This window comes from Phytoactinopolyspora mesophila, assembly GCF_010122465.1.
In the GTDB taxonomy this organism is placed as follows: Bacteria; Actinomycetota; Actinomycetes; order Jiangellales; family Jiangellaceae; genus Phytoactinopolyspora; species Phytoactinopolyspora mesophila.
The window spans coordinates 1-57,671 of sequence record NZ_WLZY01000015.1 but is presented as its reverse complement, the minus strand read 5'-3'; the positions used below and the strand labels follow the sequence as shown (position 1 = coordinate 57,671).

Sequence of the window (57,671 nt, the reverse complement as noted above, 5' to 3'; positions counted from 1 at the left end):
CGGTCTACCACCCCGGCCCCGACGGCGACGTGCGGCTCCGCCCGGGCTCTGCGCCTGCCCAGGCGCAGAGCACCTCACGTGACCGAGCTCGGCCCTTCGATGTCACATCGATCGCAGACAGGTGGTGACCTGCGGAAAGTCACAGAGGTCAGCCGGACCCCCAGATAACTCTCCTGCTGTGGCTCGTGAATCTCACCTGCGGTTCGCCAACGGACGACCGCAAGAATCCGCCAACGATCTGTGAGTGTTGGGGGGTGGTGGTCACCGGCAAGCCGGGTGATGGAACACCAGCTGGGGATGGAACAGGTGTTCGATTTCCGTGTATGGTTGAGACATGTCGGTCACATTGCAGGCGTCGCTGTTCGACGGTCCGGCGGGTCAGTCCTGCGTATCCGAGCTGGGCGGCTCGGTGCGCCGTACGGTCCTCAGCGCGGGGGCCTGGGTCGACCTCCGGCCAGGGTGGGTGCGGGGCGCTGATGAACTCTTCGGTCGTCTCTGCGAGGACGTCCCGTGGCGGGCGGAGCGCCGGCAGATGTATGAACGCGTCGTCGACGTGCCCCGGCTGGTCTGTTGGTACGGCGAAGACGCGACGCTCCCGCATCCGGTACTGACGCAAGCGCGGGATGCGCTGAGCGGGCACTACCGGGATGAGCTCGGCGAACCCTTCCGAACCGCTGGACTGTGTTTCTACCGCGACGGCAAAGACAGCGTGGCCTGGCACGGCGACACTATCGGGCGCAGCAAACACGAAGACACCATGGTGGCCATCCTCTCGCTGGGCGAGCCGAGGAACCTGTTGCTGCGTCCTCGTGGCGGCGGCGACACATTGCGGTACTCGATCGGGCATGGTGATCTGCTGGTGATGGGCGGCTCGTGCCAGCGCACATGGGAGCATGCGGTGCCCAAGACCGCCCGGCCCGTCGGTCCACGGATCAGCGTTCAATTCCGTCCACGCGGGGTTGCGTGAGGCCGGCATGTTGATGCGCGCGAAGGAGATCACCGACTATTTCCGCCAGTAGATCCACGCCCTCGGTGGAGAGGATCGACTCCAGGTGAAACTGCACGGACGCGAATCCCGCCCCTCGCATCGCGTGGAGTTCTCCGGTCTTGACGTCGGCCGCGACCTCGAGGGCGATAGCCGTGCCGAGGTAGTTTCCAGCCACTGCCGGCGTGGTTACCGGCGTGGGCAGGAAGCCGGCGAAGGTGTTGTAGAAGCCGACCAGCGTGGAGCGGCCGAAGAGCTCGATCTTTCGCTGGGTGCCCTGGTGGGGCTGCGCAAGAGCGGTGATTGGTAGCCCGAGAAGTCCGGCGAGGATCTGGTGGCTGAGGCACACCGCGAGCATCGGGCGCCTTGATGTCATCCGGTCGCTCATCAGCCGGCGCAGGCGCATCACACGTGGATCCGTCGTGTCACGCGGATCGCCTGGGCCTGGTCCGGCGATCAGCAAGTCATAGTCGTCGGCGTCGAAGGTGCCGTCCCAGCGCCGTACGTCCGTGCGCATGCCGATCCTGCCGAGCAGATGCGCGAGCATGGCCGTCCAGCGGTCCTCAGCGTCGACGATCAGTGCGGAGCATCCAGCCGCGTCGGCCGACAGGGGGCGTTCTTCCGGAGCCTGCCGACGCAGCCAGAAGGGTGCCAACGCGGAATTGCGGCGGTCAAGGGCCTGGGCTATTCCAGGATGCTCGGCGAAGCGGCCGGTACTCGTCGAAGCCTTCGGCGAAGCGCGCAGTCCGAGTGCGGCGAGCACGCCAGCAGCCTTGGCGTGTGTCTCGGCGACCTCGTGTTCGGGCACCGAATGCCGGACCAGCGTGGCTCCGACGGGCACGTGAATCCGCCCGTCCGGCTCTAGGTAGGCAGTGCGGATCAAGATGGGTGCGTCGAGGGCCGGGCGGCCTCGGGGATCGCGCCCGATCAGCGCGGCCATTCCGGCGTAATAGCCGCGACCTGTCGGTTCGTATCGGGTGATCACCCTGGCCGCGTTCTCGATCGGCGACCCGGTGACGGTCGGAGCGAACATGGTTTCGCGCAGCACGTCCCGGATGTCGAGGGCGGTCCGGCCCTCCAGTAGGTATTCGGTGTGCACCAAGTGCCCCATCTCCTTGAGATACGGCCCGAGGACCTGCCCGCCCTGGTCGCAGATGTGGCTCATCATCTTGAGTTCTTCGTCGACCACCATGAACAGCTCCTCGGTCTCCTTGGGGTCGGCGAGGAAGCGCTGCAGCCCATCGGTTGTGGCTCCGCTGTCCGGAGCGCGGTACGTGCCGCTGATGGGATTCATGACGACCGTGCCACCGGTGACGCTCACGTGTCGTTCAGGGGTGGCACCGACCATCGTCACGTCTCCCGCGTGGATGGCGAAGGTCCAATAGGCGTTCGGCTCGCTGGTCAGTAGCCGGCGAAAGAGCCGCAGCGCCGTGTGCGGTACCGAACCGGTGAGCCGCGCGCGATAGTCGCGGCGGATCACGAAGTTTGCCCCGGCTCCGTGTCCGATCTCGTCGCGGACCACGTTTCCGACGATCGCGGCGTAAGTGTCGTCGTCGATGTCGAACCCGTTGCCGACGATGTCCACCGGATCCGCGGGCAGCGCGGCGATGACCTCGTCGCGGTCGAGGACGACGCGCTCGGTGGCTATCAGGCACCGCAGCGGCGTGGCGTCGTCGTGAGCGGCGAACCCGCGTTCGGCGATCTGCCGGTACGGAACCAGCGCCAGTACGGCTGGATCGCCGCCTTCCTGGCCAGGTGGAGGCGGTATCTCGGCAAGGCTGGCGACGTCGCGGACTTCACCGAAGAGGAGTTCGACGCCGGGGCCCTCGCTCCGGTTCAATACGGCGAATGGCGGTGGAACAGGCTGGTTGAAGAGCTCGGTGAGCCGGCTGATCATGGTGATCCCTTCAGGTCGGGACGCCTCGACCGAGGGGAAGCCGGATAACACGACGACCGCCTGCGGCGAGGCGGTCGCTACGTGGATGTACGCGTCTGTGGGCGCCGCCTAGTCGGCGCGCCACCAGGAACCGTGCGTGGATGCGTACATGGGCGGTCACACTAGCAGGTCCGTGCCCGGCGACGGTGCGGACCGTTGTGGCTGGGATGTCTCAGCCGCCCGGCGATCACCGATGAGTTGTGAGTGAGTTCTCACTCATTTATGATTGGAGGCGTGACAGACACGTCAGGCAAGCCCGACGAGCGACAGGACGAGCGCCCCGGTAGCTGCGGCACACGTCGCAAGAGGGCCAAGGCGATGTCTCCCGAAGAACGCCGGGAGGCGATCATTGCCGCCACCATTCCGCTGGTGCGTGAGTACGGATTCGACATCAGCACTCGCCAGATCGCCGAGGCCGCGGACATCGCCGAGGGCACCATCTTCCGAGCCTTCGCCACCAAGGAGGACCTGCTCACGCAGGCGGTTCAGGCCGCATTGCAGCCTGGGGACATGGAGCAGAAGCTGCTGGTCATCGATCTGACCTCGCCGTTGCCCGAGCGGCTGCGGTGGGCCGCCGAGCTACTGCAGCAGCGGATGACCAGCCTTGTCCAGCTCGCATCGGTCATCGGCCGGGCCAATTTCCCGATGGGCCAGTCCCAGGAGCATCTTGAGCAGCACCGGCGTTTACATGAGCTTCTCGTCAAGCTTTTCGAGCCGGACCGGGACACGCTGCGCGTCGATCCGGATCACGCCGCCCGGCTCCTGCGCATCATCGCCTTCGGCGGTTCGAATCCGCGGCTGGCGGATGGTCCGCTGCTGACGCCGGCCGAGATCGTCGCCCTCCTCCTCGACGGGATTCGAATTCACGACGACGACGCGTCCGCCGCCGGCGCGGCCACCGGTGCGGACCCCTCTCCCTGACCCAGGACCACTCCTCGAACCCCAACAGCAACGACGACGGCCGCTGCCCGCGCCACCGCACAGTTCCATCAGCACCACTCACAGGAGTCACGTTCATGCTGATCCGTCTTCTACGGACCTACTTACGCCCATACCGGTCCTGGCTGGCGGCCGTCGTCGTTCTGCAGGTGTTCGGCACGCTCGCCGCGCTGTATCTGCCGAGCCTCAACGCCGACATCATCGACCACGGAATCGCCCAGGGCGACACGGACTACGTCGTCACGACCGGCGGCTGGATGCTGCTGGTCACGCTCGTCCAGGTGGTCACCATCGTCGCCGCGGTGTACTTCGGTGCTCGTACGGCCATGGCGTTCGGCCGAGACGTTCGCGGCGCGGTGTTTCACCGCGTGGGTATGTTCTCCGCCCGTGAGGTAGGGCAGTTCGGGGCGCCGTCGCTGATTACCCGCAGCACCAACGACGTCCAGCAGGTCCAGATGCTGGTGATGATGACCGCCACCATGATGGTGATGGCGCCGATCATGGCCATGGGCGGGGTGATCATGGCGCTGCGCCAAGATGTCGAGTTGTCCTCGTTGATGTTGGTCAGCGTGCCGGTGCTGCTGGCCGGCACGTTGCTCATCGCGCGGCGGATGGTTCCGCAGTTCCGCGCCATGCAGGAACGCATCGACCGGGTGAACCGGGTGCTGCGGGAGCAGATCACCGGCGTTCGGGTGGTGCGGGCGTTCGTCCGTGAGCCGTACGAGACAGACCGGTTCGCCGAAGCCAATGCCGCGTTGACCGGTACCGCGCTGCGGGCGGGACGGCTGATGGCCTTGCTGTTCCCGTTCGTGATGTTGGTGCTGAACGTGTCGAGTGCGGCCGTGTTGTGGTTCGGCGGTCAGCGTGTCGACGCCGGCGCGATGGAAGTGGGGGCGCTCACAGCGTTCCTCGCGTATCTGATGCAGATCTTGATGTCGGTGATGATGGCCACGTTCATGGTGGTCATGGTGCCGCGGGCCGCCGTGTCGGCCGAGCGCATCACCGAGGTTCTGTCAACCGACTCCTCCGTGGTCACCGCGGCGGAACCGGTGAATGAACTTCCGGACGAAGCCGGGCTGGAGCTGGCTGGCGCGGGCTTCACCTTTCCCGGCGCGGAGGCACCGGTGCTGCGGGGCGTGGAACTGCGCGCCGGGCCGGGAGAGACCATCGCTGTGGTCGGTAGTACCGGGTCCGGCAAGACGACGCTGATCAGCCTGATACCGCGGCTGATCGACGCGACCTCGGGCGCGGTACGCGTCGGCGGGATCGACGTCCGGGACATCGATCCGGACGCGCTGCGGCAACGGATCGGCCTGGTGCCGCAGAAGGCGTACCTGTTCTCCGGCACCGTGGCGAGCAACCTGCGCTACGGCAAGCCGGATGCGACTGACGACGAGCTCTGGCGGGCGCTGGAGATCGCCCAGGCTCGCGAGTTCGTCGAGGCGATGCCCGAAGGACTGAACGCACCGATCAGCCAGGGCGGCACCAACGTGTCCGGCGGTCAGCGGCAGCGGCTCGCCATCGCGCGGGCATTGGTGCGCCGGCCGGACATCTACCTGTTCGACGACTCGTTCTCGGCGCTGGACCTGGCCACGGATGCCCGGCTCCGTGCGGCGCTGCGGCCATACACGGCGGAGGCGATCGTGGTGATCGTCGCGCAGCGCGTGTCCACCGTTGCCAGCGCCGACCAGATCCTCGTGCTCGAGGACGGCGCCGTCGTCGGCCTTGGCGGGCACGACGAGCTGCTCGCCACCTGTCCGACCTATGCGGAGATCGTCGAATCACAGCTCACCGTGGAGGAGCCGGCATGAGCACGTCGAAGACCACGGAGGGCCAGGCGTCGCCGCGTCCGGTCGCTAATGTCACGCCGGTTCGCGGGCCGGGTGGCATGGGCGGTATGGCTGCGCCGCCGCAGAAGCCGATGAACTTCGGGCCGTCGGCCAAGCGGCTACTCGGCCGGCTGCGAGCAGAGCGTCGTGGCGTGTTCCTCGTGATTGGTCTGGCTATCGTCAGCATTGGCCTCAATGTGCTCGGGCCGCGTGTCCTCGGGTACGGGACGGACCTGATTTTCTCCGGCGCGATCGGGCGGCGGCTGCCTGAGGGCCTCACGCGCGAGGAAGCCATCGACGATCTGCGCGCCGACGGTCAGGACACCTTCGCCGACATGCTCACCGGGATGGACGTGGTTCCGGGCCAAGGGGTGGACTTCGAGGCGCTGCGGTGGGTACTGGCCGGTGTGCTGATGCTCTACGTGGGTGCGTCGCTGTTCGGCTGGCTGCAGGCCTACCTGATCAACGAGATCGTCCAGCGCACCATGTACCGGCTGCGTTCCGACGTCGAGACGAAGCTCAACCGGCTGCCGCTGCGGTACTTCGATGCCAGCCCGCGGGGAGATGTGCTCAGCCGGGTCACCAACGACATCGACAACGTGTCGCAGACCATGACCCAGACCTTGAGCCAGATGCTGACCTCACTGCTCACCGTCCTCGGGGTGATCACCATGATGGTCATCATCTCGCCATTGCTGGCGCTGATCGCGCTGGTGACGGTTCCGGTGTCGATCGTCGTCACGGCCCTCATCGCGAAGCGCTCGCAGAAGCAATTCATCGCCCAGTGGAAGCACACCGGCGAGCTCAACGCGCAGGTCGAAGAGGCCTACACCGGACATGCGCTGGTGAAGGTCTTCGGCCGGCAGGCGGAAGTCGAGGAGTCCTTCCGGGAGAAGAACGACGAGCTGTTCGAGGCGAGCTTCAAAGCGCAGTTCATCTCCGGCATCATCCGGCCGGTGATGATGTTCGTCGGCAGCCTGAACTACGTAGCGATCGCGGTGGTCGGCGGGCTCCGGGTCGCGTCCGGTTCGATGAGCCTGGGGGAGGTGCAGGCGTTCATCCAGTACACGCAGCAATTCACCCAGCCGCTGACCCAGCTGGCGGCGATGGCGAATCTGCTGCAGTCCGGCGTCGCCTCGGCCGAGCGCGTTTTCGAGTTGCTGGACGAGCAGGAACAGGACGCCGAAGCGGCCGAGCCCGCTCGGATCGCAGAGCCGCGAGGCCGGATCGCGTTCGAGAACGTGTCTTTCAGTTACGACCCGGACGAGCCGTTGATCGAGGACCTGTCCCTGGTGGCCGAGCCGGGAACGACGGTGGCGATCGTCGGCCCCACTGGTGCCGGCAAGACAACCCTCGTCAACCTGATCATGCGGTTCTACGAGCTACGGAGCGGGCGGATCACCCTGGACGGAGCCGACATCAGTGAGCTGACCCGCGACGACTTGCGGTCCCGGATCGGGATGGTATTGCAGGACAGCTGGTTGTTCGGTGGCACCATCCGGCAGAACATCGCCTACGGCGACCCGGAGGCGAGTGAGGAGCGGATCCTGGCCGCCGCCCGCGCGTCGTACGTCGACCGGTTCGTCCATTCGCTTCCCGACGGCTACGACACCGTGATCGACGAGGAAGGCGACAACGTCAGTGCAGGCGAGAAGCAGCTGATCACTATTGCCCGGGCGTTCCTCGCCGACCGGGAGATCCTGATTCTCGACGAGGCGACCAGCTCAGTGGACACTCGCACCGAGGTGCTGGTGCAGGAGGCCATGGCGGCGCTGCGGTCGAACCGGACGAGCTTCGTCATCGCTCACCGGCTGTCCACCATCCGCGACGCCGACGTGATCCTCGTGATGGAGCACGGGCAGATCGTCGAGCAGGGGTCGCACACTGAGCTGCTGCGCCGGCGCGGTGCCTACTATGAGCTGCACAACAGCCAGTTCACCGCTCCCGCGATCCACGACGTGTCGCCCATGTAGTGGGCGGGTCGAAACGGAGCCCAGGTGACGGGGGTCCGTTTCGGCATCGTCATTGACGATCAGCGGCGAATGGGCGGGAAAATCCGTTGCTGATGGTCACAGCGAAGCGATAGCGTCCGGTTGATTCGAGCGCATGTGAGCGGAGTGGCATGGCCAGGCTGGATGAGATCGTCGTCGACTGCCGCAAGGCGTCGGCTCTGGCTCGGTTCTGGGCCGCGGCGCTAGACGACTATGACGTTCTCCCGTATGACGACGCCGAGATCGAACGGCTGGCCAAGCTCGGCTTCACACCGGAGACTGACCCCACCGTCGCCGTCGGGGGGCCGGGACCCACATTGTTCTTCCAGGAAGTTCCGGAGCCGAAGCCCACTACCAAGAACCGCCTGCATCTCGATCTCGCCACGCCGGACCGGCAGGCGGAGGTGGACCGCCTGGTGGGGATCGGCGCATCTGTGCAGGCGGAGCTGGAGGGGTGGACGGTCATGCTCGATCCGGAGGGCAACGAGTTCTGTATTGTCGACCAGCGCTGAACTCTGACGCACGGAGGGCCGCCCCTTTTCGCCGAGCACCTCGGCTAGACCCACGACGGTCCAGGACTGCCCACCATCGGGTAAGTGTCCGGCCTAGCTGATTTGACCTCAACTTAACTTGATGTTTGAGGATGATGTGCGTCAGCCGCTGCCGGTCGGTGCCATCCACCGAGGCAGCGGAAGCCTCTTCGAAGGGCAAACACAACGTGAAGATCGGGATCGGGCTGCCGGGACATGCATCGTGGTCGGACGGCCGGACGCTGGTGGAGTGGGCGCGCCGCGCTGAGTCGCGGGGATTCTCCACACTCAGCGTCAGCGACCGCCTGGCTTGGCCCACCCCGGAGCCGATGGTCACCTTGGCCGCGATGGCCGGTGCGACCACGCGGATCCGGCTGCTCACGAGTGTGCTGCTGGCGCCGTTGCGAGCCAATCACGCGTTGTTCGCGAAGGCCGTGGCGACCCTCGACCAGCTTGCCGGACCGGATCGTCTCGAGTTGGGCCTCGCGCCGGGCTTGCGAGACGACGACTTCGCGCTCAGCGGTGTGGACTACACCACCCGCGGCCGGCAGTTCGACGCCCTTCTGGACCGGCTGGCCGCCATCTTCGCCTCCGGCGACGACCCGGTCGGCCCGCGACCGGCGACGGCTGGTGGTCCGCCACTGCTCTTCGGCGGCGGTTCGCGTGCGGCCCTTCGGCGCATCGTCACACACGGGACCGGATGGATCGCCGGAGACGCGACCGTGCACGATGTCGAAGACTTCATGCCCCAACTCGACAAGGCGTGGTCGGAGGCGGGCCGCGGCGGATCGCCCCGGATCGTGGCGTCGGTGATGTACGCGCTGGGCCCCAACGCGACCGATGCGGTGTCGGCCGCCATCGAGCCGTACTACGCCTTCGCGGGCGAGGAGTATGCCCGGTATGGCGTCTCGATCGCCTACACGTCGCCGGAGCAGATCGCCACCGCCGTTGACGAGTTCAGCCGCATCGGCTGCGACGAACTGATCTTCATGGGGAACGATCCGGACCCGGAACAGGTGGATCTGCTGGCCGATGTCGTCGGTCTCTGAGGCAGGCAACGTTTGATGCCCGGCGCCGCTAGACCTTGGCCCGGAGCAGGTCCGCAGCGCTGCCCAGCCTGCCCAGCTCGCCTGGAGTGAGGGTGGGGTTGCCCGCCCGGATGTGTACCGCGTCGTCGAGCATCACCGTGGGACTGTCAGGTGCCCGGGCGAGAAAGTGGTCCAGGAGCTCGGCGGCGCGCGGTGCCATGTCGATGGGTTCGACGGCGACCTGCGCCAAGATCAGTGCGCTCAGCGCGACGTCGAGCTCCGGTGCGCCGGCGGCAGCGTTGCGCCAGTCGATGAGGACAGGCCCGCCGCTGGTCAGTAGGACGTTGTCCGGGTGCAGATCCAGATGCAGTACATGCTGGCCGACGCTCGTCATTCCCATCGGCGGAATCGCGTGCAGGCGCCGGTGCAGGTCGGCGAGGATGCTCGCGGCGTCGTCGGAGCGTATGTCATCGTTCACGAGGGCTTGGAGCATCGTGGTGCCATCCAGGTGTTCCATCTCGAGGTCCGGCCCCTCCGACCGAAAGACGGTCGGCACTGGGAATCCGTGTCTTCCGACGTGTGCCATCACGGCGACCTCGGGCGCGACGTCCGAACCGTCCCGGTAGCGGCGCAGAACCCGGCCCGGGCCGACGACGAACACGTCCGCGTCACGGCCGGACGCGAGGAACGTGTGCATGGCGCAAGCGTAGTGGCCCCCTGGTGACTGGCGGAGGCGTGGAGAACCCCGGCGGGCCCGCGACGCGGGGTTGCTCGCTGCCGTTAGTGTCAGGTGATAACGGGCGCGGCCCGAACGCGATGCCGGGACGGCGGCTGGGACCGGTTCGCTGTTGGTGAGGAGGACTTCGGTGGCGAAGAAGAGTGGAAAAGCGCAGGCGGGCAAGGACGGAGCTGTGGGCAAGGCCTCCAGCGAGACGTCTGGCAAGGCCGCGCCGCGAACGGGAAAACCGGCACCGCGGCCCCGGCGATTGAAGAAGAAGCTCTACGAGAACGAGCTGTTCCGCCTGCAGGCAGAGCTGGTGAAGCTGCAGGAATGGGTCCGGGCCGAAGGCGTTCGCCTCGTCGTCATCTTCGAGGGCAGAGACGCGGCAGGTAAAGGCGGCGTCATCAAACGGGTGACGCAGTACCTCAATCCGCGCATCGCTCCGGTGGTGGCGCTGCCGGCCCCGTCGGACCGGGAGCGCACCCAGTGGTACTTCCAGCGCTATGTCGAGCACCTTCCGGCGTCCGGGGAGATGGTGCTGTTCGACCGCAGCTGGTACAACCGCGCCGGCGTCGAGCGGGTGATGAACTTCTGCACCCGGGAGGAGTACATCCGGTTCTACCGGGAGTGCCCGATCTTCGAACGGCTGCTGGTCGAGGACGGCATCTTGCTGCGCAAGTACTGGTTCTCGGTGAGTGATGCCGAACAGGAACGCCGGTTCCGCTCCCGCCTGGACGACCCCATGCGCCGCTGGAAGCTCTCGCCGATGGACGTGGAGTCGATCAACCGCTGGGAGGAGTACTCGCGGGCCAAGGATGACATGTTCACTCACACCGACATCCCGGAAGCGCCCTGGTACGTGGTCGAGAGCGACGACAAACGCAGCGCCCGCATCAACATGATCGCCCACCTGCTCTCCTCGCTTCCGTACCACGAGGTGCAACAGCCGTCGGTGGAGCTGCCGCCGCGGCCACCCGGCTCCGGATACGAGCGCCCGCCCAGGGACTTGCAGACGTACGTTCCGGATCACGCGGCCTCGCTGGGGTGACGTAGCCGCCAGTCCTCGACGCTGGGTGCACGTTATTGTGCATCTGTGTTTGGAATAGGGTGACATTGTGTGAGTATCTGCTCATGTCGTCGCCCCCAATGAGAGGACCACGCGTGCCGTACTACGCTTCCTTCGCGCCGAGCTCGGGCCTTCTCCCACCACGTGCCCACTTTGTCTCCGACGCGCCGTCGATGTCGCTGTCTGGACAGTGGGCTTTTGAACTCGTACCGACTGTCGCCGCGGGCACCGAGGGATTCTGGGAGCCCGGGTACGACGACTCCGGCTGGGCGAGGTTGCCGGTGCCCTCGCACTGGCAGCTTCACGGATACGGAGCACCCGCCTACACCAATACGATCTATCCGTTTCCGCTCGATCCGCCGTGGCCGCCGGAGGAGAACCCGACCGGTCAGTATCGGCGTGCCTTCACCGTGCCGGACAGCATGGCCGGTCAGCGAGTTGTCCTACGCTTCGACGGCGTGGACTCGTGCTTCAAGGTCTGGCTGAACGGTGTCGAACTCGGTTTCGCTACCGGCAGCCGGCTGTCTGCCGAGTTCGACGTCTCCGGGGCCGTGCGTGTCGGCGAGGAGAACGTGCTGGCCGTGCGGGTACATCAATGGTCCGCGGCGAGTTACTTGGAAGACCAGGACATGTGGTGGATGTCTGGCATCTTCCGTGACGTCACGCTGCTGGCTCGTCCTGAGAACACGGTTGACGACGTCACCGTGCATGCCGACTTCGACCACGTCAGTGGCGAGGGCCGGTTGCGGGTCGACGTCGTCGGCAGCGTCCTGCATAGCGAGGGTCCGGACGCTCACTCCGCAGGACGCAACGCTGCACGGGTCCTGGTGCCGGAGCTGGGCATCGACGCGCCGGTAGGGGAGGACGTCGTCGTCGCCGGCGTCGAGCCGTGGAGTGCGGAGTCACCGCGGCTGTACGACGCGGAACTGGTCACGCCCGGGGAGCGGATCGCGCTGCGGATCGGCTTCCGCCGGATCGTGATCGAAGACGGCGTGTTCAAGGTCAACGGCCGGCGAATCCTGTTCCGGGGCGTGAACCGGCACGAGTTCCACGCGGACCGCGGTCGCGTGGTCAGCGAGCAGGACATGCTCGATGACGTCCTGCTGATGAAGCGGCACAACATCAACGCGGTGCGCACCAGCCACTATCCGCCGCATCCGCGGTTTCTCGACCTGTGCGACGAGTACGGCCTCTACGTGATCGACGAGTGCGACCTGGAAACGCACGGTTTCCACTACGAGGACTGGCGCGGCAACCCATCGGACGACGAACGCTGGCGCGACGCTTACCTTGATCGAATGGCCCGGACGGTGCAACGGGACAAGAACCACCCGAGTGTGGTCATGTGGTCGCTGGGCAACGAGTCCGGGTCCGGCGCCAACCTCGTCGCCATGTACGAGTGGGCCAAGCGGCACGATCCGTCCCGGCCGGTGCATTACGAACGCGACTGGACCACCATCTGCTCCGACGTCTACAGCCGGATGTACACCGCCCCCACGGAAGTGGAGGAGATCGGGCGGCGGATCGAGAAGCCGCTGGATGACGCCGAACAGGATGCCGCCCGTCGGGCCAAGCCGTTCATCCTGTGTGAGTACGCCCACGCCATGGGCAACGGCCCCGGAGGGCTCACGGAGTACCAGCGGCTCTTCGAGACATACGAGCGTTGCCAGGGTGGATTCGTGTGGGAATGGATCGACCACGGCATCCGTACCCACGACGAATCCGGCCAGGAGTTCTTCGGCTACGGTGGCGATTTCGGCGAACCCTTGCACGACGGCAACTTCATCGCCGACGGTCTTGTGTTCCCGGATCGCACGCCCTCACCCGGCCTCCTCGAGTACGCGAAGGTGATCGAGCCGCTGCGGATCGACGTCGGGCACACGGGTGCTCCGGGAGATACGTCGGCCGGACCGGCGCCCGGGGAGGTGGCGGTCCGGGTGCGGAATCTGCACGACTTCATCGACACGTCGGGTTTCTCGTTCAGCTGGACACTCGAGGAAGACGGTGTGAGCGTCACCACCGGCGACCTGGACGTGCCGCCGCTCGCGCCGGACGGGTCCGCGGACGTTGCGATAGCCGTGCCCGCGACCACGGGCGAGACCTGGCTCACCGTCCGCGCGGTCCTGGGGGCGGACACCGCCTGGGCGCCGGCCGGGCATGAGATCGCTTGGGGTCAAGGACGCACAGATACCGGTAGAGCTGATTCTGGCGCCGAACCCGCCGGCGGGGCAGAGGCTGCGGTTGTCGCTCCGGCTGGAGCGTCGTCGTTGGAGCCCGATGGCGGGATGCTCCGGTTCGGAAACGGTGAGTTCGACGCTGCCTCCGGTCGGCTTGTACGGATCGGCGGCACAGAGCTCGACGGGCCACTGCTCGACGTCTGGCGCGCGCCCACGGACAACGACGACGGTCAGCAGCACACTCCCGCGGCGAACTGGCGGCGCTACGGTCTACATCGCATGCTGCACCGGGCCGACGACGTCACCGCGGACGGCGACGCACTTGTGGTCCGGGCGCGGCTGGCTCCGGCCGGCCGGGCGTTCGGCCTGGTGACGACCTACCGGTGGTCTCTGGCTGCTGACGACGCACTGCGCCTCGACGTGGACGTCACGCCGGACGGGGTCTGGCCGGACATTCCGCTGCCGCGTGTCGGTGTGCGGCTGGCACTGCCGGCTGACATCGACCACGTGACGTGGTTCGGGTACGGACCGGGCGAGGCTTATCCGGATACCCGGCAGGCGGTGCGGGTCGGCCGTTACTCGGCCACCGTCGACGAGATGCAGACGAACTACGTCTTCCCTCAGGAGAACGGCCACCGCATCGACGTCCGCTGGGCCGATATCACCGGCCGCGCCGGTGCGGCTGGTGCGGCCGGAATGCCGGGTGGTGGGCGGCCCGGGTTGCGCATCGAAGGCGCCCCGGTGTTCGGGCTGACGGCGCGGCGCTGGACCAGTGCGGACCTCGATGCCGCGCGGCACCCGCATGAGCTCGTCGCCCGGGACCGGGTCTACGTCAACCTGGATGCGGTCCAGCACGGTATCGGTAGCGGTTCGTGTGGCCCGGGCACGCTTCCGCGGTACGAGCTGCGGGCGGAGCCTCTGCGCTTCGCCGTCGTTCTCCGCTCGATGACCTGAGCCGCGCTAAGGCTCGCTCGCATGGCCCGACCCGCGTCTCTGCCGAGCGCTGTCCCGACGATCCGCGTTGATCATGGCCGATCGCAGCTTTCAAGGGGTTCGAAGGGTGCGGTCGGCCAAGATCATCAGAACTTGATGCGGGGCGGGTTGCAGGTTCGGGCTACGGAGTCGGGGAGGCGGACCGGCTGGTGTGGGGCGGGATGGCGAGTGCGGTAGGTTGGGAAATGTACCGATCGGCCGGGGTGCCTCGACTGAGGCTGAGAACACACCCGCCGAACCTGATCCGGGTCATGCCGGCGCAGGGAGCCGAGGTGGGGTGCGGATGCCCTAATCGCATCCGCCGTCCAGCGGCCCTCGCTCCCGGCAGGGAAGGAGAGCGTGATGGCCGCGACCGCACCGTCTCCGGCTGACGTCTGGGCGGCCTACGACGACGTACGCCGTGCCGGACCGCTGGTGCACAACATCACCAACTATGTCGCGATGGACCTGTCCGCCAACGTGCTCCTGGCCGCGGGTGCCTCGCCGGCTATGGTCCACGCCAGGGAAGAGGCAGCCGAGTTCGCTCAGCTCGCCGGCGCTGTCGTCGTCAACATCGGCACCCTCTCGCCGGAGTGGGCGGAATCGATGCTCGGCGCCGCTCGTGTCGCAAGCGAGCGGCGTGTCCCGTGGGTGCTCGATCCGGTGGCCGTCGGTGCCACGGCGTACCGCGTCAAAGTCGCCACCGACCTGCTGCCCCTGCGGCCCACCGTGGTGCGGGGCAACGCCAGCGAAATCCTGGCGCTCGCCGGAGCAGCGGGGCGCGGCAAGGGGGTAGACAGCACCGACGAGTCCGCCGACGCCGTGGAAGCAGCCATCGAACTCGCCGCCCGCACCGGCGGTGTCGTGGCCGTGACCGGCGACGTCGACATCGTCACCGACGGGCGCAACACACTACGCGTCGAGGGTGGTGACCCGCTGATGGCGCGGGTCACGGCCATGGGGTGCGCAGCCAGCGCCATGGTCGGTGCTTTCGTCGCGACGGCCGCCGAACCAATGGTCGCCACCGCGTCGGCACTGGCGGTGTTCGGCCTGGCCGGCGAGCGGGCCGCGGCACAGGCCGCTGGTCCTGGCTCGCTGCGCTGGCGTCTCCTCGACGAGCTGCATGGTCTCGACGAACAGTCTGTCCTGGACGGAGTGCGGATCTCATGAGGGGAACCCTCGACGTCCGGCTCTACGTCGTCACCGAGCCTTCCTTGACCCCGCCGCCCCGCCTGATCGAGAGCTGCCTGGCGGCAGTGCGGGGAGGCGCGACGTTGGTGCAGCTGCGCGACAAACAGGCCACCGACGACGAGCTCCTGCTGCGGGCCGCTCAGCTCCGTGATGTCCTGCAACCGCACGGGGTGCCCCTGGTGGTCAACGACCGGCTGGATGTTGCGCGGAAGGTCGGCATAGGGGTGCACGTGGGCGTTCATGATGTCGCTCCCGTTGTGGCCCGGGAGGTGCTGGGACCCGCGGCCGTCGTCGGCTGGTCGGTCGAAGACCCGGAGCGGATGCCGCCCGAGCAGCTCGCGGCCAGTTCCTATCTCGCGGCCAGCCCGGTGTGGGTAACGCCGACCAAGACCGACACGGCACACCCGCTCGGACCGCCTGGCGTCGCCGCGATCCGCCGGGCCACTGATCTTCCGCTGGTGGGGATCGGCGGCATCAATTCACCGGAACGTGCGGCTGAAGTGATCAGGGCGGGCGCCGACGGCGTAGCCGTGGTCTCGGCGGTGTTCGGGGCCGACGATCCACAAGCCGCTGCGGCGCGGTTGCGTGCCGCGGTCGACGAAGCACTTCGAGGAGCCACCCCATGATTCCCATCGTCTTGTCCGTGGCGGGCTCGGACCCCTCCGGCGGTGCCGGCATCCAAGCCGATCTGAAGACGTTCTCCGCGCTCGGCGCCTATGGCACGGCGGCGCTGACGGCGCTCACCGCGCAGAACACCCGTGGCGTCAGCGGCGTACTGCCCGTTCCGGGAGAGTTCGTCGCCGACCAGCTGACGGCGTTGTTCGACGACCTCGACGTGCGTGCCGTCAAGACGGGGATGCTCGGCGGCCCGGATGTGGTGGACGCCGTCGTCGGCACCGTGCGTCGATATGGTGTGCGCCACGTCGTCGTCGATCCAGTCATGGTGGCGACGTCAGGCGACCGGCTCGTCTCGGACGAGACCGTCGCGGCCATCAGGGAGCGGCTGCTGCCGGTGGCCAGCGTCATCACGCCGAATCTGCCCGAGGCGGCGACGCTGCTGGGAATCGACAAGGTGACCCCGGAGCGCATGGCCGAGGCCGGTGCCGCGCTGCTCGAGCTGGGCCCGGCCGCGGTGGTGGTCAAAGGCGGGCACGACGACGGTCCCGAGGCGGTCGATGTGCTGGTCGATGCCGACGGCGTCCACGAACTCCGGGAACCGCGGATCGCCACCAAGAACACGCACGGTACGGGCTGTACGTTCGCCTCGGCGATCGCGGTCGGCCTGGCGTTCGACGTACCGCTGCCGCAAGCCGTCGCCGACGCGAAGCGGTATCTCACCGACGCGCTGCGCGCGGCCGATTCGCTGGACGTCGGCGGAGGCCACGGCCCGGTGCACCACTTTCACGCCGCCTGGAACACACCGCCGGCTCAACCGCACCCCCAACCCCGGTGATCGTGTGCGCGATTCAGCCCCAAGTCCGGTGATCGTGTGCGGATTTTCGTCGTGATAGCGACCGAATCTCGCACACGATCACGGGCTTCGAAGGCAGGAAGCTGCACACGATCACTGAGACCGAGTACGCGCCGCTGATAAAGGAGTGACACCTGGTATGAGTTTTTCCGCCGACGCTTGGAACCGAGCCAAACCCTGGTATGACGCGATCCTGGCCCACCCGTTTGTGCGTGAACTCGGCGACGGCACGCTCGACCGCAAGATATTCCTGCGCTACATGGTCGACGACGCGCACTACCTGGCGCGGTACTCGCGAGCGCTGGCGACCACGGCAGCGCGCTGGCCTGAACCGGACGGTGCCGCGGCCATCGCGCGGTTCGCCGCGGGAGCCGTTGAGGCCGAGCGGATGCTGCACGCGTCGTTCCTCGACGAAGCCGGCATGGAGCTGGACAATCTCGAATCCGAGCCGACGCCGACGTGTCTGGCCTATGTGAACAGCCTGCAAGCCGATGCCTCGCTGGCGCCGGTCGAGGTGGCGATGGCCGGATTACTGCCGTGTTTCCGGATCTATGCCGAAGTCGGCCAGCATCTGGCCGACGTCCTGGCGCAGCGGCCGGACCATCCCTATGCCGCATGGCTGGCCACCTACGGCGACGACGCATTCGCCGAAGACACGCGGCGCGCCCAGGAGCTCGTCGATCAGCAAGCAGGAACCGACCCGGCCCGGCTCGAACAGATGCACGACGCTTACTCCCGTGCGTCGAGATTCGAGTGGATGTTCTGGGACGCCTCCTACCGGGGCGAGACGTGGCCGGCGCCCTGAGCTGCGACCGCACCGGCCACCGCGTTATGAAGCCGCCGTTTGCCCTACGCCGATCCGCTCGACGATGATCGGCGTGGGGCGGGAGAATGTCGCGGCGACGAAACGTAACGGCTACAATCGACAGCGATCGGGCCCAGTGTCGCGCTCGCCCAAGACCCATGCAGAGCTCGCACGACACTAGAAGAGGGTGTAAACCACGTGAGCAAGCCCGTCGTACTGATCGCCGAAGAATTGTCGCCGGCTACGGTCGAGGCGCTTGGCCCGGATTTCGAGATCCGGCACACCGACGGCGCCGACCGTTCGGCGCTGCTGCCGGCCATAGCTGATGTCGACGCCATCTTGGTCCGTAGCGCGACCAAGGTCGACGCCGAAGCTATCGCCGCTGCCAACAACCTCAAGGTCATCGCACGAGCCGGTGTGGGCCTGGACAACGTCGACGTGAAAGCCGCCACCCAGGCCGGTGTCATGGTCGTCAACGCACCGACCTCCAACATCACCAGCGCGGCCGAGCTTGCCGTCGGCCTGCTGCTGGCCACGGCGCGCAACATCGCCCCAGCCAACCAGGCGCTGAAGAACGGCGAGTGGAAGCGCAGCAAGTACACCGGCGTTGAGCTCTACGAGAAGACCATCGGCATCGTCGGTCTCGGCCGCATCGGGGCGCTGGTCGCGCAGCGTCTCGCACCGTTCGGCACCGAGTTGATCGCCTATGACCCCTATGTTTCCACCGCGCGGGCAGCCCAGCTGGGTGTGCGCAGCGTCTCGCTCGACGAATTGCTCCGCAAGAGCGACTTCATCACGGTGCACCTGCCCAAGACGCCGGAGACCGCTGGGCTCATCGGTGACCAAGCGTTGACCAAGGTCAAGCCCACGGTCCAGATCATCAACGCGGCCCGTGGCGGCATCGTGGACGAGCACGCGCTCGCGGTGGCGCTCAAGGAGGGCCGAGTGGCTGGTGCCGGGGTGGACGTGTTCGCCTCGGAGCCGTGCACCGACTCGCCGCTGTTCGAGTTCGAGTCCGTCGTCGTCACCCCGCACCTCGGCGCGTCTACGGCAGAGGCGCAGGAGAAGGCCGGCGTCTCGGTGGCCAAATCGGTCCGGCTCGCGCTGGCCGGGGAGCTGGTGCCGGACGCGGTGAACGTCAAGGGCGGCGCGATCGCTGAGGACGTGCGCCCGGGCATTCCGCTGGCCGAGAAGCTGGGCCGGATCTTCACCGCGCTGGCCGGGGGCGCCGCGGCACAGCTCGACGTCGAGGTGCGTGGCGAGATCGCGGCGCACGACGTCAAGGTCCTCGAGCTTGCGGCCCTGAAGGGTGTCTTCGCCGACGTCGTGGAGGAGCAGGTCTCCTACGTCAACGCTCCGGTGATCGCCGCCGACCGTGGCGTCGAGGTGCGGCTGGTGACCAACGAGGACTCGCCGGACTACCGGAATGTTGTGACCGTCCGGGGTGTCATGGCCGACGGCCGGACCGTCTCCATATCGGGCACGTTGTCCGGCCCGAAGCACATCGAGAAGATCGTGGAGGTTCTCGGTCACGACATCGAGGCCTTCCCGAGCGAGCACATGGCCTTTTTCCAGTACGTGGATCGGCCCGGCATGGTCGGCACGGTCGGGCGCATCTTGGGCGAAGCCGACATCAACATCGCCGGGATGCAGGTCAGTCGTGATACTCGCGGCGGGCACGCCCTGGTTGCGATGACGGTTGACCAGGCGATTCCGGCACCGGCCATGGACAACATCGTCGAGGCGATCGGCGCGGAGTGGGGCCGCACCGTCGACCTCGACGACTGAACAGGCTCCCGCGCCGGGACCTCTCATCGCCTAGCAAGCCGGACGGTGAGAGATCCCGCCCGCTCCTCCAAATGATCATGTTTGGTGGGTTCTCACGTGCGTCGACACGCCTGCAGGCATGGTGAGGCACGAGCAAACCCACCAAACATGATCATTGGGGCGCGTCCCGGAATGTGAGACGTTGTGTCGATGGGCGAGACAGAATGGCTGTGGCGGCGTAACGTCGAAACATCATGCTGTGGTCGGTACGCATTCTTAGCTGCCGCGACGAGGCCCGATAGGCTGGCTCCTCGTCGCGGAGTTGGCGTTGCCTGGCTGGCCGACCAAGTTCTGTGACGAGGACACTGCGAGACTCCGCGATCCGGATGTCCCGACAGGAATCAGACCGGTGGAACACAGCTAAAGCGTTGTATCCGCTGCCACGGACGCAATACCGTCCCCGTCGATGTTCAATCTCAGCGGTATCAGGCGCGACCCGCCGGAACACGCGGAGTGAACACCCACCTCGTCGCAATAATCGCAGCACATACACATGCCGGAGTGAGCAACATGACCGAAGAAGAGCGCAAAGCCCAGCAGGCCTTGCAAGAGGCGATGGACCGCCGCGACAACGGCGGCGAGACCGGTCACTGACCGACATCGCCCCTGCCCATGATCATTGGCTCTTTACCCCGCCATGATGGGGCTAAAGGCCAATGATCATGGGCAGGCGCCATTGTCTACTGTGAATTGAGCGGCAACCGGCAAGGATGCCGTCCGTATCATGAGAGTTCTGTACCGGGTGCTGGACGACGCGGATAACGTGGTCGCTCATGACGCAGAACATCAATCTCGCAGTTGTCCCGGGCGACGGGATCGGCCCGGAGGTCGTCACCGAAGCTCTGAAGGTCCTCGACGCTGCCGGGACCGATCTCAAGGTCTCCACCACGGAATACGACCTGGGTGCACGGCGCTGGCACGCCACAGGCGAAACCCTTCCGGACTCGGTTCTCGAAGAGCTGCGCGGGCATGACGTCATCCTGCTCGGCGCGGTCGGTGATCCCGGCGTCCCGAGCGGTGTGCTCGAGCGGGGGCTGCTGCTGAGGCTTCGCTTCGCCTTCGACCACTACGTGAACCTGCGCCCGTCCCGGATCGTCCCAGGCGTCCAGACGCCGTTGGCCGACCCTGGTGAGGTCGACTTCGTCGTCGTCCGCGAGGGCACCGAGGGGCCCTACGTCGGTAACGGGGGTGTGCTGCGGGTCGACACACCCCACGAGATCGCCACCGAGGTCAGTGTCAACACAGCCTTCGGTGTCGAGCGGGTGGTCCGCGACGCGTTCCGCCGCGCCAATGATCGCCCGCGGCGCAAGCTGACCTACATTCACAAGCACAACGTGCTGGTTCACGCGGGACATCTGTGGCGCCGGACGGTGGAGCGGGTGGGGCGGGAGTTCCCTGATATCGCCGTGGACTACATGCACGTCGACGCGGCCATGATCCATATGGTCACCAATCCGGCGCGCTTCGACGTCATCGTGACGGACAACCTGTTCGGTGACATCGTCACCGACCTCGCCGCGGCGGTTGCGGGCGGCATCGGGCTGGCGGCCAGCGGCAGCGTCAACCCGGAACGCACGGCTCCGTCGATGTTCGAACCGGTCCACGGGTCCGCGCCGGACATCGTGGGGCAGGGCATCGCAGACCCCACCGCCACTGTGTCTTCCGTGGCGATGCTCCTCGAGCATCTGGGCATACCCGACCTTGCGCAGAAGGTGAACGACGCCGTGGCCGCCGACCTGGCCAGCCGTGGCGACACGCCACGGCGCACGACTGAGATCGGTGACGCCTTGGCCGCACGCGTCTCCTCCTGACCAGATGATCATGAACACTTAGCGACCGTATTGGTCGATAAGTGTTCATGATCATCGGGGGTGGTGGGGGAGTGCGCGGTTTACCGTGAGCGTCGCACGCGGTAGCGTTTGCTTGGATGTCCTACTAGTGGGTGCAAGGACGTCAATGTCGAGGTCTAAACTTGTCGGCCTCAGACCATTCATCGTGAAGGGATCACGTCATGACCGCGACCGGGCCGGCGTTGGAGTTCTCGACAACCCTTTCGTCGAGCCCGGTAACGCCGGAGCGTCGTGCCGAGATCCTCGCCGCGCCGGGGTTCGGTACGTCGTTCACCGACCACATGATCACCGCTGCGTGGACGCCGGAGGCCGGCTGGCACGATGCTGGCCTGCGCCCCTACGGCCCACTGTCGCTCGACCCCGCGACGGCGGTCCTGCACTACGCCCAGTCCGTCTTCGAAGGGCTCAAAGCGTACAGGCACGACGACGGCTCCATCTGGGCGTTCCGCCCGGAGGCCAACGCGGCCAGGTTCCAGCGCAGCGCCGCCCGGATGGCGTTGCCCGAACTGCCGGTTGAGGCATTCGTCGATTCGATCGATCTGCTGGTGGGGACCGACTCCGAATGGGTGCCCACCGGCGGCGAGGCCAGCTTGTACTTGCGGCCGTTCATGTTTGCCTCCGAGGTCTTTCTCGGCGTGCGCCCGGCCAAACATGTCACCTACTCGCTGATCGCCTCACCTGCCGGTGCGTATTTCGCTTCCGGGGTGAAGCCGATCAGCATCTGGCTCTCGTCCGAGTACACCCGGGCGGCCCCCGGTGGCACCGGCGCGGCCAAGTGTGCCGGAAACTACGCCGCCAGCCTCATCGCCCAGCAGGAGGCCATCGCCAACGGCTGCGACCAGGTGTGTTTCCTCGATGCGCTGGAGCGTAAGTGGGTCGAGGAGCTTGGCGGGATGAACTTGTACTTCGTGTCCGCCGACGGCTCGATCACCACACCGCAGCTGACCGGAACCATCCTGGAGGGCATCACTCGCGACGCCATTCTGACCCTGGCCGGTGACCTCGACTACAAGGTCGAGGAACGCCCCGTCTCCATCGACGAGTGGCGAGACGGCGTCGCCTCCGGCGAGATCACCGAGGTCTTCGCCTGCGGCACGGCCGCGGTCATCACGCCATTGGGCCGGTTGGCGTGGACGGGCGGGGAGCTCGTCATGGGCGAGGAAACCGGCCCGGTCACCCGGGAGATCCGCGCCGCGCTGCTCGATATCCAGTACGGCCGTGCCCAGGACCGGCGCGGCTGGATGCACCGCATCGTCTGATTGTCGGCCCGCTCTCGGGGCAAGCAGGCAACAGGGAATGCCGGCGGTGCAGGGGCCGGTCAGCTGAGCAGACGTTCGAGTTCGATCTCGTGCCGCAGGGCAATGCCGTCCACTTCCAAGGGAATGGACGGTTTGAGTTCGGCCCGGGCGCGGGTCACGGCATCGCGATGTAGGGCCACCAGGTCGAAACCTCGACGCTGGTAGAAGCGCAACGCGTGGACGTTCTCATTGGTGGTGATCAGCCAGAGGCGGGCGGCGCCCGCGGCCCGAGCAGCCTCTTCGACAGCTCGCAGCAGCATTGTGCCGACGCCGTGGCCGGCCACGGTGGCGTTGAGCGTAATGATCTCCCAGCCGTCTTCATCGGGGCTGTAGGTGATCAGGCCGGCGGGCTGGGCACCGATCTCCGCGACGTACCCGGCGAGCTCGGCAGCATCGTGTAGAACGCCGTGGGTCGCGATCTGAGTCTGGTTCCACGAGTCCCCGAGGATGGTGCGGACCGTGTCGCGGTCCGACGGGCCGATCGGCCGGATGGCGACGGACTGGCTGGAGGGCGTCACAACGCCAGATTCTAGGAGAGATCAGGCTATTCGTGTGAAGAGCCCAGGGCGTAGCCGATTCCACATCTCGAGGGCGAGCCCCACGCGGCTGATCTCCGTGTCGATGATCTGTTGCTCTCGCGGAGTGGATGGCACCCATCGCGCCTTGCCGTATGTGTCGTTGATCGCGTAGAGCAGGAGGGCCTGTTCTAGGTGATGGATGAGCGTCGCATGGTCCAATTCGTCGACGCCGCGGCGGCGCACCTCGTTCAGGTACGCGTCGAGCACGAGGTCGATGTCGGCCGGCTCGGCGACGGTGAAGACGACTTTGGCGAGGTCGTGCACCGCTGGTCCGCGTGACGCCAGCGCCCAGTCGAGCAGGATGGGCTCGTCGGTCGAGATATCGAACACGACGTTGTCCAGATGTAGATCCCGGTGCAGCAGTGTCGGCGCTGCCGCAGCGAGTTCCGCATGGGCGTGCCCGGCGATTCGCGGGGCGTCATCCACCACTCGCCGGGTGGCGGTGTGCAGCCGATTCCCAAAGCGGTCGAGTACCGTGCCGATCCGCTGCGAGTACCAGGCTTCGTCGCGGCGGCTCACCTCAAGGTCGAGCAGCCAGTCGGCGCTCACGACCATCGGGTCGCGCCACCAGGTGGCGTGCAGTGCGGCAACCGATCTGGCGAGAAGCACGGCAGCGGGGGCAGTCAACCGGGTGAGGCAGTCGCCTTGGCGCACATTGTGCAGGTCTTCTAGAACCAGGACGCCACGCTGGGCGGCGTCGTCGACAGCCGCGTGGTAACACGCCGGGACCCGTGGACCTGGAGCCGCAGCGAAGGCACGGAAGACCATGACTTCACGCGACCCGGCAACGGAGTCGGTGGGCCACAGCTTGACGACGACGGAGAACGAGTCCAGACGGACCCTGTACAGCTGGCTGGCGAAGCCGTACTCAGCGCCGATGCGTTCGGGCTCGGCTACGTGAGTGGTGCTCGCCCGACCGGGAAAGACGCGGCCCAGCCAGGCGTTGGTGATGTCGGCACTGGTCGTTGGGACACGCACGTAAGACAGTGTCGCCTAGCGGGTGACAGCTTGGGGCCGCGACCATTATGTGGACGGAAGTACTGGATCCTGAGACTGGTCTGTGGCATGCTTCGTAACGATGTACTTCCAGATGATTATTATCTAGGCGCGCCGGCACTGAGCACCAACGCCAGGCGCGCAAAACCCTTCGCTTTCTGCGAGGGGTTTTTTGCGTTCCAGGCGCGTGGTGTACACCAGCCACATTTCAGGGCCGGCGCGACATGAGGACAGCTATCCATCCAGACAAGGATCGGGGAAGAGAAGTGACCAGCACCGAGGGCCAGACAAGCACCGTGGACGTCGAGGAGTTCCACGTCTACGACACAACGCTGCGGGATGGGGCACAGCAGGAAGGGCTGTCCCTGTCGGTCCAGGACAAGCTGGCGATTTCCCGGCACCTCGACGAACTCGGGGTGGGATTCATCGAAGGCGGCTGGCCCGGAGCCGTGCCCAAGGACACGGAGTTCTTCCGGCGCGCCCGTCATGAGTTGCAGCTGACCACGGCGACACTGGCCGCGTTCGGCGCGACCCGCAAGGTAGGTGGCCGCGCCGCCGACGACGAGCTGGTACGGGCCCTGGTCGACGCCGAAACACCGGTGGTGACCCTCGTCGCCAAGAGCCACGTCGGACATGTGGAGCGGGCGCTGCGCACCACCAAGGCGGAGAACCTGGAGATGATCCGCGACACCGTGTCCTTCCTGGTTGGCGAGGGACGGCGGGTCTTCGTCGATGCGGAGCACTTCTTCGACGGGTATCGCTTGGAGCCGTCGTACTCGTTCGAGGTGGTACGCGCGGCGATGGAGGCCGGTGCCGACGTCGTCGTTCTATGCGACACGAACGGCGGCATGCTTCCCGACGACGTGCACGCGGCCGTCGCCAGCGTGGCCGAAGCCACCGGAGCCCGGCTCGGTATCCACGCTCACAACGACACCGGATGCGCCGTGGCGAACTCGCTCGCAGCCATCGATGCCGGCGCCAGCCATGTCCAGGGAACCGTCAACGGAACGGGTGAGCGGACCGGAAATGCGGACATCATGACGGTGGTGGCCAATCTCGAACTGAAACGGGACCGCCAAGTGCTGCCGACCGGTGCATTGACCGAGATGACCAGGATCGCGCACGCCGTCTCGGAGCTCACGAATATCGTTCCCTATTCGCGCCAGCCTTACGTCGGCTCCAGTGCATTCGCGCACAAAGCCGGTCTGCACGCCAGCGCGATCAAGGTGGACCCCGACCTCTATCAGCACACCGACCCCGGCCAGATCGGCAACGACATGCGGATGCTCGTGTCGGACATGGCCGGCCGGGCCAGCATCGAACTCAAGGGCCGTGAGCTCGGATTCGACCTTTCCAACGACCGCGAGCTGGTCACCCGGGTCACCCAGCGGGTGAAGGAACTCGAAGCAGCCGGTTACACGTTCGAGGCGGCCGACGCGTCGTTCGAGCTGCTGCTGCGCCAGGAGGCCGAAGGCGAGCGGACCCGCTTCTTCGACGTCGAAAGCTGGCGGGTGATCACCGAGTCGAGGCCCGGCAGCGAGGCCGTCAGCGAGGCGACGGTCAAGCTGCGCGCCGGTGGCGAGCGTGCCGTCGTCACCGGTGAGGGCAACGGGCCGGTCAACGCCCTGGACCACGCGCTGCGCACCGCCATCGGCACGCTGTATCCGGAGATCGACAAGATCGAGCTGATCGACTTCCGGGTCCGTATCCTCGACGCGTCTCACGGCACCGACGCGGTGACCCGGGTGCTGGTCGAGATGACCGACGGCGCACGCTCCTGGGAGACGGTGGGCGTCGGCGCGAACGTCATCGAGGCGTCGTGGGAGGCGTTGGTCGACGGTGTGACCTACGGCCTACTGCGCCAGGACGTCGAACGCGTGTCTTGAGCCGCAGTATGCGCTGATCTTCGATACCAAGAGCGACGGGTGGACCGTTTCAACCCGGCCGTTCGTGTCGTTCTTGGTATCGAAGGGCCGGGTGAGTCGTCCTGGCGCCCTACTACGAGGAGATCGCCGACGCCGCCGGGGTCGAGGCAGCCCTGGCGCTGGGAGCTGCTGGCGTCCAGGTCGGTACCGCCTACCTGCTCTGCCCGGAGGCAACCACGTCGCCGGTTCACCGCAGCGCCCTGACCGGGCCCCAAGCGTCGCATACGGCGGTCACCAATGTGTTCAGCGGCCGCCCGGCGCGCGGAATCGTGAATCGGGCGATGCGGGAGCTGGGCGTGCTGCGGGCCGATGTTCCGGAGTTCCCACTGGCGTCACCGGCCATGGCGGCCTTGCGGGCTGCGGCGGAAGCACAGGGGAGGGGGTGCGGAACACCGCGGCGGGCCGGCCGGTTGCACTAGGCGTGCATGGTGAATACAAGGTGCCGGGTGGCAAGCTCGTCGTGGCCGACCTCGTCGTCGTCGACGGGATCATCGACAAGGCGACCATCAGTGGCGACTTCTTCCTTGAACCCGACGACGCTCTGCAGCGGATCAACGAGGCGGTCAGCGGCGTCCCCGTCGAGACGTCCGCGGCGCAGCTGACCGCCCGCATCGAGGCGGTGCTCGGCGACGCTGTTCTGCTCGGGTTCACCGCAGCCGCGGTGGCTGTGGCGGTACGCCGGGCGGTAGCCGGCGCGACGACGTGGACCGATCATGACTGGCGGTTCATCCGCGGTGAGCCTTATGAGCCGGCGCTGCAGATGGCTGTCGACGAGGTTCTGGCTGAGCAGGTGGGCTCGGGGGAGCGCCCGCCCACATTGCGGGTGTGGGAATGGGCGTCCAATGCGGTGATCATCGGCAGCTTCCAGTCGGTGCGCAACGAAGTGGACCTGGACGGCGCGCGCACACACGATGTCAACGTGGTCCGGCGGATCAGCGGCGGCGGTGCGATGTTCGTCGAGCCTGGCAACACCATCACGTATTCCCTGTACGTGCCGGAGTCGCTGGTCTCCGGGCTGTCGTTCATCGACTCGTACGCGTTTCTCGACGACTGGGTGGTTGGAGCGCTGAACGATCTCGGAATCGAGGCCACCTATCAGCCGATTAACGACATCACCTCGCCTGCCGGGAAGATCGCCGGGGCCGCCCAGAAACGTCTGGCGGGCGGCGTCGTCCTGCACCACGTCACCATGGCCTACGACATCGACGCCGCGAAGATGCTCGATGTGCTTCGGATCGGGCGGGAGAAGCTGTCGGACAAAGGGACCAAGAGTGCCAACAAGCGGGTGGACCCGCTGCGCAGCCAGACCGGGCTGGAGCGGGCCGACGTCATCGAACGGATGGTGGCGACGTTCCGTTCGCGGTACGGCTTGGCCGACGGTGAGCTCGACGAGGCGACGCTGCGAGAGGCTCGCAACCGCGTCGAGTCCAAGTTCAGCACCGATGAGTGGCTATACCGCGTCCCCTAACCCATGATCATTGGCCTTTAACCCCCGGATAGCGGGGTCAAAGGCCAATGATCATGGGGGCGTCGATGACGCCTATGAGGCGAGCGCGCAGGTCCGCGGCGCGGTCGGCGAAGGCACGCTGCGCGGCGGCGTACTGTGCCTTGCCTTCTCGGGTTTCGATCGCGATCGGTTCGTAGCCGAGGTCGGCCAGATCGTAGGGCGAGGCGCGCATGTCCAGCTCTCGGATCTCTCTGGCCAGTTCGAATGCGTCGACCACTAGCTCGCTGGGCGTCAACGGACTGAGCTTGTACGCCCATTTGTACAGATCCATGTTGGCGTGCAGGCAGCCCGGCTGCTCCAGCGCCATCTGCCGATCTCGTCGCGGCTGCACAGCGTTGCGCGGGCGGGCGTCGTCGGTGAAAAACCGGAACGCGTCGAAATGCGAGCAGCGGATCTGGTGCGACTCGACGACGTCGTCGGTGCCATCGTGCCCGAGGCGCAGCGGCCACGCTTCATGCCGGACGTCGCCGGGCCGGGTGCGGTACACCATGGCCCACTCGTGCAGTCCGAAGCAGCCGGTGAACGCCGGGCGCGATGCCGTGGCAGCGAGCAGGTCACGTACCCACGAGACAGTCGAAGCGCGCGATTCGATGAACGACGCGTCCACGGCGACACCGTGCGCCGACCGGTAGTAGCCGCGCCAGCTCGCATGCGGCGGATCCCCGCCGAGCACCACGCCTGCACCTGGATGCCAGCGGCGTAGATGCGCTGGGCGAAAACTGTAGTAGGTGAACAGGAAATCTTCGACGGGGTGTTTGCGGCCGGTGCCGCGACGAGCCAGATGCGGCCCCACCAGTGCGTCGACGCGCCGTTCATGTGATTCGGCGCGCCGCCGCCACTCTCGCTCATCCAGGTACCGCACGGTAGTCAAGGGTAAGAGACATACTCGGTGTTCTTCGCGATCGCCGCCTGCCGGACCCCTACGTTGCGTCCGGCAAAGTGAGCGCCAGAGACCTCCGCCCGCAGGACGCTAGGTCGGGCGGCTGTCAGCACTGGGACCCTTGATGCTGAGGGGGACCGCTGAGGCGATAGCCTCCGGAGCGTGCGTATAGCCAGATTCACGACGGGCGACGACCCCCGATTCGGTGCGGTCGGCGAGGACCAAGATGGCCAGACGGTACTAGCGGTTCTTGAAGGCGATCCGCTCTACAAGCCGATCCAGTTGACGGGCGAGAAGCTCGCGCTCGAAGAAGTGCGGCTGCTGGCGCCGGTGATCCCCCGGAGCAAGGTGATCGGTGTTGGGCGCAACTACGTGGAGCACGCTTCCGAGCTGGGCAACGAGGTGCCGGCTGAGCCGTTGCTCTTCCTGGTTCCGAACACGGCCGTGATCGGCCCAGACGATCCGATCGTGCTGCCGCAGATCTCGGATGACGTTCATCACGAGGCCGAGCTGGCCGTCGTCATCGGCCGGATCGCCAAGGACGTACCACCGGACCGGGTGCCGGAGGTGATCCTCGGGTACACCTGCGCCAACGACGTGACGGCGCGTGATCTTCAGCGCAAGGACAATCAGTGGGCCCGGGCGAAGGGATTCGACTCGTCGTGCCCTCTCGGGCCGTGGATCGAGACCGACATCGACACCAGTGACCTCTCAGTGCGCTGCCAGGTCAACGGCGAGCAACGACAGTTCGGGCGGACGTCGCAGATGGTGTTCGACGTCGCGGCGCTGGTGTCTTACGTGAGCGCGGCGTTCACGTTGCTGCCAGGCGATGTGATTCTGACGGGAACCCCGGCCGGCGTCGGTCCGATCGTTGCCGGGGACCACGTCGTCGTATCGATCGAGGGTATCGGCGTGCTGGGCAATCAGGTGGTTGCCGCCGAATAGAACGACGACGCGGGCATCGGAGGCGTCGGCGGACTAGGCCCGCCGCGATGGCGAAGGCAGCCGTCGTGTCTGAGCGTGCCAGGGTTGTGCCGCTCCTGGGATGGCACCGTTCGAGCGCGAACGAGGCGGCGGCTCGCCCTCGAACGCTACGCTGCTTAGTTGTGCTCGTAGTTTCTTCATCTAATCCGGTATTTGAGACTCGAAGGTGATTTCTGTGACTGACGGCAATTCGTCGGAGGCGATTGTGCTCGGCGAGCTGGCACCGAAGGATGTGCGTGTCCGGTTCTGCCCGTCCCCGACGGGAAACCCGCACGTCGGCCTGGTCCGCTCGGCGTTGTACAACTGGGCGTTCGCCCGGCATTTCGGCGGCACGTTCGTCTTCCGGATCGAGGACACGGACGCCTCCCGCGACTCCGAGGAATCCTACGAGGCACTGCTGGCGTCGCTGCGCTGGCTGGGGCTCGACTGGGATGAAGGCCCCGAGGCCGGCGGCGAGCACGGTCCGTACCGGCAGTCGGAGCGCTACGACATCTATCGGGACGTGACGGCCAAGCTCCTTGAATCCGGCAAGGCGTATCACTGCTACTGCACTACGGCCGAGCTCGAGGAACGTCGCGAAGCCGCTCGTGCGGCGGGCAAACCGAGCGGCTACGACGGGCACTGCCGGAACCTCACCGGCGAGCAGGTGGCCGCCTTCCGGGCCGAGGATCGCGAGCCCGTGGTGCGGATGCGTACACCGGATGAGACGGTGACGTTCACCGATCTGATCCGCGGTGAGATCAGCGTCGATCAGTACAACCTTTTCGACTATGTGCTGGTCCGGGCCAACGGGCACCCGCTCTACACCTTGGTGAACCCCGTGGACGACGCCCTGATGGGCATCACACACGTGCTGCGCGGCGAAGATCTGCTCTCGTCCACGCCGCGGCAGCTGGTGATGCACCAAGCGCTCCGGGACCTGGGAATCGCTTCCGGGCCGATGCCGCGATTCGCGCACTTGCCGCTGGTAACCGGCGACGGCGGCCGCAAACTGTCCAAGCGGGAACCAGAATCGTCGTTGCAGCTGTATCTCGACCGCGGCTTCCTGCCGGAAGGGCTGCTGAACTATCTGGCGTTGCTCGGTTGGTCGATCGGGGACGACGAGGAGGTCTTCTCGATGGCGGAGATGTCGGCTGCCTTCGACGTCACCCGGGTCAATCCGAACGCCGCGCGGTTCGACCTGAAGAAGGCTGAGGCGATCAACGGCATCTGGCTGCGGCGCCTGCCGTCCGACGAGCTCACTGAACGCATGGTGCCGCATTTACAGGAGGCCGGGCTGCTCGCGCATCCGCCCACGCCCGAGTCGATCGACCTGCTCCGCGCCGCGACGCCGCTGGTGCAGGAGCGCATGACGGTGCTCGACGAGGCCGTGGGCATGCTCGGGTTCCTCTTCGCCGGCGACGCGTTCCAGATCGACGAAGCCGACGCCGCCAAGGTACTGACGGCCGATGCACGGCCAGTCCTGGAGGCCGCCGTGGCGACGCTTGAGGGCTTGGAAACGTGGGCCACCGAGCCGATCCAGGAGGGGCTTCGGGCGGCCCTGGTCGACGGCCTGGGGCTCAAGCCGAAGCTGGCCTTTGGCCCGGTTCGCGTGGCCGTCACGGGCCGGCGAGTATCGCCGCCGCTGTTCGAGTCGATGGAGCTGCTAGGTCGTGAGGCGACATTGGCCCGGCTGAACGCGGCGATCCAGAAGCTGGCGTAGGCGGGGCTTGAGTGCCTTGGTGAGCCGGCGGTAGCGCTGGCGGGAGAAAAGTATCAGACCCGCTCCGTGGCCAGCAGCATGTCGACGGCGTGGTCGACCAGGCGGACCCACCGATCCCCATCGGGATCGTTGCTGACCTGCTGGGTGACCAGGCCGGTGAGCATCGCCGTCCACAGGTCCAACGCCTCGGGTGTGCTGAGCCCGGCGCGGGCGAGGAGGTCCACGGTCTGTTCCAGCGTCTTCTCGGCGAGTGCGTAGGACGCTGGCGAGGGGGTGAACCCGGGGATCACCCGCCAGAAGAGCAACTGCACCCGGGCTGGATCGGCGACACAGAAGTTCATGAACGTCCTGGCCATCTGGTGCACCGCCTCGACGGGATCGTCGCTGAGCTCGACGGAGCCGGTGGTGGCCAGCAGTTCGGTGTATCCCTGCGCGAACATCGCGTCGTAGATCTGATCCTTGCTGTCGAAGTAGACGTAGAGCGACGGCGCTCGCATCCCTACCTGGCCTGCCAGGTCACGCAGCGACCATCCGGTCAGACCTTGGGTGCGCGCCAAGCCCCACGCGGCCTCGAGGATCCGGGCGCGGTTCTGGGCGCGACGCGGAGTGTCGACGGGAGTCTCCTCGCCGCTCGCTGGCGTGCTGTCGTTCGATGCCGATGCTCTCACGCAACTCAGCCTAACTTAGTTCGGGAAAGTCTTGACGAAACGGTTCCTCACCTGTCAACCTAACATTGTTAGGCAGAGTGAGCAGGGTGCCGCCGTCGCGCCAGCTCTCGAGTCCGGATGGCACTGCGAAGGGGCGAGGCCATGATCACCACCGTGCACGTCGTGGCCGCGAACCCCCTGCGCAGCGTCGGCACCGCCGTGCGTCGAGTCCGTCGCCCCCAGGTCCCTGGCATGCGCTGGGGAACCACGGCCCTCGCGGTTCCGCTGGCAGCCGGGCTGGTGATGCCGCTGCGCCGCAACGCGCTCATCGCGTTCTGGGACGATGAGGCGGCCGCCGACGCGTTCTTCGCCGATCATCCCCTCGGGCAGCGGTTTACCGGAGGCTTCGAGGCGCGCTTGCGGCCGCTGCGTGCTTATGGCTCGTGGGCCGGATTCCCCGTGGACGTCTCCAAGCGACGGCGGGTCGAGCACGATGGCCCGGTCGCCGTCATCACCATGTCCGCATTGCGGATCTCGCAACTCGGGCGCTTCATGCGCACCAGCAAGCCGGCTGAGAAGGCCGCCCTGGACGATCCCGGCATGCTGTGGGGGACGGCCGCGGTCCGCCTGCCGTTCGCCGCGACCATCTCGCTGTGGCGCGACAGCGATGCGGTTCGGCGCTACGCCTACAGCCGCGCCCACCTCGAGCATCCCCATGCGATCAAGGAGCAGCGACGGCGCAGCTTCAGCCATGAGTCGCTGTTCGCCCGATACGCCCCGATCAGCCTGCGCGGCTCTCTCACCGGGGGCAATCCACTCGAGGCGGCCCGTCTGCCTGACATCGAGCCCGCCAGGTGAGGAGCCAGCTGTGACCACTATCGACGAGATCGTCCGGATCGAACGCCGCAACGACGCCCGCGCGCTGGCCGAGCACGCCTACACGGCGATCCTCGCACTGCTCGACGAACTCGAGCCGGCTGACTGGAATGCGCGCACCGAGTGCCCGGCGTGGACGGTGGCCGACATGGTTGGCCACATGATCGGCGCCGCGAAAGGACACGCGTCGATGCGTCAGTCGATCCGCGAGCAGGTCTGGGCGGCCCGGCACAAGAAGGACTTCGGCGGCAGCTCCCTGGACGCCATGAATGCCCGGCAGGTCGCCGCTCATGCCGACCTCACCCCTCCCGAGCGGATCGCCCAACTGCGCGAGATCGCACCCGCTGCCGTGCGGGGCCGGATGCGAACCCCCGCATTGATGCGCCGGATGCGGATCGCGATGCCCGCCGCTGGGTCGGTGGTCGCTGGGATGCCAGACCAGATCGTGCTCGGCCACCTAATGGACGTGATCCTGACCCGGGACGTCTGGCTCCACCGCATCGACATCGCCCGGGCCACCGGGCGAGAACTCGACTGGGACCCCGAGGCGGACGGCCGGATCGTGGCCGACGTAGTCGCCGAGTGGGGTGCCCGTCACGGTCAGCCGTTCAGCTTGGAGCTGACCGGGCCGATCGGGGGTCACTACCGGCACGGGGGCGGCGGCGAGCAGCTCACGATGGATGCCGTCGAGTTCTGCCGGGTGCTCTCCGGTCGCGCCCAGGGGGACGGACTATTGGTCACCAAGGTCTTCTTCTGAATGGAACCTCCGTAGCCGACGGGGGCATCGAGGACTATGCGCGACACGGTGTTGCGCTACGCCTGCCCGGGCATGAGCCGCCAGCCTGCCGACAAGGAGCGCTATTGCAGTCAAAGTTGGCCCGTGACGGCTGCGATAGCCCATGATCGACGCTGAGTGGGTGGGTGACCTACCTCGCGTCGTGCCGGTTTGGAGCCTGAGCGGCTGGGACGCTATTCTTACCGGGCGATCGGGCAGCGATCCTGTCCGATGCAATGGGGTATGGTGTAATTGGCAGCACGAGTGATTCTGGTTCACTTAGTCTAGGTTCGAGTCCTGGTACCCCAGCGCACATCTTTCGGCGTCGCCGTGTGTCTTCTCCAGCCTTCGCCGACGAGCTGGGTGTCTGCCGAACGTCACGCCTATCATCTGGGCACTCCGAGCGCACGCCCGTACGTCACGCGTCTTTGCACACGGCGTATCGTGAGCCCCAGGTTGGGAGCCAGCCTCTTCGATGGGTCCTGGCGCCAACCAGGCAGGTGTGACGCCGGAGGGCGAGGTCGTCGCTCGTGTCGAGCCTGATCCCGCCGCGGACTGGGATGAGGCGTTGACGGAGGTGTACTCGCAGCTCGTCCTGGTTGGCCCTGAGCCGGAAGCCGGCCGGCGATCAGGTCCATTGGTCTGTTGTCATGTGGCTCGCGTCGCGATGAGTAACGGCCAGCGTCCGCGATGCCGCGGACGGTGGCCGTTACTGTCTCTCACCGCGGCGTCGGCGGTTCCGCGTCGGACGATCGTTCAGCGCCGTCCGGGCTCAGCTTGCGCTCAGTTCGGGGTCCTTACGCATCACATCGATTGCCGTGACCCGCACCACCTCATCGCACGGAAGGTCGGCCGCCCGCGCGTGCTCGAGCAACGCCTCGGGGTCGGTAGCCTGGTACAGGCACAGGGTCCCCACTCTGCCGTCCGGTTCGTCGAGCACATACGAACGGATCTTGCGCACGTCGTCGCGCTTGCCGGCCTCCGTGTTCGAGCGAGCGTCGGCCGCCTCGAGTTCGCTCGGGTCCCACCCGCTGCGCCGGAAGATCATGTACAGGTTCATGTCCCTCTCCTTGGGTCGATGAAGGCGAAATCGTGCTCGCCCCTACAACCTCGACGCTAGGCCCGTGCCCGGGTATACATCATCGGCAGCGCGGGCCATCCGACCCGCGGTCCGCAATGGGCAGATCTACCCACGCCGCCGCCCGACCAGTCCGTGATCGTAGGCGAACCCGGTAGCTCCGGCGCGTGATGAGACACCGAGTTTGCCGAGGATGTTCGACAGATGGCGGTGAACGGTCCGCTCGCTCAGCACCAGCTCCGCTGCGATCTCCTTGTTGCTGCGCCCCGTAGCCACCAGACGAAGCACCTCGACTTCCCGATTCGTGAGACCGCCGGGCAGAGCCGAGCCACTACCTGTCTCGGTTGTGAACGGCACGTCCATCGGAGCCCCCAGACGGTTGAAGGCGTCGCGTGCGGCCTCCAACTCAAGGTGAGCGGCACCCTCGTCACCGAGTGCACGGTAAGCTTCAGCAAGCAAGAGCCGGGTCCGCGCGGCGTCGTACCGCGCATCGAGCTCTTGCCAGCTCAGCAGCGCCACCCGAAGGCTGGACAACGCCTGGCCGGGCTCGCCTTCGGCGAGGCTGACCAGACCACGAGCGTTGCGAGCGCTTGCGTCCAGCCCCGCACTGTCGTAGATCCGCGCGATGTTCTCGAGCTCAGCAGTAGCCGTGCGGGCTGTCTCGACGTCGCCCGCAGCGAGCGTGATCTCGACTTGCGCCGCACACAGCCGGGCTCGCTTGAGCCGGTCGGTCGCCTCAGCGGCAAGGGCAACACGGATGGAGCCGGTCGCCATGTCGATCCGGCCCTCGCTCAGCCTGAGCAGCGCGAGCCCGGGCTGTGGATCGCGGCCGAGCTGATGCGCTCGCTTGAAGGACTGCTCGGCGCCGGCCAGATCGCCACGGAGCCTACGGATCTCGCCGACTTCATAGTGGCCCTCGGCCGCGGTAGCGACGTGGACGTGCAGCATGTCCACACAGGCGCGGCTCGCCTCGTGCTCCGCTCTGTCCCAGTCGCCCTGAACCTGCAGCACCTGTGCTCGGTGGACCCGGCAGATCCCGGGAAGGATGTTGGCTTGTGGAAGATCGTCAAACCGCTGCGTCGCTGCCTGCGTCCATTCCGCCGCTCGGCGCAGGTCCATCAGCTCTTGGCAGGCATCCATGAGATGGCAGTAGATGGACCCCGCCCAGAGCGGGTCCAGCCGCTGCGAAACAGCCGCCAGCATGGCGTCATCGAGTAACGCGAGGCCGTCACGCACCTGCCCACGTTTGACCAACGCCCGGCCGCGCCCTACGACACTCAGGGCGGCAAGGTTCGGATCATCACATCGGCGCGCCAGCTCGTCCATGCGCGTCGCATGGGCCGTAGCCGTATCCAGGTCGCCTTCACCCATCGCGGCGAACATGTCGAAATAGAGGAGATAGCCGTGTTCGGCGCTATCCGGTACGTCGGCGAGGGTGCGCCGAACCCGCGTGAGCCAGCCGCTGCCCCGTGCCGACTCGCCACGCTCGAGAGCATGTAGGGCCAGGTAGAACGCCGATCTGGTCGCGGGCAGCGGCTGCCCGGCGTCCATGTACCGGCGATGCGCCTCTTCAAAGCCGTCGAGGCACTCGTCGATCTTGCCGAGCCACCACGCGGACTCCGCCAGGGCGTGGCAGTCCTGCGCGGAGAGTGGACCTTGCTCGCGTGCGGCTGTGAACGCCTCGTACGCACCGATCCAGTCGTGAGAGTGGAACGCTTCGCGGGCGGACTCGATCATGTCCATGTCCTGAAAGCACCCCTATCTGCTTGATGGGACACAGCCATCGTGTTCCCCGTGAGTCGCTGCGTTCCGGGCCTCCACACGTGAACGAATTGTGGCAGTAGCAAATCACATGAACCGCCGTGGACACTGCCCTTGCGTTGACTCGTGATGGCGATGAGACGAGTAGCACGATTCGCCCGGTCATTCATGTGTCACCCAACCCTCCCACACCGGTACGGGCCGGCGGCGCCGTCGCCGGCATCGACGCTGCTCAGCCCCGACCCGCCCTTGGCTGCGTGCCAGCACACCTGGCTGGCCTCCGGTGTCTCGTGGCAGTCGTCTAGTTACCCGTTCGTGGATCTTCTTGGATCGAAAGATATGCTAGGTCTGAGTCCGGTGCTCCAGCTCATGAGCAGGCCAGACGGTTCTGTTCGGCCAGTTTGGAGCCTGGCTCGGAGTCGGGTAAAGTTTCGGACTGCAGCGCTTACGCGCTGGCAATGTTGGCCCCGTTGTGTAGCGGCCTAGCACGCCGCCCTCTCAAGGCGGTAGCGCGGGTTCGAATCCCGTCGGGGCTACCACTGGTAGATCGCCCCTCACCTGCGGAAACGCGGTGGAGGGGCGATCTTCGTATGTGCGGCTGTCTCCGGCTAGAAACGGGCTTCTACGGCTGTCTGTGCCAAATACGTGCCAAAGTTTTCAGGGGCTTGGAGATCGGCCGAGGGCTTGATCGATCTTGGCTCGGTTGCGCTGAGCTTCGCCGTCGATGCACTTGGCGTACGTGGCGAGGAGTACGTCGACGGAGTGGCCTGCCCACTCGGCAACTTGGGTTGCCGGGACGCCGGCGTTGAGCCATGTCGACACTGCTGCGTGGCGCAGATCGTAGGGCCGGGCAGCGACGTGAGACGTTCCGGCAATCTCGCCGAAGACGGCTTCGCGGGCACGCGCCCAGGTTCGGGTGACAGTAAGGACGGGGAGGTGGTCGGCGTTGCGCTGGCCGACGAAGAGTCGCCCGTCCGCTGTCGTGCCGAACCGTTTGATGTGGCGGTGGAGCAGCGCGGTGAGTTCCGGCGGGCACGGTACGGTGCGGGTTTCGCCGATCGCGCGTTGCTTGAGTTGGCGATTGTCGCGTTTATCTCCGGAGTTGGTCCACTCGCTGCCAGCGTGAGGTCTCGCCCGTTCGAGATGGATTTCGCCCCAACCCTCAGCTGGCAGGGTCAGATTCTGCTTGGAGAGCCCGGCAGCTTCTTCCGGACGCAGGGCGGCGAAGTACAGACACGCGTAGAACGCAACAAGGTGAGGTGCCCGCATGCTCACGGCTTTAAGTAATGCTCGCACTTGGGTCGGGTTGGCGACGCGGCGGCTGTCGACGGCCTGAACGGTGCGAGCGGGTTTCCATTTGAGCGCCGGTATGGGGTTGGTAGTGAGGATCTTGCATTCGATGGCGTACTCGACGGCGTTGTGTAGGATTCGTCGCCACCGTGACACAACACTCGGTGCGCGAGCCGTGTCATCTAGGCGTGTGGCCAGGTCGTCCAGGATTCTCCGTAGGACTTGGGGGTCCTTCAGGTCTGCTGCTGGCCGGGTGTGTCGGCTGGCCCAACGCAGCGCGTGCATGGTGTGTTCGGGGATCTCGGGGCTGGCTCGGCGGCTGGTGTTGAACGCGTACCGTTTTAATGCGGAACGGAGCTGTACGCCGTCGGGTTGACCGCGGTCGGTGGTGAACATCGAACAGGTGACGGCGGTCATCGCCTCGGCGATGGTGCGTCGAGTGGTGGCTGCCGACTTCGGCCACTTGGCGTCGACGTAGTCGCAGGCGAACTCATACCAAGAAATCTCCTTGTCGGCCTGTTGCATCGACTCTGGTAGGCCGGAGTTGACATTGAATGCCTCGCCCTTGCGGGCAGCTGACACTAGCTCGGAGCGGAAGCTATCCGCTTGCGCTCGTTTTCGAAAGGACCGGTTGAATGCCCGGCCGTCTACGCCCCAGCGCACGTAATAGGTGGTGACTCGGGTGCCTTTGCGAACGGTGGTCTTCCAGACGCGGGCGTTGTAGCTGGTGAGCATCAGGCGGTGTGCTCCGTCCATGACTCGATCCAGGCGTCGAGATCAGCAGCGCGGACCCGGAGTTCGCCGTTGGGGAGCTTGATACACGGCGGGGCGGTCTTCTTGGCGCGCCACTCGTAGAAGGTTGACCGAGAGATGCCGAGTTCTTCGCAGATGTCGGCCACCGTGAGATGCCGACGGGGTTGCCGGTGAGGAGTTGATTGTATGGCCGCCATGACAGTGTCCCCACAGCCGCGACCGACGAACCATAAACCAGGAAGATGGTCAAAATTCAACTTCCGCTACCTGCTCAAAATTCAGCTGCCGTTGACACGTCCTTGCACTTGCAGCGTTTGTAGGTACTCACACCACTCCACTCCACCCACCACTCACCACACCAGGGGACTTGACCAAATGCTGGCAGAGCTCGAACCAGTGGCGAGCGGCGTACTCTCGTCCTTCCCCGCTTGGCGCGCCCGACGTGGGCGCGAGGCGAAAGCGGACGCACTGCGAGCGAAGGCAGCGGCGCTTGCTGGTCCCGCAGCACTTGCGTTCGATGCAGCTGGCGTATCGATCGATTACAAACCGCCAGGCACGTGGCAGCAACAGCCGATCAATCCCGCGCTGGTGTGGTCAACCATGTTTGGCAACACGCCGATGCTGGACCCCTCGTTGGTGAATCAAGTTGGACTCCAAGCCCTGGGCCTGCTTGAGCACAAAGGTGACGAGCAGGCGGAGCGGGAGAAGGGGTTCGTCGGCGCCATTGCATGGTTCCTCACGCTCGGGCCACGGATTCGAGCGGCTGCTGGGTTACCACCACGAAGCGCTCCCGGCCTGGTCGTAACCTCGGTTGTCGTGCTGGTCCAAGGCATCCTTATTGCGGCCGTCGGCGGAGTACTGGTCTTCCCCCTGGCGGGCTGGCTTGGCTGGTTGCCTGACTGATGGCAGTGCGCGAAGGAGCTGCCCGCCGACGGTTCACCTCCCTTGTGCAGGAGAATCCGCCCGGACAACTCGACGCACCACGGCGATATCGACCGCTACGCGCTGACGGGTCCTATCAGCCGCCGATACCGGGTCGTGATCGCCTCTTCGCCACCTTCAAGAATCTCGCAGACTTTGGCCTTCACGCCCGCTGTTTGGAGCGTGCCTTTGGCTTCGATCTCAGGAACCAGATCGCCATGCTGAAGCACGAGGATGTTCTCTGCGGCTGACGTTACGACGATGTTGGCGTTGTGGGTGGACACGATAAGTTGCCGACGGCTCTTGATGTTCTTCAGCGTCTCGACGGCTAGATGCCTGATCAGCTTATTCTCGAGGTCATCTTCCGGCTGATCGAGCACCAGCGGATCGGCTCCCATCTGGAGAATGACGGTGAGCAGTGCCGCTGTCTTTTGGCCGGGAGACCCACGGTCGACTGCGATCAGGTCGCCGCCTTCACGTGGTCGGTAGCGCACCGAGACGTGGTCCTCGGGGAACCACAGCATGATGTCGGTGACCAGGTCAAAGGTGTCAGCGTTGGCAAGTCGGTTGTAGAAGCGAGCGTCCACCCTGATGGATCGTCCGATATCGGAGTCGGAGCCCGCCTCCACCAACTCGATAAGCGCCTGCTTGAACTTCTCTACTTCTGCTGGAAACAAGGGATTCTTTGGCTGCTGTCGAAGTAGCGCTGCCGCGATGCCGTCTTTGCTGAATGCCGACTCGAAGGACTCCGGGCAGTTGAGCAGCGCGCGGAGCCCCTCGCCGAGGTTCTCGATGTCGCCTTGGTGGTGGACCTCTACCTTCGTAGGCGAATCAGGGCTTGTGCTGAGTTGCGCCGTGTAGTCGCGCCGCCGCGCATAAAGCTGCTGTCTCTTCAAAGTGATCTCGTCCATGATCCCGTCGATCACCGCCTGCTGCTGTTGGCGCCTGTCCTCAGAGCTCTCGACCTCACGAAGTTCCGCTTCGAGCTCTGCCTCTCGCTGCCGATCGGCCCGCGTCCGTTCAGCGGAAATCTTCGACGAGCCGCCCTGTTCGCCCAGCCATGTGTTGAGCTCAGCGATCCGCTCCTGCCACGCTGAAGTCGTGTTCTGGCCTTCCCACGCGTCTCTCCCAGCTGACAGAACTGCTGCAGCCTGCTCCAAGAGATCCGCAGCTGAGGCAAACGTCGCGGCCCGTGCGACGAACTCACCTACACGCAAAGGATCAGTCACAAGCTCGCGCAACGTACTGGCATCGGTGATCAGCCTCTGCTCGATGTTAAGGGCCTGCTGCTCGGCGGTCGTGGCGTCCCGGGTGCGCGCCTCAGTCACCTCAAGCTCCTGGTACTGGTCGCTCGCCCGAAGCTGAGCCAGATGCCGCAACCGTCCTTGGACCTCTTCCAGTTGTCCGCGGATCCGGTCAGCTTTCTCGGTCTCCGCAAGCAACTGCCGGAGCTTGTTGCGTTCTGCCTTGAACCGGAGCTGTAGTTCCTCGTACCCCTCGTCCCATTCGTTCCTTTGAATTGCTGGCATGTCGTCCAGGATCGTCAGGAAGCTTTGAGGCGACGTGGCAAGTTCGTAGATCTGCTTCTGACTGAAGACGCGGATCGGGGCGCGATCGACTGCTCGGCCCGATTGCTTCTCCCAGGAGTTGCCCGTCCAGAGTTCAAGGTCCGGTCGGTCCGGCTCCAGACCTGACCAGGTGACCCGAAGTAGTTGCTGGTCCTTGACGTACTCGACGACGATCTGAGTCTCGTCGTCCCACCAGCGCTCACTGGGATCGGAGTCGGGATGAAATCGTCTTAGGTCCTCCGCTACAGAACCTTCAAGCTCGTGGCTACGTCCGAGCGCTAGTCGGAGCAATTCGATGAGCGTTGACTTGCCAACGCCACGTCCTCCGATGAGGCAATTCATCCACGGGCCGAAGCGGTACTCCTCTATGACCTCGCCACGCATGACTTGGACGCGGTCGATGTGCCCATGATCGGTAGTGTTCAGGTCTTCGTAGCTACTCCGGCATCGGCGCACTGATTCGCTGGGCTCTGTCAGAGCAAGCCGTAAACCCTCCAGGTCAAGGGCCTCCGCCTTGATGAGCGTCAGGTGTGTACCCGGCGCCTTCGCCTCGTGTTCCTCTGGACAGGAGTCAGTAGTCAGATGATGTGCGTCGGACCCGAGAACGGGGATCCAGCCGAGTCGGTTGGCGGTACCGACCTCCGCGTCATCCACGACCTCCACTGCCAGCACATGGGGTAAGGTCGCGAGGGCCGTGAGCTCGCGCTGGTCCATCCCAAACACGCCACGGGCTTGATCAGCGTGAGCTGGGATGCAGAGTCCGCCTAGCGCTACAAGTTCGGCAGCCGCATCGATGACCGTCATGTTTGCAGTTTCGTCGCTTTCGCCGCGAGTGCCGGTGTAACGGCAGACGGCTAGGGCCTGGTTGACGATTTCGGCGTCACACCCTGGGTCGAAGACCCCGAGAATGTGGATCCCACCAGTCACTGTCAGCTCGACGCCCGGGAAGATCACGAAGGGCCGCATGTAAGGGTCGACTCGGAGCAGGTCTTCGAGAGCTTGTCGGGCTGGCTCGATCCCGTCATGAGAGTTGTGGTCGGTGACGACGATGCCGTCAACGCCAGCAGCGACGTAGGCCTGAATCCACTCCTTGAAGGACGGCTTAGGGTCGTCGTTCGTCCTGCCTTCCAGGCCGCCGTAGTCGAAAGACGCCGGCGAATGGGCATGGATATCGAGGCTCCACCAGCGTGCTCCAGCATGCTGCCGCGTCTGGCCAACGGATGTCTCGCACGGGGGCTCTGGATCAGTGGCTGCCGCCATGGGGTTGATTCTGGCAGGGGACGCCCTTCATTTGAAGAAGCGCTCCATGCCTGGTCTCCGAACATGGCCCCAACCCGCAGTTGCAGGTGCGGCGACCCGCCATACAACCACGAAGGTCGTCTGCTGCGCTGATCGCGCGCTCCTCGCCCTGCGCATTTAGTAACTACATGAGCGTGTTGGTCATTCCGCCGCGAGCGCTCTAGTTCGTGTCTGGCATGCCCACGGAAGGCCGGATCTTCGTCGTCAAGCGGAAGGACCATCAACGCGCATGGCGAGGTGAGCGGCTAGCATGGTCATCACCAGTCGGAGTGTACTTTCCATTCCTCGATGAGGCACGCGCGATGACAATCGCACCTGCGAGTTCCGGGCTGGGCTCGGTAGCTGTCACCCTGCATAGTGAGGCCAGGGGAGCGGGCTACTCGCATGGACATCGTCAGACCGGACCAGATTGACGCGCACCAGCGTTTGCACCCGGATCTGCTCGGCTCTGAGGTGTTGGACGGGTGTGGACACGCACGTTAGATGGTCCTGGCTTCGGAGTAGGTCGCTCGCTGACCGCAGTGGTGCTCGGATGAGCCGACGATCGCGCAGTCGGGGCTGCGTCGATGGTCTGCGAAGGCAGCGCCCCTGGCAGGACGCAGACACGGCTAGCAGGAGGGGTGACTCACTTCGGAGCCATGGGATCATAGCGGTGCAGCGAGAGGAGGACACGGTGGCCGATCCGGTGGAGTTCCTGCTGGCCGACCTACGCGAGAAGTACGAGGCGATGCCCGCCGCGCAGGCCTTCGCTCGCCTCTACGACGACCCCGAGTGGGGTCACATGTTCGCAGTCCTCCATAAGCGGTTGAACAAGCACTTCACCGATATCAACGGACGTGCCAAGACCACTCACCATTACTGGGCTGACAACAGCAGGGACTTGCTCGCGCTCATCGACGAGATCGAGATCGACCTGCATACCCTGAAGAGGGCAGGAGTTGAGGTCGAACTGGCCGACTCCTACCAGGATGCGCTGGATCGATGTCGGCCGTGGCTCTCGCCAAGCGGGGGCAGCGCGGTGCCGGAGGACTTTGATCTCATCGACGTCATCGGCTACGAGCAAGTCTTCGTCCACACGGCTAAGAGCGTGAGGCTCAAGAAGCAGGAGGCTGCCGTAGAGCTGAAGATGGTGGGGAGCGGGTCGTACGCCCACGTCTACTCCTACGTCGACCCCGACTACGGCATCAAGTTTGCGGTCAAGCGGGCGAAAAGGGGCCTGGACGAGCGCGATCTGCACCGCTTCAAGCAGGAGTTTGAAGTCCTGAAGAAGCTGAGCTTTCCCTACGTGGTGGAGGTCTACCGCTATGACGAGACCCGAAACGAGTACCGGATGGAGTACTGCGACATAACGCTCCGGGAGCACATCAGCAAGAAGAACGCCACGATGTCCTTCGCGGCTCGCAAGCGCATTGCCTTGCAGTTCCTATACGGGATCAACTATCTCCACCGCCAGGGGTTGTTGCACCGTGACATCAGCCTCCAGAACATACTGCTGAAAGTCTTCGACTCCGGCGCCGTTCTGGTGAAGCTCTCAGACTTTGGGCTAGTGAAGGATCAGGCGAACGAGTTCACCCGGACCCAGACCGAGATGAAGGGAACGATCCGGGACCCGATGCTCGGGAGCTTCAAGGACTACGGAGTCGTGAACGAGATGTACTCGATCGCGCATGTCCTCGCCTACGTCTTCACGGGCAGAGAGTCACTCCCCGCAGCTGACGATACGGTGGGGCAGATCATCCACAGGTGCGCCGTCAACGACCTCGCCCAGCGCTACCAGGATGTCGCCGAGTTGATCGCAGAGGTTGAGCGGCTGGAGGCGCCGCAAAAGCGACGGTCTAGGAGGTCGCACGGGTAGGTCATGCTCGGTGCGGACTGGCCGAGGGTCCCAGCCACGGGTGTGCGAAGCCTCACTCCTTTTCGGTCAACCGGCCCCCCTGACTACCGATCGGATCGGCGAACCTTCAAGCCGGACACCTGCACCCCGAGGCGCTCCGAATGTGGACAGACCCAGGTCGATGCGAGCTTCGAGTAGCCAGTCGCGCTGCCTGATCAGACCGACGCGGCCAGTGACTCAGGCCGCTGGGCATCACTGCAGCGCACCTAGAATGTGTGCCAGACACTGAGGAATACGTTCCATTCCTCGCTGAGGCGCCAGGGTTCGTAACTACACCCCGTCACGAGTAGTTCCCGCCGTGGTCAGTTGGCTGTACTTGACCAGCGCTCGCTCGGCGGTAGATCTGGGCAGACACGTCTTGTCGGCCGTCGGTGCGCCCGTCAGGCGTTGGGCCACTCCTGGAGAGCGCGCATCTCGACCCTGCTCTGGAGGGCCCGCGAAGCCTGATTCGTCCACTCGGTCGCCGCCTCGTTGTTCTCCGCCCCGAGGTTCCAGAAGCCATGAGATATACCTAGGCATCGGTAAGCGGGGGCCGTCGGCGAGGACCGGGTGTCACCGGTGGGGTGTGCTGCACGAGTGGGTGACACCTGATTTGTGGGGTCAGGGTCCCAGGAGTGAGGCGGGTATGACGGCGATGCCGTCGGGTCTGCGGTAGGCGTAGGGTCCGGTGGTGATGATGGCGGTGTCGGCGAGGAGGTCACCGACCTTGGTGTGGAGCCAGTGCAGGTGGGTGACGTCGTTGTCGTCGACGGTGCGGGCGAGTTTGACTTCGAGGGCGACGATGCGTCCGCCGGGGCCGGTGATGATGAAGTCGATTTCGTGGTCGGCGTTGCGGGTGCGTAGGTGGGCGATGTCGGCTTCGACGGTTTGGGCGTAGGTGCGCAGACTCAGCGCGACGAGTGATTCGAAAAGCTGACCGATCATGGCTCGCCCGTGGGGGCGTCGTTGTGGTGTGGTTTCGAGCAGGGTGGCGGCGTCGAGGTTGAGCAGGCGCGCGGCGAGTGCGGGGTCGGCGAGGTGGTGTTTGGGTGCTTGGGCGAGTCGCGCGAACGGGTTATCGACGGGCAGCCATCCGGGGATCGGGTCGAGCAGCCATAGCTGGGTGAGCACGTCGCGGTAGGCGATGGTGGTGGTCTTCGCCGGCTTGTCCGATTCGCCGGGGGCGGCGGCGTCCAGGATGGCGTTGTACGCCGTGGTCGTGGCGGTTGCCGCAGCATAGGCCTGCAGCCACGCTCGAAGTGTGGCGGGTTTGCGGACTTGGTATCCCTGGTCGTGGAAGTCGCGTTCGACGATGCGGGCGAGGTAGCCGTCGAGTTGTGCACGTCTGGCGCGTGGCGGCAGGTGGCGGATGCCGGGGAATCCGGAGCGCAGGATTTCTTCGACGTAGGCGGGCAGGTCCATCGACGCCTCACCCTCGATCTGGGGCCGTGTACCGGCGAGCAGGGCGGTGAGGCTGACGGTTGGGGTGTCGAGGCCGCGTTCGGTCAGGCTCATTGGTCGCATCCGCAGTTGGACGATGCGTCCTGCGCCGGAGTGCACGGGGGTGACGACGGGTGCTGCGCTGCCGGTGAGGATGAATCTGCCGGGTTGTGGGTTCTGATCGACGCTTCGGCGTATGTCGTCCCAGATGGCAGGGTAGCGTTGCCATTCGTCGATAAGGACGGTGCCGGTGGCGCGGTTGATGCGGGCGGGGTCGGCGGCGAGTAGGCGTTGCTGTTCGGCGTCGTCGAGTTCGAACGAGGTGTCTGCGCGGCGTTGTGCAGTAGCGGTCTTGCCGACACCTTTCGGGCCTTCGATCGCCACCGCCGCCAGTGCCGGCAGAAGTTCGTCGAGTTCGGTGTCCAGGAGCCGCCGCTGATACCCAGCCATGGGCCGACACTACCGTTAGCACAGACCTAACGCTACCGTTAGCAGCATTCGTACTGTTCTTTCTGCAGGCTGACGTTCTTGCTTCATCAGACGGCCAACTGCCTGGCGCAACCATTCGGTCAGGCATTCAGGGTGACGTGTCATAGGCGGTCAGGCTCGTCCAGCTCCTAGCGCCGCGATCAATTGTGAAGCCGAGCGGGCCTGGCTCTACAGCCTCGCGGCTGTGGTCGAAGCCAGGGACCTTGAGCCTCGAGCGATGTCGCCGGGGGAGCAGAGCCTGGCGGCGATGTTGGGGGTGTCGATCGGTACGGTGCGCCGGGCCACGGAGGAGCTGCGGCAACGCGGCGTCGTGGTCACGTTGCCGGCCAGTGGGACGTTCGTGACTCGTCGTCCGGGTGGTGATCAGGATGCATGAACTCAGTTGCCCACGCTGGTGCGACTTCTCCGAGCAGCCCAGCCACAGCGGCCTGCACATCGCTCACGTGGGAGAGATCATGCTCGCCCGCAATGCCGCGGTGTTCGCAGTGGCGGTGACCGCCGAAGCCGAAGCCAAGCGGCCGTACTGCGTGTTGACGCTGGCTGCTCGCCAGTTCTCTCCGTACAGCCGCGCCGTGCTGTCCTGGGAGATGGCAGAACGGCTCGGGGGTCTGCTGATCGACGCGAAGCGTCGCTACGCCTAGCCCGGCCGGGCGGACGGTCGGCTGACTCAGGCTGTGGACGTGTGGTTCCCTGGGGTGGATGGCAGAGATCAACGTGACAAAGGCGAACAAAAGTTCGACTATGAATATGTGGACACGCCTCAGACCGTCGCACGGTGCCCGTTCGCGATGTGCCGCTACGTCGTCGCGATCGACCTTGACGACCCGATGCCCGGACTCATCCACCTGCGTCGTCACCTGACCGAGAACGACAAGGCTTACGGACGCGAGTTGATCAGCGCACTGGCACGGGTCCAGTTCGACCCAGTCGCGGTTGAGTTACTGGGTACGCTGCCGCATCCCGGTGTCGGGGCGGTCGACCGAGGAATCGGCGAGCGTGATCATGCCGCCGCGCCCGGGCCGATGACGCTGGATGGGTGGGCGCCAGCGTTGTGCGTATCACTGGCTACTGTGCGCGTTGAGAAGACGGCAACGGGGGAGCCGGTGCGGGCGGTAGCGCGGTGGGACGGGCGGGGCGGTGTCCGGTCTCCGGCTTGTCGTCGGTGCCGGAACCGGTTGAAGTTACTCGACCGCTAGCCCACTGCCGGTTCCGAACGCGCTGCGCCGTCGTCTGGCCGGCGCCCCTGGCGCCTCCGGTGAGGGGAGGCGGTTCGTTACAGGTCGAGGTCGATGGTGATGGCGGCGTGGTCGGAGGCTTGGTGGATGTTGGCGGTCATGTCGGGGTAGGTGTCCCAGGCGGTGGGGCGGGTCTTGCGGGTTCCCCATAGGCCCTTGCGGAACACGGTCCCGCCGGTGAACGCCGGTGTGAGGCTGTGGGAGATGAGGATGTAGTCGAGCCGGTTGCGGATACTGCAGGTGTCGAACGTTCCAGGCCGCTCCCCGGTGGTGAAACCGTCGAGGTCGTAGCAGGACACCAACGGCCCATCGTCGTCGAACAGGGCCTTGAGGCTTTCTGGTGGTTTATCGATAGAGGGTTGGCCCTCGTTGAGGTCGCCCAGCACAATCACATGCTGGCCGTCAGCGACAAGGTCGTCGACGATGTCGCGGACGGCGTCGGCCTGGCGTCGGCGTTTGTCGTCGCCGCCACCGAACTGGGACTTGAAGTGGTTGACCAACACATGCAGAACGGTGCCACCGGGGGTGGTGACCTGGTATTGGGGGCAGTCGCGGCTGAAGATGGTGCCGATGTGGTCTTCGGTGTCGACGTGGGAGCGGATGGTCCCGATGGCGAAGCCGGGTTTGGTCATGATGCCGACGTCGATGCCGCGTTCGTCGTTGCCGTCGACGAGCATCACGTGCCGGTATTGCCGGTTGAGCATGTCGTGGTTGAACCGCACCAGCGACGGGCGGTCTTCGGCTTCGACTACGGCGATGATGTCGGCGTCGACATCATTGATGACGCGGGCGGTCATGCGGGTGCCGATCTCGTCGGTGGGTTCGGTGGCCAGCTCCAGCCAGCCGATCCAATCACCGCGTCCGGTGGCGGTGATCTCGACGTCGTCGGTGGTGTCGCGGGGTTGGCGGTCGAAGTCGCCGCGGTTCTTGCGCAGCCATGCCCAGGCGGGTGTGGGGCTGGGGCGGCGGCGGATCGCGCCGTGGGTGTTGCGGTAGTACACGCCGACCTCGAGCAGGAGTTCGCGCATCCGGTCCCGGTCGGCATCCGAATAGGTGTCGTTGGTGATCAGCGCGTTGAACTCGCCATAGGCCTGCAAGATGGGTTCGCCGGCGGACCAGTCAAGCGGATCAAACGCTTTCGGCCGCGCGAACAGGTTCTCCAGGTTGTACGCCGCCACCGTGACCATTGCCGCCCACCCCACCCGCGCGTTCGCCCGTTATGTCCAGAATAGGCGCGCCCGCTGGATGGTCGGTAACCCTCGAAAACATGGATCATCGGGGACGGTCAGGTTCGCAGGTCGTGCTAGGCGTCACGGGGCATTGCCGTGGTCACGCGCCGGTTGTTACAGGTCCAGCGACGGACGATGCTCACGCGCGTTAGATCGCGGCGGCGGACCGCTTGCGGATGCGTCTGGGTGGAGAATTCCCCGTGCCATTGATCAAACTCGGCAGCAGATATCGAGCCCACCGGTCCGACATGCTCGACGCATTGGGCATCATCGACGTGGGATCTGCGCGCATGTGATTAGCGAACGGTCAAATATCCTCGGCATTGCGGACATCGGCTGCTCGATGTCAACCCTTGCGGTCGCAAACAGAGGATTCAGGCCGATGCAGACGCTCGAAGGCGTCCCCACGCAACAGGGAGTAGTTATTTGTTTCCCTTCGTAGGCGGCCTTAGCGCGTCGTGAGTGCGCTGCAGGGCATCCATGGCCAGATCTACGCGCCCTTGTGCTACGAGCACGAAAAGTGCATCGACGAGGGTTAGTTGCGCGATCCGGCTGGCCATGGCCCCTGACCGGAATGTGGTCTCACGGGCTGCCGTCGTCACAACAATGTCTGCCTTGGTCGCAATGGGAGCTCGCGGGTGGTTCGTGATGGCGACGGTCGTTGCACCGGCTTCGGCCGCGACCTCGAGGTAACGGATCGTGTCACGTGTTGATCCCGTGTGCGAGAGGCCGATTGCAACATCGCCACGGGCAAGCAGGGACGCCGAACTGATCGCCAAGCCCGGGTCTGCGAAGCAGTAGCTCGTCAGCCCGATGCGGTGCAGCTTGAACTGCATGTCCTGCGCCACGAACGAGCTGGCGCCTGCTCCAAAGAGGTCAACGCGGCCAGCCTTACCGATGGCTTTGGCTACGTGCTCGAGTGACCGGATCGAAACTTGGTTGGCCGTCTCAGAAATGGCCTGAGCATCTGCCCCGGTGACTTTGCGGACGACCTGTTCGGTGGTGTCAGTCGGCAGGATCTCGCCGGAGATGTACTCCTCTTCCGAACTCGTGGCAGCAGCAGCGGCCAGGGCCAGTCGGAACTCGGGGTAGCCACCGAAACCGATCGTGCGGCATAGCCGGATAACCGAGGTCTCGGAGGTGTCGCTGCGTCGAGCCAGCTCGGCGATCGTGGACGCTGCGGCGCCAGCAGGGTCGTCAATGGCTGTCTTTGCTACGCGGGCCTCGGACGGCGAAAGGCTCGGGAGCATGCCGCGTAAAGTTGCGAGCACGGTACGGTCGGTTGGGTCGTGCTTGTTAGACGACTTGGGCAACTTCTGGTCCTCTCATGTTGTGCCCGCCCTGTCGACGTCGACACCAGGGAAACCTGCGTCCCTCGCGTTACGCCCGCTCGCCATGCAACTATATTACATGGCTGGACATTGACACGGATCAAAACAACTTGCGGAAGCTGAGGTGCGGCTGACCATGTTCGTCGAACGCGGGATCCAGCCGTCAATCATTGCCACGCATCATCTCAGTGAGGACAAGACCGCGGGTGAGTTAACTGGTCAACTGGCACCGGATACGCGTTTCCCAATCGGCTCGGTTGCCAAGACGCTCGCGGCGCTGCTTGCCGCCCGCCTTCATGTCGACGACGTAGTCGACTGCGACGAACCGTTCGCCGCCGATAACGACGGCCATCGCACCACTCTCCGGGGATTACTGAGCCACACCGCGCAGCTTCCTTTCGAGCTACACCCCGACCATTGGGGACCGAAGTCGCTAAACCGGTCCGACGTCGAGGCTGCATTGCTCGACCCACCGGGTCTAAGGCTGCCGCCTGGCACGTGGCACTACTCGAACCTGGGCTACGCGCTGATGGCGCGCAGGCTGGAGCAGATTACTGGGCAGGACTACATCGCACTCTTGTCCGACCACTTGCTGGAGCCGCTCGACATGGGCAAGACATCGTTCCCCGACCAGCAGACCGAAGGTCCGTGCATCCTCGGTGCAGCTGCTCCTTCTGGCGACCTATGGTCCACACTCCACGACTTGATGGTCTTGGCTCAAGCCATCGGCGGTCATCGTCCTGACGTCGTGAACTGGCGTATGTTGTCGTTGTTGCTGACACCAGCGACCCCAGGCACAGAAGGCGCCGGCCTTGGGTCCGGTATCCGCACAGAACGCGTCGGTCATCACCGAGTGCTCGTGAGCACGGGCACGATCAGCGACCGGACTACGTGCGTCGTGGTGTGGCCGCGCCGGGGTTTCTCTGTCCTCGTCGCCGAGCGTGGTTACAGCCACGCATCGCTGTGGCAAACCGCGGCACAACGGTGGCGCCACCTCGATGTACGAGTACGGACCTGGTGGTGGGATGGCCAAGAGGTGATCGAGCTGCGCCAGGGCGACGCAGTTGAACTCGTTGTCATGGAGACGACGTGGCCGTTCCCAGTATTCGCGGGCCATGCCCACGGCCGAACGCTCATCGGCGTGGACTGGAGTGGAGATCATCTCGAGTTGCTGGAATGGGAAAACGCTCTTGTTGGGCCTCAGATGCGGTTGACGTCCGACGTAGCGGACAGCGCTCATCCTGGCTGACCCGAACTTGACCGTGCGGCCTGTACGCTCGCGAGGCCGTGCGACGTGACATTCGACGCGCGGCCGCTTAGGAATGCACTGTGGCGTGCGCGTAGTGACACGCCACCTTAGCGACGTCGTCGTCGGTCCTCGTCAAGATGGGCAAGTCGATCGTACGGCAGGCCGCACCGATCCCGGCGGTGTCAGCAGCCCCTGACGCGAGCACAGGACAGCGGGGGCTGAATCGGCATCCGCCTGGGATTCGGGTGGCGTCGGGAGCTTCGCCGACGAGCACCTGGGGCTCGCCGACGGGCGAGTTTGGCAGCACCGAGACCAGGGCAGATGTGTAGGGGTGTTGTGGTGCGGTCAGGATCTGCTCAACTGGCCCTTGCTCGACGATTCGCCCGAGGTACATCACCGCGATCCGGTCGGCGATACTCCAAGCCAGGCCGAGGTCGTGTGTGACAACGAGGGCACCTAGCCCGAAGTCATCTCGCAGCCGCATCAGAAGCGCGAGGACCTCACCGCGCACCGATGCATCAAGTGATGCGACTGGCTCGTCGGCGATGATGATCTCCGGATCAAGTACCAGGCAGCCGGCGATCACGACGCGCTGTCTCTGGCCGCCGGACAATTCATGCGGGTAGGAAAGGAGGTAACGCTCGGGAGGGCGCAATCCCACATGCGCAAGTGCCTGCGCGACCCTCTCGTGCTCGTTGTCGTGAAGACCGTGGATCCGGAGCCCTTCGGCGATTGCCTCGTACACGGTGTGGCGCGGGTTGAGCGCGCCGGTTGGATCCTGCAGAACGAGCTGGGCCCGGCGACGAAACTCCCGGAGTTCACGATTCGTGGCTCCCAGCGGTCGGCCGGCCATGGTGACAGTGCCTTTCGTTGGCCGCTCGAGACCGAGAAGAGTACGTGCCAGCGTTGTCTTGCCACAGCCCGACTCGCCCGCAAGCGCCACAATCTCGCCAGGTGCAACATCGATGTCCACTCCGCAGACGGCCTGCGCCGTTCGACCGCCAGGGAGTCCATATTCCACGTGCAAACCGCGCGCGGCCAACAATTGCTCGTTCATGGCGCACACTCCTCTAACTCGGTCACGCGGGTTGGCTCGGTGGCGGGAGCCGGACGAATGGGGTCTCCGGCCTGCGCTACCAGGCAGCTACTGTCGCGCTGGTCGCCTTGGGCATGATTGAGCGTGAGTAGCGGCGGCTCTGTCGTCCTACATGGTTCCACAGCGATCGGACAGCGCGGATGAAATGTGCAACCTGTCGGCAGATCGCTCGGATCTGGTGGATCGCCAGCCAGTCCTCGCGGGCGGCCCCGTGCCTGACGATCACCGACAACCGGGAACGCCGATGCCAACGCTTCGGTGTAGGGGTGCCTGGGGTCAGCGAACACGTCGTGGGCTGCTCCCATCTCGACCACCTTGCCGGCATACATGACTGCTACACGGTCGCAGTTGTCCGACAGCACAGACAGATCGTGGCTGATCATGATCATCCCGACGTTGCGGTCGCGCACCAGCCTCGCCAGCAGCCGAAGCACCTGGGCCTGGACCATGACGTCGAGAGCGGTGGTCGCCTCGTCCGCGATGATCAGCTCTGGATTGCAGGCCAGTGCCATAGCGATCATGACTCGCTGGAGCTGGCCTCCGGAGAGCTCGTGCGGATGGTTCTCGGCCCGCCAGGACGGCAGCCCGACCTGATCCAGCAGCTCCAGCACGCGCCGGTCGGCTTCCCCACCGGACACCTTTTCGTGCAGCAGGATCGGCTCGGCGATCTGCTGTCCGATCCGGTGGGCCGGATTGAGTACGTGCATCGCCCCCTGAAAGACGATCGACGCTCCGGTCCAGCGTACTGCCCGCAGCCGGCCCCACCGCATCGACAACACGTCTTCACCGCGCAGCACAATCTCGCCAGTCAGCTCGGTACTGGGGTGCAGCAGTCGCAGGATCGCCTGAGCGAGGGTCGACTTTCCGCACCCGGATTCTCCAGCTACGCCGATGGTCTGACCCGGTTCAAGGGAGAGGGTCACCCCGCGTACGGCAGGGACGGTGCCGCGCGAGCTGTGGTAGGTGACGTGGAGGTCACGGATTTCGAGCAGGCTCACCGGTCTCACCTTCGTAGCCGCGGGTTGATGGCAACCTCGAGCGCACGGCCGCAGAGATTGAAACACAGTACGACGATCATGATCATGAATCCGGGCGGCAAGATGTACCACCAAGCGCCAGCCGACATTGCCCCCGTGCTCCATGCACGGTTGAGAAGCATGCCCCAGGACAGGTTCTGTGGATCGTACAGACCGAGAAACGCGAGGCCGGACTCGGTGAGGATGGCTGCAGCAACGGTGATGACGGTGCTAGCCAGGACAAGTGGCATCACGTTTGGGAGTACGTGCCGGACCATCTGATGCCAGTGGCCAGCACCCAGCGCCTTTGCCCGTTCGAGGTAGGGTCGGCCTTCCACGGTTCGTGTCTGCGCACGGATGACACGTGCCGTTCCCGCCCACGACGTGACGCCAATCGCGATGATCAGTACCGTCATGCTCCGGCCGAGTACAACGACCAAGATGATGGCGACGACCAATCCTGGTAGAACAAGGAACCACTCCGTGATGCGCATGAGCACCCAGCTCGCTTTGCCCTCAAAGTGGCCAGCGAGAATGCCGATCAAAGTGCCGATGACCATCGCGATCGACGCTGACGCGACTCCGATGATCAAGCTCACCCGTGTTCCCTGTGCGACGAGAAGGAGCACCGACCGACCGAACTCGTCGGTGCCTAGCGGGTAACCGTCACCAGGAGGCGCGAGGCGTCCCCCGGTGGCGTTGGTAACACTCAGCGCCGATGGTTCCGCCAGCAGTGGGTATCCGATGGCGACCAGCGCGATGACGGCCAAACCGACAAGACCGACAACGCCTGAGCGTTGCCTGCGGTAATCGCGCCAGACGGTCCTAGCCGTATTGCGCCATCTGGCTAGCCGGATGGATCTGGACGAGGCGTTTCGCATAGCGCTACTCATGCTTTCCGCGACCTTGGGTCGATGAACCAGTACAGGATGTCCGCTGTCAGGTTGGCGAGGATCGTGGATGCCGAGAACACGATGAACAGGCCCTGAAGCACGGGGAGGTCCGGCACACTGATGGCCTGGAAGAATGTGTAGCCCAAGCCGGGCCAAGTAAATACCGTCTCGGTGAACACGGCACCGTTGATGACGTTGCCGATCGCCATGAACACCAGCGTCGTGGTCGGCAACAGGGCGTTGCGCATCGCGTGCTTGCGGCGAACAACGGCGTCTCGAAGCCCTTTCGCCCGTGCGGTGGTGATGTAGTCGTTGCCCATTTCGTCGAGCATCGAAGCCCGCATGATGAGCAGGTAACCGGCATAGAGCATGGCCGACATCGTCAAGGTCGGCAAGACCATGTGATGGGCGGTGTCAAGGAGCCGGGGCCAGAATTCATTAGGCGTCGTCGCCGAAACCATCCGTCCCGTCGGGAACAGCCGCAGCTCCCGGGCGAAAACGATTATGGCGATCATGCCTACCCAGAACGCTGGCGCGGCATAGAGCAACAACGCGATATTCACGGTGCGCTTGTCGAACTTGCTGCCGTTGCGCCAAGCGGCGATGGCGCCCTGAGAGAACCCCACGGTGACACAGAGCACGAGGGCCGTCCCGCTCAGCAGCACCGTCGGCCAGAGCCGGTCGGCGATGATCTGTGTCACCGGAACCTGGTATTGGATCGACACGCCTAGGTCACCGGAGAGCGTGTTGGTCAGGTACTCCCAGAACTGGACGAGCAGTGGGCGATCTAGACCGAATTCGGAGCGAAGTGCCGCTTCCAACTCCGGGGTCGCGTTCGGCGTGTTCAACATGATCTGCTCGACCGGATCGCGAGGGAGTATCCGGAAGATGAAGAACCCGGTGAACAGTACAGCCACGAGCGACACAACGGCCCCGCTGGCACGGTTCAGTACATACCGGCCGAATCCGGCGGTGGAGCGCCGGCGTTCTGGGCCGGCGTCGCCGGTCGAGTCCTCAGGGGACCCGGCCGGAAGGTAGGTCGCTGCCTCGTTGGCCATTCGTCACTACTCGCGATCGTCGGCCGTCTGGCGCCGTCGAGCCAGCCCGACGCCGGCCACCGCAGCGCCCAACACCACCGCGGCCCCTGCCCCCACGAGGACGCTGGTGCTCAGGCCACCACCGCCTTCGCCAGTCGGTGCGGCCGAATGGTAGGCCCACGGGCCTATCTGACCCATGATCATGCCGCCATCGGTCGGCTGGAATGTGACGTCGGCGATCTTGTCGCTGTTGTACGCCTCCATCACCGTCGGGTACCACAGAAAGATCAACGGTGCGTCCGTATAGAGGATTTCCTGCACCTCAGCCAGAATCTCAGCACGTGCTTCGGGGTCGGTCTCGGCGGCCTGTTGGGCGACCAGGTTGTCGTAATGCTCATTGCAGTAGAACGCGTCGCTGTTGCCGCCTGGCGGCTCTTCTGGGAGCTGGCCACAGGTTTGTCGAATGAGGTTATACGTTGGGTCCGGGTTGATCCCCCAGCCGGTGAACGTGAAGTCGATGTCGCCTGCATAGAACTGATCGTGCACATCCTCAGAAATAACCTGCTCGACACCGACTCCGATCTCGCTGAACCACTCCTCGATGAACAGCGCAGTACTCTCCCGATCGGCGTCGCCGGCGTCAATACCAAATGAGAAGACCAGGGGGTCGCCGTCCGGCGAGACCCGAATGCCGTCGTCGCCCATCGCGTAGCCGGCCTCGTCAAGAATCCGGCTGGCCTCTTCAAGATCGAAATCGACGCGGACGTCGTCATCCGGCTCCCAATAGATCGCACCGAACACACTCGGCACGATGCTGGAAGCGACCTCGCCGAACCCGCCGCGGACTCGATCGATGAGTTCTTGCTTGTCGATGGCGTGGTGCAATGCCTGCCTGACAGCGACGTCACTCAGCGCGGGGTGCCCTTGCCCGAACTCCTGCCCGTCGATCGTGCGCGCACCGGTGTTGAAACGCAACGCAAGCCAGGCTCTGTTGGGAGCGACTACGGTGGTAATGCCTTCCATGCCGTCCAAGCGACGCACTTGCGCCTCGTTGAGGTTCCCGACGATATCGACTTCACCCGCCTCCAACCCAGCCACCGCGGTGTCGGGTTCGGTGTAATACTGAAAGATCAGTTCGTCGAAGCCTGGAGCACCCCGCCAGTAGTTCTCGTTCGCCTCGTAGCGGATGAACTGGTCGGTTTCGTAGGCGACGGCTTGCCAGGGTCCGGATCCAATGATCGGGAAGTCGTCGTTGCCCCAGTCGCTCCAGTTGCCCTCATGCTCTTCCCAGATGTGCTTCGGGACGATCACCTGATCGGACAGCTCAAGCGTGACACTCGGCTCAGTGATTCGGATTTCAACAGTGCGGTCATCGACCGCCTCGACCGATTCAATGAGCTCCACGGTGTCGGCGCTGCGTGCGCTGATGACCTCGTCGTTCAAGATGATGTGATAGGTGTACTCCACGTCGTCAGCGGTTACCGGCTGCTCGTCGTGCCATACCGTTTCGCGGAGGGTGAACGTCCAGGTCAGTCCATCATCGGAAACCTCCCATTCCTCGGCAAGGCCTTCGGTCGCTGTGTAGTCTTCGGCGCTGTGGCGAATCAAGGGCTCATATTGCACCTGACGGAACTGATGCTCGATGAAATAGATCTGCAGGAACGGGTTCCAATTCTCAACGGACTGGTCGGTAGCAACGAACAACCGGTTCTCGGCCGCGTCCCCATCCTCACTCGCCTGGGCCGGCAGCACGAAAAGGGCGGCCGGGACGGTGAGGGCTAGACCTGCCACGCCCCATCGGCTGAGCCTGCGGATACGGTGTCTGGTGATCATGATTGTCAGGTACCTCGCAATTGAGTGAAGTCTGTCGAGGACGGTTGGGGGGTGCTGCACGAGTCCGGTCACGAATCGACCAATTAGCTGAATGGGGCCCAACGGGGACCTAGCATTTAGGTCGGTAAACCGAGGTCGCCGTCTCGATGTGAGTCGCTTCGGACTGGTTCGGTGCGCGACACCAGATTGAGCAAGCGTTGTTACATGTTTCAGGGCAACTATTCGCCACCCGCGCAATGTCATTTACGGAGCACGGCCGGGCGGAGTCGACTCGTTCGTGCGGAATAGACAGTGACATCAACGCGGCGCTGGCTGAAGTCGCTCAGAAGTTGCCGTTGGATTCCCCGCCATAACTGCAGTGCTGCCGTTCCGTCAGCTTCCCCGGCTACGATGCCGGAAACCTGGCTGGCTAAAGTTCTTGCACCAGTCATCATCACCCCTCTCGTCGATCGAGGAGGGCCCGCGATGATCGTCTTCGCGAGTCCCGAAAGCCGTGCCAACGACGGCATCCCCCACGCTCGAAGACGTGTGAGTGCAACCGACGCCACATCTTCGAAAGTAAGCTACATCTCATTGCTGGCGGGCGCAAGATAACAACGTGATCCATCTAACGATCGCACCGCAAGTGCGCGTCAGCGCCAGTCGCCGGAAGTTCGAACGTGAATGTGGCTCTTCACAATCGAGGGTGTAGTTGGCGTCTGAAGCCGCCGGTCTCGAGTAGGGATCGGGCGATGTAGTTGGTGAGGTTGCGGAATCCGAGGGCGGAGCCGCGGAGGTGTTCGAGGCGTCCGTTG

Annotated in this window: 46 protein-coding genes, 2 tRNA genes, 1 pseudogene and 1 riboswitch; of the genes and pseudogenes, 30 read left to right on the top strand and 19 right to left on the bottom strand. The window is 65.3% G+C overall.

The genetic code is table 11. The features are described from left to right. Window positions 1-334 precede the first annotated feature (334 nt). The gene (locus F7O44_RS27755) at window positions 335-967 is read left to right on the top strand and encodes an alpha-ketoglutarate-dependent dioxygenase AlkB (protein WP_162453582.1); all 633 of its coding nucleotides are present in this window, start codon (window positions 335-337) and stop codon (window positions 965-967) included. Here the strand turns inward: F7O44_RS27755 and F7O44_RS27750 are convergent. Continuing rightward, complete coding sequence (locus F7O44_RS27750) at window positions 933-2,882, bottom strand: anthranilate synthase family protein (RefSeq protein ID WP_162453581.1); 1,950 nt, start codon at window positions 2,880-2,882, stop codon at window positions 933-935. The two genes, F7O44_RS27755 and F7O44_RS27750, sit on opposite strands and share 35 nt — an antisense overlap. Window positions 2,883-3,155: 273 nt before the next feature. On the opposite strand from F7O44_RS27750, the gene F7O44_RS27745 reads away from it, so the two are divergent. The 5 genes from F7O44_RS27745 (at window position 3,156) to F7O44_RS27725 (ending at window position 9,259) form a co-directional block, all read left to right on the top strand. Then, on the top strand, window positions 3,156-3,842 hold the full coding sequence (locus tag F7O44_RS27745) for a TetR family transcriptional regulator (protein WP_162453580.1): 687 nt from the start codon (window positions 3,156-3,158) through the stop codon (window positions 3,840-3,842). 95 nt (window positions 3,843-3,937) lie between these two features. After that, window positions 3,938-5,671 carry an ABC transporter ATP-binding protein gene (locus F7O44_RS27740; protein ID WP_162453579.1) on the top strand — a complete coding sequence of 578 codons (1,734 nt, stop codon included), beginning with the start codon at window positions 3,938-3,940 and terminating at the stop codon, window positions 5,669-5,671. Next, window positions 5,668-7,662, top strand: coding sequence for an ABC transporter ATP-binding protein (locus F7O44_RS27735; RefSeq protein ID WP_162453578.1), 1,995 nt, complete (start codon window positions 5,668-5,670; stop codon window positions 7,660-7,662). Before F7O44_RS27740 ends, F7O44_RS27735 begins: the two co-directional genes overlap by 4 nt. Window positions 7,663-7,811: 149 nt before the next feature. Then, window positions 7,812-8,192 (top strand): VOC family protein, encoded by a 381-nt coding sequence (locus F7O44_RS27730; RefSeq protein ID WP_162453577.1) that lies wholly within the window; start codon window positions 7,812-7,814, stop codon window positions 8,190-8,192. Between the two features lie 206 nt (window positions 8,193-8,398). Beyond that, window positions 8,399-9,259 carry an LLM class flavin-dependent oxidoreductase gene (locus F7O44_RS27725; protein ID WP_162453576.1) on the top strand — a complete coding sequence of 287 codons (861 nt, stop codon included), beginning with the start codon at window positions 8,399-8,401 and terminating at the stop codon, window positions 9,257-9,259. Window positions 9,260-9,287: 28 nt separating this feature from the next. Here F7O44_RS27725 and F7O44_RS27720 read toward each other — a convergent pair whose 3' ends face one another. Continuing rightward, window positions 9,288-9,935 (bottom strand): phosphotransferase, encoded by a 648-nt coding sequence (locus F7O44_RS27720; RefSeq protein WP_162453575.1) that lies wholly within the window; start codon window positions 9,933-9,935, stop codon window positions 9,288-9,290. 289 nt (window positions 9,936-10,224) lie between these two features. Between F7O44_RS27720 and ppk2 the strand changes: the two genes are divergently transcribed. The 9 genes from ppk2 (at window position 10,225) to F7O44_RS27670 (ending at window position 22,577) form a co-directional block, all read left to right on the top strand. Then, entirely contained in the window at window positions 10,225-11,007 is a 783-nt protein-coding gene (gene ppk2, locus F7O44_RS27715; RefSeq protein ID WP_162453647.1) for a polyphosphate kinase 2, read from the top strand. Window positions 11,008-11,090: 83 nt separating this feature from the next. Next, window positions 11,091-14,156: a glycoside hydrolase family 2 TIM barrel-domain containing protein gene (locus F7O44_RS27710; protein WP_162453574.1), complete on the top strand. Its 3,066-nt coding sequence runs from the start codon at window positions 11,091-11,093 to the stop codon at window positions 14,154-14,156. Window positions 14,157-14,384: 228 nt separating this feature from the next. Further along, window positions 14,385-14,478, top strand: a riboswitch (TPP riboswitch). Window positions 14,479-14,537: 59 nt separating this feature from the next. Continuing rightward, window positions 14,538-15,344 (top strand): hydroxyethylthiazole kinase, encoded by an 807-nt coding sequence (gene thiM / locus F7O44_RS27705; protein ID WP_162453573.1) that lies wholly within the window; start codon window positions 14,538-14,540, stop codon window positions 15,342-15,344. Next, window positions 15,341-15,991 carry a thiamine phosphate synthase gene (thiE, locus tag F7O44_RS27700; RefSeq protein ID WP_162453572.1) on the top strand — a complete coding sequence of 217 codons (651 nt, stop codon included), beginning with the start codon at window positions 15,341-15,343 and terminating at the stop codon, window positions 15,989-15,991. Before thiM ends, thiE begins: the two co-directional genes overlap by 4 nt. After that, window positions 15,988-16,818 carry a bifunctional hydroxymethylpyrimidine kinase/phosphomethylpyrimidine kinase gene (gene thiD / locus F7O44_RS27695; RefSeq protein WP_162453571.1) on the top strand — a complete coding sequence of 277 codons (831 nt, stop codon included), beginning with the start codon at window positions 15,988-15,990 and terminating at the stop codon, window positions 16,816-16,818. The genes thiE and thiD overlap by 4 nt, the downstream gene beginning before the upstream one ends. Before the next feature lie 157 nt (window positions 16,819-16,975). Then, complete coding sequence (locus F7O44_RS27690; RefSeq protein ID WP_162453570.1) at window positions 16,976-17,641, top strand: TenA family protein; 666 nt, start codon at window positions 16,976-16,978, stop codon at window positions 17,639-17,641. Window positions 17,642-17,839: 198 nt separating this feature from the next. Continuing rightward, complete coding sequence (serA, locus tag F7O44_RS27685; RefSeq protein ID WP_162453569.1) at window positions 17,840-19,429, top strand: phosphoglycerate dehydrogenase; 1,590 nt, start codon at window positions 17,840-17,842, stop codon at window positions 19,427-19,429. 812 nt (window positions 19,430-20,241) lie between these two features. Continuing rightward, window positions 20,242-21,279 (top strand): 3-isopropylmalate dehydrogenase, encoded by a 1,038-nt coding sequence (locus tag F7O44_RS27675; RefSeq protein WP_162453568.1) that lies wholly within the window; start codon window positions 20,242-20,244, stop codon window positions 21,277-21,279. Window positions 21,280-21,479: 200 nt separating this feature from the next. After that, on the top strand, window positions 21,480-22,577 hold the full coding sequence (locus tag F7O44_RS27670; protein ID WP_162453567.1) for a branched-chain amino acid aminotransferase: 1,098 nt from the start codon (window positions 21,480-21,482) through the stop codon (window positions 22,575-22,577). Between the two features lie 59 nt (window positions 22,578-22,636). Here the strand turns inward: F7O44_RS27670 and F7O44_RS30775 are convergent, their stop codons facing one another. After that, the gene (locus F7O44_RS30775) at window positions 22,637-23,134 is read right to left on the bottom strand and encodes a GNAT family N-acetyltransferase (protein ID WP_162453566.1); all 498 of its coding nucleotides are present in this window, start codon (window positions 23,132-23,134) and stop codon (window positions 22,637-22,639) included. A 21-nt stretch (window positions 23,135-23,155) separates the two neighbouring features. Beyond that, window positions 23,156-24,172 carry a phosphotransferase gene (locus tag F7O44_RS27660; protein ID WP_162453565.1) on the bottom strand — a complete coding sequence of 339 codons (1,017 nt, stop codon included), beginning with the start codon at window positions 24,170-24,172 and terminating at the stop codon, window positions 23,156-23,158. Window positions 24,173-24,414: 242 nt separating this feature from the next. Here F7O44_RS27660 and cimA point away from each other — a divergent pair, with 242 nt between their 5' ends. From cimA to lplAB, 3 genes and pseudogenes are all read left to right on the top strand, one after another. Next, window positions 24,415-26,076, top strand: coding sequence for a citramalate synthase (gene cimA, locus F7O44_RS27655; protein WP_162453564.1), 1,662 nt, complete (start codon window positions 24,415-24,417; stop codon window positions 26,074-26,076). A 122-nt stretch (window positions 26,077-26,198) separates the two neighbouring features. After that, window positions 26,199-26,525: pseudogene (locus F7O44_RS32155) on the top strand (nitronate monooxygenase); the annotation flags it as partial. Between the two features lie 11 nt (window positions 26,526-26,536). Continuing rightward, on the top strand, window positions 26,537-27,583 hold the full coding sequence (gene lplAB / locus F7O44_RS27645; RefSeq protein ID WP_162453645.1) for a lipoate-protein ligase LplAB: 1,047 nt from the start codon (window positions 26,537-26,539) through the stop codon (window positions 27,581-27,583). Window positions 27,584-27,620: 37 nt separating this feature from the next. Here lplAB and F7O44_RS27640 read toward each other — a convergent pair whose 3' ends face one another. After that, window positions 27,621-28,484, bottom strand: coding sequence for a 3-methyladenine DNA glycosylase (locus F7O44_RS27640; protein ID WP_162453563.1), 864 nt, complete (start codon window positions 28,482-28,484; stop codon window positions 27,621-27,623). Between the two features lie 180 nt (window positions 28,485-28,664). On the opposite strand from F7O44_RS27640, the gene F7O44_RS27635 reads away from it, so the two are divergent. Continuing rightward, on the top strand, window positions 28,665-29,447 hold the full coding sequence (locus F7O44_RS27635; RefSeq protein ID WP_162453562.1) for a fumarylacetoacetate hydrolase family protein: 783 nt from the start codon (window positions 28,665-28,667) through the stop codon (window positions 29,445-29,447). 214 nt (window positions 29,448-29,661) lie between these two features. Further along, window positions 29,662-31,188 carry a glutamate--tRNA ligase gene (gene gltX, locus F7O44_RS27630; protein ID WP_162453561.1) on the top strand — a complete coding sequence of 509 codons (1,527 nt, stop codon included), beginning with the start codon at window positions 29,662-29,664 and terminating at the stop codon, window positions 31,186-31,188. Window positions 31,189-31,241: 53 nt separating this feature from the next. On the opposite strand, the gene F7O44_RS27625 is transcribed toward gltX, so the two are convergent. Then, window positions 31,242-31,856 (bottom strand): TetR/AcrR family transcriptional regulator, encoded by a 615-nt coding sequence (locus F7O44_RS27625; protein WP_222851768.1) that lies wholly within the window; start codon window positions 31,854-31,856, stop codon window positions 31,242-31,244. 141 nt (window positions 31,857-31,997) lie between these two features. Here F7O44_RS27625 and F7O44_RS27620 point away from each other — a divergent pair, with 141 nt between their 5' ends. The 3 genes from F7O44_RS27620 (at window position 31,998) to F7O44_RS27610 (ending at window position 33,795) form a co-directional block, all read left to right on the top strand. Further along, window positions 31,998-32,693, top strand: a complete 696-nt coding sequence (locus F7O44_RS27620) for a spheroidene monooxygenase (protein WP_162453560.1) — start codon at window positions 31,998-32,000, stop codon at window positions 32,691-32,693. Window positions 32,694-32,703: 10 nt separating this feature from the next. Continuing rightward, window positions 32,704-33,468 (top strand): maleylpyruvate isomerase family mycothiol-dependent enzyme, encoded by a 765-nt coding sequence (locus F7O44_RS27615; protein WP_162453559.1) that lies wholly within the window; start codon window positions 32,704-32,706, stop codon window positions 33,466-33,468. 255 nt (window positions 33,469-33,723) lie between these two features. Further along, window positions 33,724-33,795: transfer RNA gene (locus F7O44_RS27610), tRNA-Gln, on the top strand. A 463-nt stretch (window positions 33,796-34,258) separates the two neighbouring features. Here F7O44_RS27610 and F7O44_RS27605 read toward each other — a convergent pair. Together F7O44_RS27605 and F7O44_RS31405 are read right to left on the bottom strand one after the other, a co-directional pair. Continuing rightward, window positions 34,259-34,546, bottom strand: coding sequence for a nickel-binding protein (locus F7O44_RS27605; protein ID WP_162453558.1), 288 nt, complete (start codon window positions 34,544-34,546; stop codon window positions 34,259-34,261). A 126-nt stretch (window positions 34,547-34,672) separates the two neighbouring features. Next, complete coding sequence (locus F7O44_RS31405) at window positions 34,673-36,301, bottom strand: helix-turn-helix transcriptional regulator (RefSeq protein WP_162453557.1); 1,629 nt, start codon at window positions 36,299-36,301, stop codon at window positions 34,673-34,675. Between the two features lie 487 nt (window positions 36,302-36,788). Here F7O44_RS31405 and F7O44_RS27595 point away from each other — a divergent pair. Further along, a tRNA-Glu gene (locus F7O44_RS27595) sits at window positions 36,789-36,864 on the top strand. A gap of 118 nt (window positions 36,865-36,982) precedes the next feature. Here F7O44_RS27595 and F7O44_RS27590 read toward each other — a convergent pair. Continuing rightward, window positions 36,983-38,371: a tyrosine-type recombinase/integrase gene (locus F7O44_RS27590; RefSeq protein WP_222851767.1), complete on the bottom strand. Its 1,389-nt coding sequence runs from the start codon at window positions 38,369-38,371 to the stop codon at window positions 36,983-36,985. After that, window positions 38,350-38,565: a helix-turn-helix transcriptional regulator gene (locus tag F7O44_RS27585; RefSeq protein WP_162453556.1), complete on the bottom strand. Its 216-nt coding sequence runs from the start codon at window positions 38,563-38,565 to the stop codon at window positions 38,350-38,352. Before F7O44_RS27585 ends, F7O44_RS27590 begins: the two co-directional genes overlap by 22 nt. Window positions 38,566-38,743: 178 nt before the next feature. Between F7O44_RS27585 and F7O44_RS27580 the strand changes: the two genes are divergently transcribed. Then, window positions 38,744-39,271, top strand: coding sequence for a hypothetical protein (locus F7O44_RS27580; RefSeq protein ID WP_162453555.1), 528 nt, complete (start codon window positions 38,744-38,746; stop codon window positions 39,269-39,271). A 95-nt stretch (window positions 39,272-39,366) separates the two neighbouring features. Here the strand turns inward: F7O44_RS27580 and F7O44_RS27575 are convergent, their stop codons facing one another. After that, entirely contained in the window at window positions 39,367-42,117 is a 2,751-nt protein-coding gene (locus tag F7O44_RS27575) for a TrlF family AAA-like ATPase (RefSeq protein ID WP_187361683.1), read from the bottom strand. Window positions 42,118-42,829: 712 nt separating this feature from the next. Between F7O44_RS27575 and F7O44_RS32150 the strand changes: the two genes are divergently transcribed. After that, window positions 42,830-44,011, top strand: coding sequence for a protein kinase domain-containing protein (locus F7O44_RS32150; protein ID WP_162453554.1), 1,182 nt, complete (start codon window positions 42,830-42,832; stop codon window positions 44,009-44,011). Between the two features lie 639 nt (window positions 44,012-44,650). On the opposite strand, the gene F7O44_RS27565 is transcribed toward F7O44_RS32150, so the two are convergent. Continuing rightward, complete coding sequence (locus F7O44_RS27565; protein WP_162453553.1) at window positions 44,651-45,919, bottom strand: ATP-binding protein; 1,269 nt, start codon at window positions 45,917-45,919, stop codon at window positions 44,651-44,653. A 223-nt stretch (window positions 45,920-46,142) separates the two neighbouring features. Between F7O44_RS27565 and F7O44_RS27560 the strand changes: the two genes are divergently transcribed. From F7O44_RS27560 to F7O44_RS27550, 3 genes are all read left to right on the top strand, one after another. Then, a complete protein-coding gene (locus tag F7O44_RS27560; protein WP_222851765.1) occupies window positions 46,143-46,334 on the top strand; it encodes a GntR family transcriptional regulator in 192 nt (63 codons plus the stop codon). Beyond that, window positions 46,327-46,599 (top strand): hypothetical protein, encoded by a 273-nt coding sequence (locus F7O44_RS27555; RefSeq protein WP_162453552.1) that lies wholly within the window; start codon window positions 46,327-46,329, stop codon window positions 46,597-46,599. The genes F7O44_RS27560 and F7O44_RS27555 overlap by 8 nt, the downstream gene beginning before the upstream one ends. Window positions 46,600-46,707: 108 nt before the next feature. After that, window positions 46,708-47,154, top strand: coding sequence for a hypothetical protein (locus F7O44_RS27550; RefSeq protein WP_162453551.1), 447 nt, complete (start codon window positions 46,708-46,710; stop codon window positions 47,152-47,154). Between the two features lie 77 nt (window positions 47,155-47,231). Here the strand turns inward: F7O44_RS27550 and F7O44_RS27545 are convergent, their stop codons facing one another. Both F7O44_RS27545 and F7O44_RS27540 read right to left on the bottom strand, forming a co-directional pair. Further along, a complete protein-coding gene (locus F7O44_RS27545) occupies window positions 47,232-48,380 on the bottom strand; it encodes an endonuclease/exonuclease/phosphatase family protein (protein WP_162453550.1) in 1,149 nt (382 codons plus the stop codon). Between the two features lie 464 nt (window positions 48,381-48,844). Then, complete coding sequence (locus tag F7O44_RS27540; protein WP_343073934.1) at window positions 48,845-49,693, bottom strand: MurR/RpiR family transcriptional regulator; 849 nt, start codon at window positions 49,691-49,693, stop codon at window positions 48,845-48,847. Window positions 49,694-49,889: 196 nt separating this feature from the next. Between F7O44_RS27540 and F7O44_RS27535 the strand changes: the two genes are divergently transcribed. Next, the gene (locus tag F7O44_RS27535; RefSeq protein ID WP_162453548.1) at window positions 49,890-51,002 is read left to right on the top strand and encodes a serine hydrolase domain-containing protein; all 1,113 of its coding nucleotides are present in this window, start codon (window positions 49,890-49,892) and stop codon (window positions 51,000-51,002) included. A 67-nt stretch (window positions 51,003-51,069) separates the two neighbouring features. Here the strand turns inward: F7O44_RS27535 and F7O44_RS27530 are convergent, their stop codons facing one another. From F7O44_RS27530 to F7O44_RS27510, 5 genes are read right to left on the bottom strand one after another with little or no spacing between them, the layout of a single operon-like run. Beyond that, a complete protein-coding gene (locus F7O44_RS27530; RefSeq protein WP_162453547.1) occupies window positions 51,070-52,059 on the bottom strand; it encodes an ABC transporter ATP-binding protein in 990 nt (329 codons plus the stop codon). Continuing rightward, window positions 52,056-53,096, bottom strand: coding sequence for an oligopeptide/dipeptide ABC transporter ATP-binding protein (locus tag F7O44_RS27525; protein ID WP_174256002.1), 1,041 nt, complete (start codon window positions 53,094-53,096; stop codon window positions 52,056-52,058). The genes F7O44_RS27530 and F7O44_RS27525 overlap by 4 nt, the downstream gene beginning before the upstream one ends. A gap of 5 nt (window positions 53,097-53,101) precedes the next feature. After that, window positions 53,102-54,007: an ABC transporter permease gene (locus F7O44_RS27520; protein ID WP_162453545.1), complete on the bottom strand. Its 906-nt coding sequence runs from the start codon at window positions 54,005-54,007 to the stop codon at window positions 53,102-53,104. Continuing rightward, window positions 54,004-55,065 (bottom strand): ABC transporter permease, encoded by a 1,062-nt coding sequence (locus F7O44_RS27515; RefSeq protein ID WP_162453544.1) that lies wholly within the window; start codon window positions 55,063-55,065, stop codon window positions 54,004-54,006. The genes F7O44_RS27520 and F7O44_RS27515 overlap by 4 nt, the downstream gene beginning before the upstream one ends. Window positions 55,066-55,071: 6 nt before the next feature. Further along, the gene (locus F7O44_RS27510; RefSeq protein WP_162453543.1) at window positions 55,072-56,877 is read right to left on the bottom strand and encodes an ABC transporter substrate-binding protein; all 1,806 of its coding nucleotides are present in this window, start codon (window positions 56,875-56,877) and stop codon (window positions 55,072-55,074) included. Window positions 56,878-57,671: the final 794 nt, after the last annotated feature.

Excerpts from the sequence above, each read along its gene's own strand:
- F7O44_RS27730 (WP_162453577.1), top strand. The coding sequence starts at position 7,812 with ATGGCCAGGCTGGATGAGATCGTCGTCGACTGCCGCAAGGCGTCGGCT.
- F7O44_RS27720 (WP_162453575.1), bottom strand. The coding sequence starts at position 9,935 with ATGCACACGTTCCTCGCGTCCGGCCGTGACGCGGACGTGTTCGTCGTC.
- F7O44_RS27565 (WP_162453553.1), bottom strand. The coding sequence starts at position 45,919 with ATGGCTGGGTATCAGCGGCGGCTCCTGGACACCGAACTCGACGAACTT.
- thiD (WP_162453571.1), top strand. The coding sequence starts at position 15,988 with ATGATTCCCATCGTCTTGTCCGTGGCGGGCTCGGACCCCTCCGGCGGT.
- F7O44_RS27515 (WP_162453544.1), bottom strand. The coding sequence starts at position 55,065 with ATGGCCAACGAGGCAGCGACCTACCTTCCGGCCGGGTCCCCTGAGGAC.
- F7O44_RS27675 (WP_162453568.1), top strand. The coding sequence starts at position 20,242 with ATGACGCAGAACATCAATCTCGCAGTTGTCCCGGGCGACGGGATCGGC.
- F7O44_RS27530 (WP_162453547.1), bottom strand. The coding sequence starts at position 52,059 with ATGAACGAGCAATTGTTGGCCGCGCGCGGTTTGCACGTGGAATATGGA.
- F7O44_RS27585 (WP_162453556.1), bottom strand. The coding sequence starts at position 38,565 with ATGGCGGCCATACAATCAACTCCTCACCGGCAACCCCGTCGGCATCTC.
- F7O44_RS27580 (WP_162453555.1), top strand. The coding sequence starts at position 38,744 with ATGCTGGCAGAGCTCGAACCAGTGGCGAGCGGCGTACTCTCGTCCTTC.
- thiE (WP_162453572.1), top strand. The coding sequence starts at position 15,341 with ATGAGGGGAACCCTCGACGTCCGGCTCTACGTCGTCACCGAGCCTTCC.
- F7O44_RS27750 (WP_162453581.1), bottom strand. The coding sequence starts at position 2,882 with ATGATCAGCCGGCTCACCGAGCTCTTCAACCAGCCTGTTCCACCGCCA.
- F7O44_RS27520 (WP_162453545.1), bottom strand. The coding sequence starts at position 54,007 with ATGAGTAGCGCTATGCGAAACGCCTCGTCCAGATCCATCCGGCTAGCC.
- thiM (WP_162453573.1), top strand. The coding sequence starts at position 14,538 with ATGGCCGCGACCGCACCGTCTCCGGCTGACGTCTGGGCGGCCTACGAC.
- F7O44_RS27620 (WP_162453560.1), top strand. The coding sequence starts at position 31,998 with ATGATCACCACCGTGCACGTCGTGGCCGCGAACCCCCTGCGCAGCGTC.
- F7O44_RS27690 (WP_162453570.1), top strand. The coding sequence starts at position 16,976 with ATGAGTTTTTCCGCCGACGCTTGGAACCGAGCCAAACCCTGGTATGAC.
- F7O44_RS27605 (WP_162453558.1), bottom strand. The coding sequence starts at position 34,546 with ATGAACCTGTACATGATCTTCCGGCGCAGCGGGTGGGACCCGAGCGAA.
- F7O44_RS27590 (WP_222851767.1), bottom strand. The coding sequence starts at position 38,371 with ATGGACGGAGCACACCGCCTGATGCTCACCAGCTACAACGCCCGCGTC.
- F7O44_RS27575 (WP_187361683.1), bottom strand. The coding sequence starts at position 42,117 with ATGGCGGCAGCCACTGATCCAGAGCCCCCGTGCGAGACATCCGTTGGC.
- F7O44_RS27735 (WP_162453578.1), top strand. The coding sequence starts at position 5,668 with ATGAGCACGTCGAAGACCACGGAGGGCCAGGCGTCGCCGCGTCCGGTC.
- F7O44_RS27545 (WP_162453550.1), bottom strand. The coding sequence starts at position 48,380 with ATGGTCACGGTGGCGGCGTACAACCTGGAGAACCTGTTCGCGCGGCCG.
- cimA (WP_162453564.1), top strand. The coding sequence starts at position 24,415 with ATGAGGACAGCTATCCATCCAGACAAGGATCGGGGAAGAGAAGTGACC.
- F7O44_RS27510 (WP_162453543.1), bottom strand. The coding sequence starts at position 56,877 with ATGATCACCAGACACCGTATCCGCAGGCTCAGCCGATGGGGCGTGGCA.
- F7O44_RS27740 (WP_162453579.1), top strand. The coding sequence starts at position 3,938 with ATGCTGATCCGTCTTCTACGGACCTACTTACGCCCATACCGGTCCTGG.
- F7O44_RS27535 (WP_162453548.1), top strand. The coding sequence starts at position 49,890 with ATGTTCGTCGAACGCGGGATCCAGCCGTCAATCATTGCCACGCATCAT.
- F7O44_RS27670 (WP_162453567.1), top strand. The coding sequence starts at position 21,480 with ATGACCGCGACCGGGCCGGCGTTGGAGTTCTCGACAACCCTTTCGTCG.
- F7O44_RS27710 (WP_162453574.1), top strand. The coding sequence starts at position 11,091 with ATGTCGTCGCCCCCAATGAGAGGACCACGCGTGCCGTACTACGCTTCC.
- F7O44_RS27755 (WP_162453582.1), top strand. The coding sequence starts at position 335 with ATGTCGGTCACATTGCAGGCGTCGCTGTTCGACGGTCCGGCGGGTCAG.
- F7O44_RS27555 (WP_162453552.1), top strand. The coding sequence starts at position 46,327 with ATGCATGAACTCAGTTGCCCACGCTGGTGCGACTTCTCCGAGCAGCCC.
- F7O44_RS31405 (WP_162453557.1), bottom strand. The coding sequence starts at position 36,301 with ATGATCGAGTCCGCCCGCGAAGCGTTCCACTCTCACGACTGGATCGGT.